This window comes from Chroococcidiopsis sp. TS-821, from assembly GCF_002939305.1.
Taxonomy (GTDB): Bacteria; Cyanobacteriota; Cyanobacteriia; order Cyanobacteriales; family Chroococcidiopsidaceae; genus Chroogloeocystis.
In genome coordinates this window covers 576,715-633,450 of the sequence record NZ_MVDI01000001.1, presented here as the reverse complement: position 1 = coordinate 633,450, position 56,736 = coordinate 576,715, and the positions used below count along the sequence as shown (strand labels likewise).

The 56,736-nt window shown below is 43.5% G+C and carries 64 protein-coding genes (2 of these 64 cut by a window edge); 50 read left to right on the top strand and 14 right to left on the bottom strand.

Features of this window, described 5'->3' with window-relative positions; translation table 11 throughout:
- The 6 genes from B1A85_RS03045 to B1A85_RS03020 all read left to right on the top strand — a co-directional run.
- A protein-coding gene (locus tag B1A85_RS03045) for a DUF3177 family protein (protein ID WP_104545429.1) crosses the window boundary here: on the top strand, positions 1 to 578 show its 3' portion. Its footprint begins 19 nt before the window's first position; only the last 578 of its 597 coding nucleotides appear in the window; the start codon falls outside the window, past its left edge; its stop codon occupies positions 576 to 578.
- A gap of 112 nt (positions 579 to 690) precedes the next feature.
- On the top strand, positions 691 to 990 hold the full coding sequence (locus tag B1A85_RS03040) for a hypothetical protein (RefSeq protein WP_104545428.1): 300 nt from the start codon (positions 691 to 693) through the stop codon (positions 988 to 990).
- Between the two features lie 351 nt (positions 991 to 1,341).
- The gene (gene glmM / locus B1A85_RS03035; RefSeq protein WP_104545427.1) at positions 1,342 to 2,805 is read left to right on the top strand and encodes a phosphoglucosamine mutase; all 1,464 of its coding nucleotides are present in this window, start codon (positions 1,342 to 1,344) and stop codon (positions 2,803 to 2,805) included.
- Positions 2,806 to 2,936: 131 nt separating this feature from the next.
- Positions 2,937 to 3,575 carry a peroxiredoxin gene (locus B1A85_RS03030; RefSeq protein ID WP_104545426.1) on the top strand — a complete coding sequence of 213 codons (639 nt, stop codon included), beginning with the start codon at positions 2,937 to 2,939 and terminating at the stop codon, positions 3,573 to 3,575.
- A gap of 128 nt (positions 3,576 to 3,703) precedes the next feature.
- The gene (locus B1A85_RS03025) at positions 3,704 to 4,678 is read left to right on the top strand and encodes a cysteine synthase A (protein ID WP_104545425.1); all 975 of its coding nucleotides are present in this window, start codon (positions 3,704 to 3,706) and stop codon (positions 4,676 to 4,678) included.
- 37 nt (positions 4,679 to 4,715) lie between these two features.
- Positions 4,716 to 5,015: a ferredoxin gene (locus B1A85_RS03020; protein WP_104545424.1), complete on the top strand. Its 300-nt coding sequence runs from the start codon at positions 4,716 to 4,718 to the stop codon at positions 5,013 to 5,015.
- On the opposite strand, the gene B1A85_RS03015 is transcribed toward B1A85_RS03020, so the two are convergent.
- Together B1A85_RS03015 and B1A85_RS03010 are read right to left on the bottom strand one after the other, a co-directional pair.
- Positions 5,000 to 6,007, bottom strand: coding sequence for a folate-binding protein YgfZ (locus B1A85_RS03015; RefSeq protein WP_104545423.1), 1,008 nt, complete (start codon positions 6,005 to 6,007; stop codon positions 5,000 to 5,002). The genes B1A85_RS03020 and B1A85_RS03015 overlap by 16 nt on opposite strands.
- 52 nt (positions 6,008 to 6,059) lie before the next feature.
- Positions 6,060 to 6,563, bottom strand: a complete 504-nt coding sequence (locus tag B1A85_RS03010) for a hypothetical protein (protein ID WP_104545422.1) — start codon at positions 6,561 to 6,563, stop codon at positions 6,060 to 6,062.
- A 504-nt stretch (positions 6,564 to 7,067) separates the two neighbouring features.
- On the opposite strand from B1A85_RS03010, the gene B1A85_RS03005 reads away from it, so the two are divergent.
- Positions 7,068 to 9,356 (top strand): NACHT domain-containing NTPase, encoded by a 2,289-nt coding sequence (locus tag B1A85_RS03005; protein ID WP_104545421.1) that lies wholly within the window; start codon positions 7,068 to 7,070, stop codon positions 9,354 to 9,356.
- A gap of 76 nt (positions 9,357 to 9,432) precedes the next feature.
- On the opposite strand, the gene B1A85_RS03000 is transcribed toward B1A85_RS03005, so the two are convergent.
- Entirely contained in the window at positions 9,433 to 9,921 is a 489-nt protein-coding gene (locus B1A85_RS03000; RefSeq protein WP_104545420.1) for an NAD(P)H-quinone oxidoreductase subunit N, read from the bottom strand.
- Between the two features lie 871 nt (positions 9,922 to 10,792).
- On the opposite strand from B1A85_RS03000, the gene rplC reads away from it, so the two are divergent.
- The 35 genes from rplC (at position 10,793) to B1A85_RS02825 (ending at position 33,224) form a co-directional block, all read left to right on the top strand.
- Positions 10,793 to 11,431 carry a 50S ribosomal protein L3 gene (rplC, locus tag B1A85_RS02995; RefSeq protein WP_104545419.1) on the top strand — a complete coding sequence of 213 codons (639 nt, stop codon included), beginning with the start codon at positions 10,793 to 10,795 and terminating at the stop codon, positions 11,429 to 11,431.
- A gap of 91 nt (positions 11,432 to 11,522) precedes the next feature.
- A complete protein-coding gene (gene rplD, locus B1A85_RS02990; protein WP_104545418.1) occupies positions 11,523 to 12,155 on the top strand; it encodes a 50S ribosomal protein L4 in 633 nt (210 codons plus the stop codon).
- Positions 12,148 to 12,462 (top strand): 50S ribosomal protein L23, encoded by a 315-nt coding sequence (locus tag B1A85_RS02985; protein ID WP_104545417.1) that lies wholly within the window; start codon positions 12,148 to 12,150, stop codon positions 12,460 to 12,462. The genes rplD and B1A85_RS02985 overlap by 8 nt, the downstream gene beginning before the upstream one ends.
- 71 nt (positions 12,463 to 12,533) lie before the next feature.
- Complete coding sequence (gene rplB, locus B1A85_RS02980) at positions 12,534 to 13,397, top strand: 50S ribosomal protein L2 (RefSeq protein WP_104545416.1); 864 nt, start codon at positions 12,534 to 12,536, stop codon at positions 13,395 to 13,397.
- 37 nt (positions 13,398 to 13,434) lie between these two features.
- Positions 13,435 to 13,713, top strand: a complete 279-nt coding sequence (rpsS, locus tag B1A85_RS02975; RefSeq protein WP_015187438.1) for a 30S ribosomal protein S19 — start codon at positions 13,435 to 13,437, stop codon at positions 13,711 to 13,713.
- 40 nt (positions 13,714 to 13,753) lie between these two features.
- The gene (rplV, locus tag B1A85_RS02970) at positions 13,754 to 14,122 is read left to right on the top strand and encodes a 50S ribosomal protein L22 (protein ID WP_015187437.1); all 369 of its coding nucleotides are present in this window, start codon (positions 13,754 to 13,756) and stop codon (positions 14,120 to 14,122) included.
- Between the two features lie 18 nt (positions 14,123 to 14,140).
- Positions 14,141 to 14,890: a 30S ribosomal protein S3 gene (gene rpsC / locus B1A85_RS02965; RefSeq protein WP_104545415.1), complete on the top strand. Its 750-nt coding sequence runs from the start codon at positions 14,141 to 14,143 to the stop codon at positions 14,888 to 14,890.
- A gap of 42 nt (positions 14,891 to 14,932) precedes the next feature.
- Positions 14,933 to 15,352, top strand: a complete 420-nt coding sequence (rplP, locus tag B1A85_RS02960) for a 50S ribosomal protein L16 (protein ID WP_073548976.1) — start codon at positions 14,933 to 14,935, stop codon at positions 15,350 to 15,352.
- 3 nt (positions 15,353 to 15,355) lie between these two features.
- The gene (rpmC, locus tag B1A85_RS02955; RefSeq protein ID WP_104545414.1) at positions 15,356 to 15,586 is read left to right on the top strand and encodes a 50S ribosomal protein L29; all 231 of its coding nucleotides are present in this window, start codon (positions 15,356 to 15,358) and stop codon (positions 15,584 to 15,586) included.
- Between the two features lie 6 nt (positions 15,587 to 15,592).
- Complete coding sequence (gene rpsQ / locus B1A85_RS02950) at positions 15,593 to 15,844, top strand: 30S ribosomal protein S17 (RefSeq protein ID WP_104545413.1); 252 nt, start codon at positions 15,593 to 15,595, stop codon at positions 15,842 to 15,844.
- Positions 15,845 to 15,862: 18 nt separating this feature from the next.
- Positions 15,863 to 16,231, top strand: a complete 369-nt coding sequence (gene rplN / locus B1A85_RS02945) for a 50S ribosomal protein L14 (RefSeq protein ID WP_104545412.1) — start codon at positions 15,863 to 15,865, stop codon at positions 16,229 to 16,231.
- The gene (gene rplX / locus B1A85_RS02940) at positions 16,231 to 16,587 is read left to right on the top strand and encodes a 50S ribosomal protein L24 (RefSeq protein ID WP_104545411.1); all 357 of its coding nucleotides are present in this window, start codon (positions 16,231 to 16,233) and stop codon (positions 16,585 to 16,587) included. The genes rplN and rplX overlap by 1 nt, the downstream gene beginning before the upstream one ends.
- A gap of 53 nt (positions 16,588 to 16,640) precedes the next feature.
- Complete coding sequence (gene rplE / locus B1A85_RS02935; protein ID WP_104545410.1) at positions 16,641 to 17,186, top strand: 50S ribosomal protein L5; 546 nt, start codon at positions 16,641 to 16,643, stop codon at positions 17,184 to 17,186.
- Between the two features lie 19 nt (positions 17,187 to 17,205).
- Entirely contained in the window at positions 17,206 to 17,607 is a 402-nt protein-coding gene (gene rpsH / locus B1A85_RS02930) for a 30S ribosomal protein S8 (RefSeq protein WP_104545409.1), read from the top strand.
- Positions 17,608 to 17,754: 147 nt separating this feature from the next.
- On the top strand, positions 17,755 to 18,294 hold the full coding sequence (gene rplF / locus B1A85_RS02925) for a 50S ribosomal protein L6 (RefSeq protein WP_104545408.1): 540 nt from the start codon (positions 17,755 to 17,757) through the stop codon (positions 18,292 to 18,294).
- Complete coding sequence (gene rplR, locus B1A85_RS02920; protein ID WP_104545407.1) at positions 18,294 to 18,656, top strand: 50S ribosomal protein L18; 363 nt, start codon at positions 18,294 to 18,296, stop codon at positions 18,654 to 18,656. The genes rplF and rplR overlap by 1 nt, the downstream gene beginning before the upstream one ends.
- Positions 18,657 to 18,716: 60 nt before the next feature.
- Entirely contained in the window at positions 18,717 to 19,244 is a 528-nt protein-coding gene (gene rpsE, locus B1A85_RS02915) for a 30S ribosomal protein S5 (protein ID WP_104545406.1), read from the top strand.
- A gap of 35 nt (positions 19,245 to 19,279) precedes the next feature.
- Positions 19,280 to 19,732 (top strand): 50S ribosomal protein L15, encoded by a 453-nt coding sequence (gene rplO, locus B1A85_RS02910; protein ID WP_104545405.1) that lies wholly within the window; start codon positions 19,280 to 19,282, stop codon positions 19,730 to 19,732.
- Between the two features lie 72 nt (positions 19,733 to 19,804).
- Positions 19,805 to 21,118, top strand: a complete 1,314-nt coding sequence (gene secY, locus B1A85_RS02905) for a preprotein translocase subunit SecY (RefSeq protein WP_104545404.1) — start codon at positions 19,805 to 19,807, stop codon at positions 21,116 to 21,118.
- The gene (locus B1A85_RS02900) at positions 21,118 to 21,675 is read left to right on the top strand and encodes an adenylate kinase (RefSeq protein WP_104545403.1); all 558 of its coding nucleotides are present in this window, start codon (positions 21,118 to 21,120) and stop codon (positions 21,673 to 21,675) included. The genes secY and B1A85_RS02900 overlap by 1 nt, the downstream gene beginning before the upstream one ends.
- 223 nt (positions 21,676 to 21,898) lie before the next feature.
- Positions 21,899 to 22,123, top strand: a complete 225-nt coding sequence (infA, locus tag B1A85_RS02895) for a translation initiation factor IF-1 (protein ID WP_006276978.1) — start codon at positions 21,899 to 21,901, stop codon at positions 22,121 to 22,123.
- Positions 22,124 to 22,231: 108 nt separating this feature from the next.
- The gene (rpmJ, locus tag B1A85_RS02890; protein ID WP_015187421.1) at positions 22,232 to 22,345 is read left to right on the top strand and encodes a 50S ribosomal protein L36; all 114 of its coding nucleotides are present in this window, start codon (positions 22,232 to 22,234) and stop codon (positions 22,343 to 22,345) included.
- A gap of 83 nt (positions 22,346 to 22,428) precedes the next feature.
- A complete protein-coding gene (rpsM, locus tag B1A85_RS02885; RefSeq protein ID WP_104545402.1) occupies positions 22,429 to 22,809 on the top strand; it encodes a 30S ribosomal protein S13 in 381 nt (126 codons plus the stop codon).
- Positions 22,810 to 22,867: 58 nt separating this feature from the next.
- Positions 22,868 to 23,260: a 30S ribosomal protein S11 gene (gene rpsK / locus B1A85_RS02880; RefSeq protein ID WP_015187419.1), complete on the top strand. Its 393-nt coding sequence runs from the start codon at positions 22,868 to 22,870 to the stop codon at positions 23,258 to 23,260.
- A gap of 208 nt (positions 23,261 to 23,468) precedes the next feature.
- Complete coding sequence (locus tag B1A85_RS02875; RefSeq protein WP_104545401.1) at positions 23,469 to 24,416, top strand: DNA-directed RNA polymerase subunit alpha; 948 nt, start codon at positions 23,469 to 23,471, stop codon at positions 24,414 to 24,416.
- Between the two features lie 71 nt (positions 24,417 to 24,487).
- On the top strand, positions 24,488 to 24,838 hold the full coding sequence (rplQ, locus tag B1A85_RS02870) for a 50S ribosomal protein L17 (protein WP_104545400.1): 351 nt from the start codon (positions 24,488 to 24,490) through the stop codon (positions 24,836 to 24,838).
- Between the two features lie 32 nt (positions 24,839 to 24,870).
- Positions 24,871 to 25,749 carry a tRNA pseudouridine(38-40) synthase TruA gene (truA, locus tag B1A85_RS02865; protein WP_104545399.1) on the top strand — a complete coding sequence of 293 codons (879 nt, stop codon included), beginning with the start codon at positions 24,871 to 24,873 and terminating at the stop codon, positions 25,747 to 25,749.
- A 24-nt stretch (positions 25,750 to 25,773) separates the two neighbouring features.
- Positions 25,774 to 26,229 carry a 50S ribosomal protein L13 gene (rplM, locus tag B1A85_RS02860; RefSeq protein WP_104545398.1) on the top strand — a complete coding sequence of 152 codons (456 nt, stop codon included), beginning with the start codon at positions 25,774 to 25,776 and terminating at the stop codon, positions 26,227 to 26,229.
- Positions 26,229 to 26,645, top strand: a complete 417-nt coding sequence (gene rpsI / locus B1A85_RS02855; RefSeq protein WP_104545397.1) for a 30S ribosomal protein S9 — start codon at positions 26,229 to 26,231, stop codon at positions 26,643 to 26,645. Before rplM ends, rpsI begins: the two co-directional genes overlap by 1 nt.
- A gap of 103 nt (positions 26,646 to 26,748) precedes the next feature.
- Positions 26,749 to 26,991 (top strand): 50S ribosomal protein L31, encoded by a 243-nt coding sequence (gene rpmE, locus B1A85_RS02850; RefSeq protein WP_104545396.1) that lies wholly within the window; start codon positions 26,749 to 26,751, stop codon positions 26,989 to 26,991.
- A 70-nt stretch (positions 26,992 to 27,061) separates the two neighbouring features.
- Positions 27,062 to 28,162, top strand: coding sequence for a peptide chain release factor 1 (prfA, locus tag B1A85_RS02845; RefSeq protein ID WP_104545395.1), 1,101 nt, complete (start codon positions 27,062 to 27,064; stop codon positions 28,160 to 28,162).
- Positions 28,163 to 28,627: 465 nt separating this feature from the next.
- The gene (locus B1A85_RS02840) at positions 28,628 to 30,316 is read left to right on the top strand and encodes an ABC-F family ATP-binding cassette domain-containing protein (protein WP_104545394.1); all 1,689 of its coding nucleotides are present in this window, start codon (positions 28,628 to 28,630) and stop codon (positions 30,314 to 30,316) included.
- Between the two features lie 218 nt (positions 30,317 to 30,534).
- Positions 30,535 to 32,136, top strand: a complete 1,602-nt coding sequence (gpmI, locus tag B1A85_RS02835) for a 2,3-bisphosphoglycerate-independent phosphoglycerate mutase (protein WP_104545393.1) — start codon at positions 30,535 to 30,537, stop codon at positions 32,134 to 32,136.
- Positions 32,137 to 32,171: 35 nt separating this feature from the next.
- Positions 32,172 to 32,405: a preprotein translocase subunit SecG gene (secG, locus tag B1A85_RS02830; RefSeq protein ID WP_104545392.1), complete on the top strand. Its 234-nt coding sequence runs from the start codon at positions 32,172 to 32,174 to the stop codon at positions 32,403 to 32,405.
- 36 nt (positions 32,406 to 32,441) lie between these two features.
- Positions 32,442 to 33,224, top strand: a complete 783-nt coding sequence (locus tag B1A85_RS02825) for a hypothetical protein (RefSeq protein WP_210404146.1) — start codon at positions 32,442 to 32,444, stop codon at positions 33,222 to 33,224.
- A 108-nt stretch (positions 33,225 to 33,332) separates the two neighbouring features.
- On the opposite strand, the gene B1A85_RS02820 is transcribed toward B1A85_RS02825, so the two are convergent.
- Positions 33,333 to 34,289 (bottom strand): AraC family transcriptional regulator, encoded by a 957-nt coding sequence (locus B1A85_RS02820; protein WP_168192334.1) that lies wholly within the window; start codon positions 34,287 to 34,289, stop codon positions 33,333 to 33,335.
- Between the two features lie 356 nt (positions 34,290 to 34,645).
- Between B1A85_RS02820 and B1A85_RS02815 the strand changes: the two genes are divergently transcribed.
- A complete protein-coding gene (locus B1A85_RS02815; RefSeq protein ID WP_104545391.1) occupies positions 34,646 to 35,683 on the top strand; it encodes a zinc-dependent alcohol dehydrogenase family protein in 1,038 nt (345 codons plus the stop codon).
- Positions 35,684 to 35,735: 52 nt separating this feature from the next.
- On the opposite strand, the gene B1A85_RS02810 is transcribed toward B1A85_RS02815, so the two are convergent.
- From B1A85_RS02810 to deoC, 4 genes are all read right to left on the bottom strand, one after another.
- Complete coding sequence (locus tag B1A85_RS02810) at positions 35,736 to 36,884, bottom strand: glycosyltransferase family 4 protein (protein ID WP_104545390.1); 1,149 nt, start codon at positions 36,882 to 36,884, stop codon at positions 35,736 to 35,738.
- A 111-nt stretch (positions 36,885 to 36,995) separates the two neighbouring features.
- Positions 36,996 to 38,537, bottom strand: a complete 1,542-nt coding sequence (locus B1A85_RS02805; RefSeq protein ID WP_104545389.1) for an MFS transporter — start codon at positions 38,535 to 38,537, stop codon at positions 36,996 to 36,998.
- Entirely contained in the window at positions 38,537 to 39,475 is a 939-nt protein-coding gene (recO, locus tag B1A85_RS02800) for a DNA repair protein RecO (RefSeq protein ID WP_104545388.1), read from the bottom strand. Before recO ends, B1A85_RS02805 begins: the two co-directional genes overlap by 1 nt.
- Before the next feature lie 87 nt (positions 39,476 to 39,562).
- Complete coding sequence (gene deoC, locus B1A85_RS02795; RefSeq protein WP_104545387.1) at positions 39,563 to 40,252, bottom strand: deoxyribose-phosphate aldolase; 690 nt, start codon at positions 40,250 to 40,252, stop codon at positions 39,563 to 39,565.
- A 552-nt stretch (positions 40,253 to 40,804) separates the two neighbouring features.
- Between deoC and B1A85_RS02790 the strand changes: the two genes are divergently transcribed.
- Entirely contained in the window at positions 40,805 to 41,278 is a 474-nt protein-coding gene (locus B1A85_RS02790; RefSeq protein ID WP_210404144.1) for a response regulator, read from the top strand.
- A 16-nt stretch (positions 41,279 to 41,294) separates the two neighbouring features.
- Here B1A85_RS02790 and B1A85_RS02785 read toward each other — a convergent pair whose 3' ends face one another.
- Positions 41,295 to 41,474: a hypothetical protein gene (locus tag B1A85_RS02785; protein ID WP_104545386.1), complete on the bottom strand. Its 180-nt coding sequence runs from the start codon at positions 41,472 to 41,474 to the stop codon at positions 41,295 to 41,297.
- Between the two features lie 459 nt (positions 41,475 to 41,933).
- On the opposite strand from B1A85_RS02785, the gene uvrC reads away from it, so the two are divergent.
- Complete coding sequence (gene uvrC, locus B1A85_RS02780; RefSeq protein ID WP_104545385.1) at positions 41,934 to 43,835, top strand: excinuclease ABC subunit UvrC; 1,902 nt, start codon at positions 41,934 to 41,936, stop codon at positions 43,833 to 43,835.
- Between the two features lie 700 nt (positions 43,836 to 44,535).
- Here uvrC and rlmN read toward each other — a convergent pair.
- Positions 44,536 to 45,600, bottom strand: coding sequence for a 23S rRNA (adenine(2503)-C(2))-methyltransferase RlmN (gene rlmN / locus B1A85_RS02770; RefSeq protein ID WP_104545384.1), 1,065 nt, complete (start codon positions 45,598 to 45,600; stop codon positions 44,536 to 44,538).
- 210 nt (positions 45,601 to 45,810) lie between these two features.
- Between rlmN and lgt the strand changes: the two genes are divergently transcribed.
- The 4 genes from lgt to B1A85_RS02750 all read left to right on the top strand — a co-directional run bounded on the left by lgt (position 45,811) and on the right by B1A85_RS02750 (position 48,568).
- Complete coding sequence (gene lgt, locus B1A85_RS02765; protein ID WP_104545383.1) at positions 45,811 to 46,668, top strand: prolipoprotein diacylglyceryl transferase; 858 nt, start codon at positions 45,811 to 45,813, stop codon at positions 46,666 to 46,668.
- 37 nt (positions 46,669 to 46,705) lie between these two features.
- Positions 46,706 to 47,494 carry a precorrin-4 C(11)-methyltransferase gene (gene cobM / locus B1A85_RS02760; protein ID WP_104545382.1) on the top strand — a complete coding sequence of 263 codons (789 nt, stop codon included), beginning with the start codon at positions 46,706 to 46,708 and terminating at the stop codon, positions 47,492 to 47,494.
- 91 nt (positions 47,495 to 47,585) lie between these two features.
- On the top strand, positions 47,586 to 48,065 hold the full coding sequence (locus tag B1A85_RS02755) for a flavin reductase family protein (protein ID WP_104545381.1): 480 nt from the start codon (positions 47,586 to 47,588) through the stop codon (positions 48,063 to 48,065).
- A 149-nt stretch (positions 48,066 to 48,214) separates the two neighbouring features.
- Positions 48,215 to 48,568, top strand: coding sequence for a phenylpyruvate tautomerase MIF-related protein (locus B1A85_RS02750; protein WP_104545380.1), 354 nt, complete (start codon positions 48,215 to 48,217; stop codon positions 48,566 to 48,568).
- 10 nt (positions 48,569 to 48,578) lie between these two features.
- Here B1A85_RS02750 and B1A85_RS02745 read toward each other — a convergent pair whose 3' ends face one another.
- The 4 genes from B1A85_RS02745 to B1A85_RS02730 form a co-directional block, all read right to left on the bottom strand.
- On the bottom strand, positions 48,579 to 49,241 hold the full coding sequence (locus tag B1A85_RS02745; protein ID WP_104545379.1) for a flagellar motor protein: 663 nt from the start codon (positions 49,239 to 49,241) through the stop codon (positions 48,579 to 48,581).
- 18 nt (positions 49,242 to 49,259) lie between these two features.
- The gene (locus B1A85_RS02740; protein WP_104545378.1) at positions 49,260 to 50,768 is read right to left on the bottom strand and encodes a hypothetical protein; all 1,509 of its coding nucleotides are present in this window, start codon (positions 50,766 to 50,768) and stop codon (positions 49,260 to 49,262) included.
- 108 nt (positions 50,769 to 50,876) lie between these two features.
- Positions 50,877 to 54,146 carry a tubulin-like doman-containing protein gene (locus B1A85_RS02735; protein ID WP_104545377.1) on the bottom strand — a complete coding sequence of 1,090 codons (3,270 nt, stop codon included), beginning with the start codon at positions 54,144 to 54,146 and terminating at the stop codon, positions 50,877 to 50,879.
- A 21-nt stretch (positions 54,147 to 54,167) separates the two neighbouring features.
- Entirely contained in the window at positions 54,168 to 55,325 is a 1,158-nt protein-coding gene (locus B1A85_RS02730; protein ID WP_210404142.1) for a hypothetical protein, read from the bottom strand.
- A gap of 655 nt (positions 55,326 to 55,980) precedes the next feature.
- Here B1A85_RS02730 and dnaN point away from each other — a divergent pair.
- A protein-coding gene (gene dnaN, locus B1A85_RS02725; RefSeq protein ID WP_104545376.1) for a DNA polymerase III subunit beta crosses the window boundary here: on the top strand, positions 55,981 to 56,736 show its 5' portion. It continues 384 nt past the right edge of the window; only the first 756 of its 1,140 coding nucleotides appear in the window; its start codon is at positions 55,981 to 55,983; its stop codon lies off the right edge, out of view.

Genomic DNA, 56,736 nt, shown 5'->3' with positions numbered 1-56,736 from the left:
TACGTCCTCTCGTTTGGATGGACTACCGCTTAGCCGTATTATTTACAGTTTTTATCCCCCTGATTCTGCTGATTTGGGCATTTGTCCAAAAAGCTGAAGCAATCCAACGCTTACTAACAATTTACTGGCGCGTGTCAAGCTTGCTGGCAATCACCGTTTACTTGCTCATTGCCGCACTGCCAGTAGGGTATATTTCAGGAACGATCGCGCGGATTTTGATTCCGATCGCGCTGTGGTTTTGGATCGATCTCAACGAAGAAATCGACGATCGACCTCCAGGCGCATTAAAGCTGACGTTTAACTCGTGGCGTTGGGCTATGACAGTATACTGCGTGTTAGGCGCGATCGCGAGCATACCCTTTTTAAGTTGTGCCTTTACTGGCGGCGCCGCTACCAATCCTTTTTGTGCCATCCTGCGCGAGCCACCCTTACTCTTTAGAGAGTATTTCCATCCCAACTCGACACCTCAATTTCTTGGCTTTCTAGGCATCGTAGGCTTGATTTTCTACTTTGTCTGCCTCAGCTATTTTGTTCTATTTAAACTAGGTAAGCAAGGACGCTCTGCGCTACCGCAATGATCGAACACCGGGCAAGGAGTAACAAATGAGATTTTGAACGTGCTTGTGAAATATTTACGGCAATCTAAATTCAATAGTCCCTTGCCCTCGCACGTCACTCCTTTAAGGAAGTATGAATAATTCTATAGGAAAACGTTTGGAACAGTACACAATCAAGCGACCGCAAGAAGTATTAGTTGTTACAGCAGAAGTTAACGGAGAACTCGATCAGATTGCAATATACAAGGGTTTTTCTAGCTCGTTGATGCGCCCTACAGCCTTCGATCCAGAAGTACCCGTGCTACCAAATGATGCCAAAATTCTCACGATTGACCGCGTAGCAAGTCCTTACAATCCGCAATCACCGCGTTACATCGAGCAAGAAATTACTTGGGACAGTATGCAAGCACTCTTGTTAGAGGTTGGAGTTTAATATCAACTAGCTGCAAGGACTGGAAGCTTCAGTAATATTACATAGAAATTTAGCAAAGTTTTCATAGAAGCTTGACAGATACCTTACGCAATCATGCCTACAATTAATCTCATACTTGCTTAAATAGCAGTAAATTGTCAGCTTTATTATTGATTAGTCAACTCGATCGCCCAAGTGTAAAGCATCTGTAAAGAGATTGCGGCTTATACTGAGGTGAAATAATCAGACATACAATAAATTTTTTATATCTATTTAATAAAGTTGGAATAAAGTTAAAACAATATTAAGCGCCAGATTAGAAAATGATATTCTCCTAGCGTGAACTAGTTGTGTGAGGAGTGAAAAAAAATTATGGTATCGTCTCCCGTTGGCATTCAAAGTCCGGCAAGCGCTGAATCTACCCAGGTGATATCGCGACCAAAAACAACAGAATATCAAGCATCTGCGATCGCATTACCAGATTCGCCACTCTTTGGTACAGATGGCATTCGCGGACGGGTCGGAGAATTACTCACAGCGTCTTTAGCGTTGCAAGTAGGCTTCTGGGCTGGAGTCGTATTGCGCCAAAACTCGCGCGAACTAGGACCTATTATTGTCGGACAAGATTCGCGTAATTCTAGTGATATGCTAGCGATGGCGGTTGCATCAGGCTTAGCATCTTCTGGATTAGAAGTGTGGCATCTCGGTTTATGTCCTACGCCTTGCGTTGCCTACTTGACGAGTATCACCAATGCGATCGGTGGTGTGATGATTTCTGCCAGCCACAATCCACCAGCGGATAACGGTATCAAATTTTTTGGATCTGATGGTGCTAAGTTACCGCAAACTTGGCAAGCTGAAATTGAAGCAGGCGTGCGCAGTCAGACAAACCTTTGTATCAGCCAAAATGCCTGGGGTCGTTCGTATTCACGTTCTGACTTAGTAAAGAATTATACTGAATCGCTCAAAAAACCCTTGCTACGTCATTGTGACCTTGCAGGAATGCGCGTTGTGTTGGATTTAGCATGGGGGGCAGCAGTAGACTTAGCACCAGCAGTATTTCGGGATATGGGTGCTGAAGTCGTTTGCTTACACGACCGCGCCAACGGCGATCGCATTAATGTTGACTGCGGTTCTACATGCTTAACGTCCTTACAAGCAGCGGTACAAGAACATCGCGCGACTTTAGGCTTTGCGTTTGATGGTGACGCAGATCGAGTTCTCGCAGTCGATGACAAAGGTAGAGCTGTTGATGGCGATTATATTCTTTACCTTTGGGGTCAGGCGTTACAAGCTCAGCAACAACTGCCAGACAACTTAATTGTTTCAACGGTGATGGCAAATCTCGGCTTTGAGCGTGCTTGGGAAAAAATAGGTGGTAAGATGATTCGCACGCCCGTGGGCGATCAGTACGTGCAAGCAGAAATGACTCGTACTGGAGGAATGCTTGGCGGCGAACAATCAGGTCACATTCTCTGTCGCCACTACGGGATTACGGGTGATGGATTATTAACAGCTTTGCATATTGCGGCGCTCGTACAATCTGCCAAGGTACCATTATCAGAAATGGTGAATCAAAGTTTTACGACTTATCCGCAGTTGTTGCGCAATGTACGTGTCGAGAACCGCGATCGCCGTATGAATTGGAATCAGTGTGCGCCAGTGCAAAAAGCGATCGCGCAAGCCGAAGCCGCAATGGGCGATCGCGGTAGAATTCTTGTCCGCGCTTCTGGTACTGAACCCGTGATTCGCGTTATGGTAGAAGCCGCGAGTGCCGACCTCGCGCAATACTGGACAGATAATTTAGTCCTCGCCGTTCAACAACACCTTGCCTAATAGTCTGTAACCTGAATTACTAAACCTAAAATTTTGTTGAAAACGGCTAAACCCCGACCGGAGAATCGGGGTTTTATGTCATGATCGCAAAGTAAACGAGTTAAAGACTTTCAGAGCATAGGAAACGAGTTATGGCTCTTCGACTAGGTGACACAGTACCAAACTTCAAGCAAGCTTCTACCGCAGGCGAAATCGATTTTTACGAATGGGCTGGTGATAGCTGGGTTGTTTTATTTTCCCACCCCAAAGACTTTACTCCAGTTTGCACAACCGAACTCGGTGAAGTAGCCCGCCTCAAACCAGAGTTTGACAAGCGCAACGTCAAAGTACTCGCTTTGAGTGTCGATGACGTAGAATCGCACAAAGGCTGGATTGGAGATATTGAAGAAACCCAAAACGTCGGTCTTAATTATCCGATCTTGGCCGATCCTGACAAAAAGGTTTCAGACCTTTATGACATGATTCACCCAAATGCCAACGATACGCTCACAGTCCGCTCAGTCTTCATTATTGACCCAAACAAGAAGCTGCGTCTTACCTTCACTTACCCTGCCAGCACTGGACGCAACTTTGATGAAATCTTGCGCGTTATCGATTCGTTGCAACTTACCGATAACTATAGTGTGGCGACTCCAGCAAACTGGAAAGATGGTGATGACTGCGTGATTGTTCCTTCAATTAAAGATCCAGAGGAGATTAAGCAGAAATTCCCCAAAGGTCATACTGAACTCAAGCCTTACTTGCGGATGACTCCCCAACCGAATAAGTAATTTAAAGTTGTGAGTGATACTGGTGGGCTTTTGCCCACCTTTTTTTATTTGCTGAGTACCATGCAAAATGCCAAAAACCAGTATGAGAAAATAGTTAATATTGTCAAAAAGACTGGAATTAAATTGCAGTGGATATCAAGAATGGTTTTGTTGGTACAGTTGGTAACACTCCGCTGATTCGCTTAAAACGTTTCAGTGAAGAAACAGGATGCGAAATTCTCGGCAAAGCGGAGTTTCTCAATCCTGGTGGTTCCGTAAAAGATCGGGCAGCACTTTACATCATCAAAGATGCTGAAGAAAAAGGATTGCTCAAACCTGGCGGTACCGTTGTTGAAGGAACTGCAGGAAATACAGGTATTGGTTTAGCACACATCTGCAATGCTAAAGGATACAAGTGTCTCATCATCATTCCAGAAACTCAATCACAAGAGAAAATAGACACCTTGAGAACCTTAGGCGCTGAAGTTCGCCCAGTACCGGCTGTTCCATACAAAGATCCCAACAACTACGTCAAACTTTCCGGAAGAATTGCCTCCGAAATGGAAAACGCCATCTGGGCTAATCAGTTCGATAATCTTGCCAACCGTCAGGCGCATTACGAGACAACAGGACTAGAAATTTGGCAGCAAACGGATGGTCAAATCGATGCGTGGGTAACATCTACGGGAACAGGTGGAACGCTTGCTGGTGTAGCTATGTTTCTCAAAGAGAAAAATCCAGCAATCAAAACCGTCTTAGCTGACCCTATGGGTAGTGCGCTTTACAGTTATATTAAAACTGGTGAAACTAAAAGCGAAGGCAGTTCGATCACAGAAGGTATTGGCAATAGCCGCGTGACTGCAAACATGGAAGGTGCACCCATTGATGACGCCATCCGAATCGACGATCCTGAGTGTGTCCGCGTTGTTTACCGACTTCTACGCGAGGAAGGAATTTTTGTCGGTGGTTCCTCTGGAATAAACGTCGCAGCAGCTGTCACACTGGCAAAACAAATGGGACCAGGACACACAATAGTCACAATCCTTTGTGATGGTGGCGGGCGCTATCAGTCACGACTATTTAATCAGGAGTGGCTAGCAGCAAAAGGACTATCACCAGATTAATACTATCTCACTTGGTGAAAGCGCTTAAGTACTACTAATGTCAGATACATTGCTCGATCAGTCACCGTCTTCAAGATGCGTTATGGTATGTCAAAATCGTACTTGTCGCAAACAAGGCGCGGCAAGAGTCCTTGCTGCGTTTCAATCACATCCAACACCTGGAATTACAATCGTAAGTAGTAACTGTTTGGGGCAATGCGGTAACGGACCAATGGTACTCGTATTACCCGAACAAATTTGGTACAGTCGCGTTCAGCCTGCTGAAGTTCCAGCGGTAGTAGAAAGGCACCTTCGCGGTGGATGTCCGGTAGCAAAAATGCTTTATTCGCCTCGATAGTATTCGTGGGTAAGAAAGGGAACATCAATTACTTCTCCCTCACTTTCTCCCACTTTGACCTTTAAGCCAACTCCACCAGCTTTAGTACGGATGTAGCCTAGCCCAAAATAACCTTGCTCAGTTTTTATACAGCTTGTGAGTTTACCAACTTTTTCATCTGCAACCGCGATCGCACTTCCAGGCTCAACCAAGGATTCGAGACGGATACCCCAAAGTCGTTGCTTCACGCCTTGATATGTATTTAAGCGGGCGATCGTTTCTTGCCCAATGTAGCATCCCTTGTTAAAAGAAATTGCTTTCCACAAACCCGCTTCTAAAGGATTATAATCGTCCGTTAGCTCGCAATCTGGTACAGGGCGCCCTTGGAGAATCCGTAGCTGTTCCCACGTGCGATCGCCTATAGATTCCACTCCAACTTGCCTAATACTATTCCACACCGTTGCGGCAGCAGCAACAGGAACAATTAGCGTATATCCTGGTAATGCCAAACCGCTACCAACCGCAATTCGTACCTCGCTTCCTGCTAACTGGACTACTGTGTGATGTCCGTAAGGTTGATTGATAACCGTATCTGCTCCTAATTGCTGTAAAACGGCATCGCTTCCTGCTCCAATTAAACTAAATGCTGCTGTTTCAGATGTCACATCTTTTAGCTGGACTTGGTCGGCAAAAAAGATATAACGATCTAGCCATTCCATAAGAAACTCGCGGCGATTCGGTGAAACGAGTAAGACAACAGCATCTTCAGTCACGTAGGCTGTGGCTAAATCAATTGTGCGAGCAGTAGAAGTCACAAAGACAGTGTCGCAGCCCTGTCCTGGTTTAAGTTGCGTAAAATCATTCGTACTTTGGTTGTGCAAAAACCGCAGGCGATCGCTGTCACTGACTTCGATTCTTCCCCAGTGCGAGCGATCGTACAAAACAACTTTCTGTTGAGATGCTTGAAGCGCAGCCGCATCATTACTAAAACTTGCTTCTGTATTTGCTTGCATATTTCCCAGTAGCTGCATGAGATTAACCTTTCTACCAATGCCACTAGCTTATTTACACATCTGGTAAGTTAGCAAATATCTGCTCAACTAATTGTTCAGCTTTGAGATCCAAACGCTGCCAGTCAATATCTCCCGTTTCGTCAATTAAGCTAGTATCAATGTTGACATCATAAGGTGATGCTGTTCGCGTCGGCTCGTAGTCGCGAAAGCAAATTTGATAGCACAGTTCCCACAAATTCACTTTTACCTCCGGTACACCTTGATGCTGCAAACATAAGTGGTACTCTGGCTGTGGTGTTGGTAAATGAATGAGAGCCTGCTCGATCTCGACAACTTGACTTGGAGACGCTGTTTCTAGACGTTGTACTAGTTGTGCTACAGTTCCCTTCGTTTCGTCTGTTGTTCCCTCAGGCCACCTCATTACGTCTTCATACGTTCCCCGCCAGTCAGATCCTTCAAGTCGCTTACCTATATGATCGATAACCCTAATAAACGCGGGTTGCATTAATAATTCAGCTTGTTGCCAAACTACTGGATCTGTAATTTTGGGTGGCATAAGACGTTTTTAGAGTACAGAGAAATAACAACAAAGCACGAATGCTTGTCTGTATTCTTACAAAAATTTGACTGGTTGTGCGATCGTCTTACTAATGTTTAATCCTATACATTATTGCATAGCTATCAAACCGAATACACGCCTAATATTTGGTAAGTATTTTTATTACTAGTATAAATATCTACACATTTATTGTACTTATATTCAACAAAATAGGTGAAGCCACACTAAGTTGAGTTATGTCCTACGATAGTAGATAGATAATAAAAGCAATCTACAATAGAGTTTGTGTAGATAAGCTGAGGAAAAATTAAATATTTATTCAATTACGTATTACAACAAGGATTTTAGCTTATAGTGTTATTTCTACCTAATTTTGTATGTTTGTAGTCATTAACAGTATGTTGCAGACAAAGAAATAGACATTTTAAATAGTTTAAAAAACTATTTTTCTAAGTAATAAACTCAAAACTCATATGATTTTGCGAAGAATTTTAATACTATATGAAAAGGCGATCAAGTCGGTCATTAAAAGCTACACCAGAAGGAATAAAAGTAGCTAATAAAGCAATATTGAAATTTGCTACAAAGATTGAATTAGCAGTAGAGATAGAAGTTTCACGCGCTACAGTACAAAACTTTTTCGCTGGTAAGCCAATCGATAGAGAAAATTTTCATAAAATTTGCGAAAAACTTGGGTTATCGTGGCAAGAGATAGCAGATTTACCAGATACTTACTCAGTCAAAACTAATCAAGAAACGCTGAGGTCTGAGTTAAATGAGGCTAGTCAAATATGGAAGCAAATCCAAGCTGACATTCAACACAAGTACGGCAGAATTAGGACTTTAGATATGTCCTATCCAAGACCACTACAAGAGCTTTATACTAACATGAACGTTCTAAAAAGCATTAGTAGTCGTCGTTGGCTAGAAATTGAGGAACTACAACCATATCAGCTATCAGATAGTAACGATCTAGATTTATGCAATGCTAATAAACAAAAATTATCTGGATTACAAGCTGTTCAAAATTATTCTAAGTTAATTATTTTAGGAAAACCAGGTTCAGGTAAAACAACTTTTTTGAAGCATCTTGCTACAGAATGTGCTTTTGGAAAGTTACGCTACCAGATTCCTATTTTTATTAGTCTGAAGAATTTTGCAGCAAGCTCCCATACATCAAGTTTATCTACGTATATTAATCAAGAACTAGCTAATTATAATGTCGATGCTATTTTGACTTCTCAAATATTGAACCAAGGCAAAGCATTAATTCTACTCGATGGTCTCGATGAAGTACGACAAAAAGAAGTTCATCGCGTGCTACAGCAGATCAATCAATTTAGTACTAAGTATCATAGTAATCAGTTTATTATTACTTGTCGTATAGCGTCGCTAGACTATAATTTAGAACAATTTACTGAAGTAGAACTTGCCGATTTTGACCAATCCCAAATTACTGAGTTTGTACATAAATGGTTTGCAGATACTCAAGTTAAGAGCCATCAATTTCTTCTCAAACTCCACCAAAATTCCCGTCTCAGAGAACTCGCAACAAATCCATTATTATTGACTCTACTCTGTTTAGTCTTTGCAGAAGCTAGAGATTTTCCAGCAAATCGTGCCAACTTATATCAAGAAGCACTAAATATTTTACTTAAAAAATGGGATGCCAAACGCCATGTTGAGCGTGACGAACTTTATGAATATCTATCCGTGCAGCGAAAACACGATTTATTAGGTTATATCGCCCGCAATACCTTTGAGCGTGGAGAATACTTCTTCAAACAGCAAGATTTAGAGCAACATATTACCAATTATATTACTAGCCTATCTGATGTAAGTCTTGATTGGCAATTACGGCTCGATCCCGAAGCTTTGCTCAAAGCAATCGAAGCACAACATGGTTTACTTGTAGAACGTGCTAGAGGAATTTACTCTTTCTCACATATTACCTTTCAGGAATATCTTGCGGCAAAAAACATCGTTCTCAATATTGAAACTCAGGCTTCAAAGATAGCTTTAACACAACTTGTCAGCCGTATTACCGATAAACGCTGGCGCGAAGTGTTTATACTGTGTGCAGGAATGCTTTCACAAGCAGATTACTTATTACTGCTAGCCAAAAAACATATTGATGACTTGTTGGTTAATGAGCCTCAATTAATTCACTTTCTCAACTGGCTAAACACGAAAGCCCAAAACATGAGAGGTTCTTGTCCCTCAGTAATCATTAGAGCATTTTACTTGGATTTAGAACTGGCACGGGCTTGTAATACCACAGCAGGAAGGTTAGAGTTAGCTAAAGCTTGTCATTCTGAATTTGCGCGTTACCTTGATGAGCAATTATGTCTCGATCTTGCCCTTGACCGCGTGCTGACAATTAATAACGTCTTGGGAACTACTAAGCCTCATTTAATTTATCATCGCGTTCTCGACCGCGCAATCATGCGTGCAGATAGCATTGCTCCTGAGTTAAAACAAGTGTTGACAATGCTTAAACAGCGCGCTATACAATGCACTCAAAATGATGAAAACAGATTTATTGAGTGGTGGAGATTATTTGGTCAGGACGAAGTTAAAATTCTCCAGAATGCAGTGATTGTGCATCGTAATTTTGCGCATCATTGGCATTTTAGTACTTACCAGCAAAATTTATTCAAGCAATACTATTACGCCAACACGCTACTGCTCAACTGTCTCAAATCTAAATGTCAAGTGTCTTCCGAAGTCCGACAAGAAATAGAAAATTCTCTATTACTATCATCAAAGCTATTTCAGGTAGCAATATAATATCTGAGGTAAGAAAACAACTTTCTTACCTTTGCTCAAGAAGTTCAAAAGTGCGATCGCCTCAATTGAACACCAACTAAGCACTTTGATAGCTCGTTGGTAATGTATCTTTTAAGGGTGTCCAGCGGAAATAGCGATCGCCTCCCCGTTCGAGGACGATTTTTACCCGTGGCTCTAGGCTTGGTAATTTCGCTAAGTACTCAACTTCCTGATTAGAAAGTAGATGTCCCTCGATCATCCACAACACTAACCCTTTTGACTTAGGAGGTAGTTGTTGTAAATGGTAAGTCACAATCGGTGGAGCATAGTAAACATTTCCTACTGCAGCACCTTTACCAACACTTTTCTTACCAAGATGTGGCGGTCGAACTCCATGAACTTTGGTTAAATATGCAGAAACATCGCCCAAAGACCGCGCCGTAATATGCAATGTAGTATATCCTGCTGCTCGTAGTCGGCGTTGATAGCGACCTTCAAAACCTCCCTCAGGAGGTACGTAAACGCCAAGGGCGCCAACCTTTTCTAGGTCTTTAATAAATTTATTACCGATAACAATGAGTGCCATAAGTTTGTGATTCTCACTTACTCAACATTTGAGGTACTGCAATCTATGTGCGATTACCTGCGCGGGGCATTTCTGATTTTAAGTATCGCTTATATCGTGCCATGCTTGGTATCTCGTGTTCTTCTTGAAGGCTTGTCACTTCTCATTGTTTAAAGTTTTTTGCGCTTATCAATAGAAATACGTAATCTTTTTCATCGGAAAGTCTAATGATGCTATCACCAATACTTAGCTCGTCACATTCCATCCGAAAAACTCGGGCAAGCAGTAGACAAAAACAAATAAATAGTTTATAGTGTTAGATTGTGACCAAAATGCCTTTAGTTTGAGTCAGCAATAGCCTTGATGCTAGGTTATTGACAACGCAAACTACGTGGTAGCAAACGTAAATCAATAGGTTTAGCAGGCGTTGCTATAGTAGCTTATAGCATTAAGCTCTCAGACTATAATCTTGATTGGGAAATTAGGTCAACAAGCAATATCAATTGCTTAACACCTACAACAAAGGCTGTGTAAGGCTCAATGCGCTAAGTGTTTGGATAGTTCCAAGCATTTGTGCGACGAACGTTAGTTCAACGAGCGAGTAATATAGCAAAAGTAGACAGCAATGTAATTAATACCAGCACTATGGTCTAAAGCTCGTTAACTCACCAACATAGATACTAAACGGCTTGCTGTTTAAGTCTAGGTGAGATAGTTAACTGCAATAGCAATATCGCGATAAACCTAAAGTGTCTTTCCACGCGTAGGCTCAAAACTAAAAATGGCTGATTTGCCCAAGCTATTGGGTAAGTGAGTTCATGTCAAACCGGTTACAGCGAATCAGCGATATCCGGTGCTAATTCAACCTTGAAAAAAGGAGAAACCAGTTACTGTGGCTGTAGGTATCCTCGGCACCAAGCTGGGCATGACCCAAGTGTTTGACGAGGCAGGAAAAGCAATTCCTGTAACTGTAGTTCAAGCCGGTCCATGCACAGTTACGCAAATCAAAACCAAACAAACAGATGGTTACGCTGCCATCCAAGTCGGCTACAAAGAAGTTAAGCCGAAAGCGCTTAACAAACCTTTATTAGGTCATCTTGCCAAATCTTCGGCTCCAGCTTTGCGCCATCTGCGCGAGTATCACTTAGATAATCCGAGCGAATACAATTTAGGTCAAGAAATCAAGGCAGATATCTTTACTGCCGGACAAATCGTTGATGTCATTGGCACAAGCATCGGTCGCGGTTTTGCAGGTTATCAAAGGCGGCACAACTTCGGTCGCGGTCCAATGTCACATGGTTCTAAAAACCATCGATTACCTGGTTCAATCGGTGCAGGTACGACACCAGGGCGTGTTTATCCAGGCAAAAGGATGGCAGGTCGCCTAGGTGGAAAACGCGTCACGATTCCTCACCTCACAATTGTCAAAGTAGACTCCGAACGCAACTTGTTGCTAATCAAAGGAGCAGTTCCAGGAAAACCTGGTGCTTTATTGAATATTGTGCCAGCTAAGCGAGGTAGTCAAAAGTAGGGCGACAAATGAATTGCCACTACAGGTGTTCGAGGTAAACGCGTAGTTTACTCTATACACCAAGCGACTACAAAGAAGGGGTAAAGAAGAAATGGTAGAGTGTGTAGTAAAAAACTGGCAGGGAGAAGAGGTAGGGCAAGCAGCACTCGATTTGCAAGTTGCCAATGAAAAAAGTGCCTCGCACATAGTCCACCGTGCATTAGTACGGCAAACAACGAATGCGAGACAAGGCACGGCAAGTACTAAAACTCGTGCAGAAGTCCGTGGTGGGGGTCGCAAACCTTGGCGACAAAAAGGAACAGGTCGCGCGCGGGCTGGTTCGATTCGTTCGCCATTATGGCGTGGCGGTGGTGTCATCTTTGGACCAAAGCCCAGAGACTATGAAATTAAAATGAATCGCAAAGAGCGACGGCTTGCTTTACGCACCGCTTTAGTAAGTCGCGCTGAAGATATAGTCGTTGTGGAAGACTTCGCGAGTGAGTTAGCCCGACCCAAGACAAAAGATTTAATTGCGGCGATCGCGCGCTGGGGAATTGATACAGATACCAAGGTACTGTTGATTCTACCAGAAATGGTAGAAACAATTTATTTATCAGCCCGAAACGTTGCACAAATTAAGCTAATCACCGCAGATCAGTTAAATGTCTACGACTTGTTAAACGCTGACCGGATCGTGACAACAGTAGCTGCTATTGAAAAAATTCAGGAGGTCTACGGTGCCTAAAATTGATCGGCGATCGCTCCCTGATTTAGTACGTCGTCCTATACTCACCGAAAAGGCGACGCGGCTGATGGAGGAAAACAAATTTACTTTTGAAGTGACTCCAAAAGCAACAAAACCACAAATCAAAGCAGCGATCGAGGACTTATTTGAAGTCAAAGTTGTTCAAGTTAATACCCAACAGCAGCCGCGCAAGCAGCGTCGGGTCGGGCGATTTGTTGGTTTTAAGCCCCAATACAAGAAAGCTATTGTCACGGTAGCGACTGGGGAAGAAGACAAAATTAGAAAAGTCCTGTTCCCAGATGTTTAGTGAATTGTCAGTTGGACGCTAGCTGATGCCACGCGCAATTCAAAATTGTCAACACAACAACCAAACAACTTATGGGTACACGCTCTTATCGACCATATACACCCAGTACGCGCCAACGCGTTGTCTCTGACTTTAGCGAAATTACCAAGACTGAGCCAGAGCGATCGCTTACTGTATCAATCCACCGTGCTAAAGGTCGGAACAATCGCGGAGTAATTACAAGCCGCCGTCGCGGTGGCGGACACAAGCGTTTGTATCGAATCATCGACTTTAAACGGAACAAACACAATATTCCCGCTAAAGTTGCCGCGATCGAGTACGATCCCAACCGTAACGCGCGCATTGCGCTGCTATATTACCAAGACGGCGAAAAGCGGTATATTCTCCAACCCAACGGCTTAAAAGTCGGACAAACTGTAATTTCTGGACCCGATGCACCCTTTGAGGACGGCAATGCCTTACCACTCAGCCGCATTCCTCTAGGAACAACCGTTCACAACGTTGAACTGTATCCTGGTCGCGGTGCGCAAATTGTCCGCGCCGCAGGTGCTAGCGCGCAGGTTGTCGCTAAAGAAGGTAACTACGTGACACTCAAACTGCCTTCTGGCGAAGTCCGCATGATCCGCCGCGAATGCTACGCCACGATTGGGCAAGTTGGCAATATTGAGGCGCGTAACCTCAGTGCTGGAAAAGCTGGACACAATCGTTGGAAAGGACGCCGACCCAAAGTCAGGGGTAGTGTAATGAACCCCGTCGATCATCCGCATGGTGGTGGAGAGGGTAGAGCGCCCATTGGGAGACCAGGTCCTGTGACACCGTGGGGTAAACCAGCATTGGGAGCTAAGACACGCAAGCCGAAAAAAGCGAGTAATGCTTTGATCGTTCGCCGTCGACGTAAGTCTTCCAAACGCGGTCGCGGTGGCAGAGAATCATAATTCTACATCGAACACATCTAATATCCGAAATTGAGCTATGGGTCGTTCTCTCAAAAAAGGTCCTTTTGTCGCTGACAGTTTGCTCAGCAAAATTGAAAAGCTAAATGCAAAAGGCGAAAAACAAGTTATTAAAACCTGGTCGCGAGCGTCTACCATCTTGCCTCAGATGGTTGGTCACACAATTGCCGTCCATAATGGACGCCAACACGTACCAGTCTTTATCAACGAGCAAATGGTAGGACACAAGCTAGGCGAGTTTGCGCCAACACGTACTTTTCGCGGTCATGCCAAAAGCGATAAGAAAGCAGGGAGATAGATAGCTAATAGCTAACGCTAACAGCTAGAGGAGAAAGGTTATGGCTAGTGATACTACAGAAGTAAAAGCAAGCGCGCGCTACATTCGGATGTCTCCTTATAAAGTACGTCGCGTTCTCGATCAAATTCGCGGGCGATCGTACCGCGAAGCACTGATTATTCTTGAATTCATGCCCTACAGAGCGTGCGATCCGATCCTCAAAGTGCTCAGAAGCGCAGTTGCTAATGCCGAACACAATGCGGGATTAAATCCAGCCGAACTCAAAATAACTCAAGCGTATGCGGATCAAGGTCCTGTGCTTAAGCGCTTTCAACCTAGAGCGCAAGGGCGGGCTTACCAAATTCGCAAACCTACGTGCCACATTACTGTAGCCGTCGCTACAGATGCAGCATTAGCAGCAGAAAGTTAGTAACTAGAGGAAGTATTTGTGGGACAGAAAATTCATCCAGTTGGTTTTCGCCTAGGAGTAACTCAGGAACACCAATCGCGGTGGTTTGCTGAACCAGCGCGCTATCCTGAGATTTTGAAAGAAGATCATAAGCTGCGCAACTATATCGAGCAAAAGCTCGGCAGACTCGCACAAAATAACGCAGGAATTTCGGAAGTACGGATCGAGCGTAAAGCAGATCAAATCGACCTAGAAGTACGTACTGCTCGCCCCGGCGTCGTTGTCGGTCGAGGTGGTACAGGAATCGAATCGCTGCGCACAGGATTACAAGAATTACTCGGTGGTAACCGTCAAATTCGCATTAATGTAGTCGAAGTGCAGCAAGTCGATGCTGATGCTTATCTGATTGCTGAATATATTGCACAGCAGTTAGAACGTCGCGTTTCGTTTCGCCGCGTCGTCCGTCAAACGATTCAGCGCGCTCAAAAAGCAGGAATTCAAGGCATCCGCATTCAAGTCAGCGGTCGATTAAATGGTGCAGAAATTGCGCGTACCGAGTGGACTCGTGAAGGTAGAGTTCCTCTACACACGTTACGGGCAGATATTGACTATGCCTACACCACTGCTCAAACGATCTACGGAATTTTAGGCATTAAGGTATGGATCTTTAAAGGAGAAATTATTCCTGGACAAGAGCAAGCACCAACACCATCATCAAATCAGCCGCGTCGTCGCCAACCACAACAGCGCCGTCGTCAGCAGTTTGAAGACCGTTCCAACGAAGAATGAAATCCGTTAGCGGTTAGTTAATTGCGCAGAAGGTACTAAATCATGTTAAGTCCTAGAAGAACAAAATTCCGCAAACAGCAGCGCGGACGGATGGAAGGAGTCGCCACGCGAGGTAATACCCTTAATTTTGGTGACTTTGGTCTTCAAGCGCTAGAACCTGCTTGGATCACCTCACGTCAAATCGAGGCTTCGCGTCGAGCAATGACTCGATACATTCGCCGTGGTGGAAAAATTTGGATTCGTATTTTTCCTGATAAACCAGTAACAATGCGCCCAGCCGAAACGCGGATGGGTTCGGGTAAAGGTTCTCCCGAATACTGGGTAGCAGTTGTTAAACCAGGACGTATTTTATTTGAAATCGCGGGTGTACCTGAAGCAACCGCGCGCGAAGCAATGCGCTTGGCAATGTACAAGTTGCCGATCAAAACAAAGTTTATTGTGCGTTCTGAGGAGGAGGTTTAATCAATGCCACTTCCAAAAATTTCCGAAGCGAGAAACTTGAGTGACGAAGAACTAGCTACTCAAATCGCAGCGCTGAAGAAGCAACTCTTTCAACTGCGCCTACAAAGAGCTACGCGACAGTTAGAAAAACCACATCAGTTTAAGCACGCTAGACACCAGCTAGCTCAATTACTCACCGTAGAACACGAAAGAAAGCTCGCAGCACAATCATCACAGTCGGTTGCAGAAAAATAAATCACTATGGCAGTTAAAGAACGAGTTGGCGTAGTAGTGAGCGACAAAATGGAAAAAACGGTCGTCGTTGCCGTAGAAAACCGCGCTCCTCACCCCAAGTACGGAAAAATCGTCGTCCAAACGCGGCGCTATAAAGCTCATGATGAAGCAAATGAGTGTAAAGAAGGCGATCGCGTCCGCATCCAAGAAACTAGACCGCTCAGCCGCACAAAACGCTGGGTAGTTAAAGAAATTCTGAGTAGTGCCACTACTAGCTAGACAATCGGGAGACAAACTGTGATTCAACCCCAGTCTTACCTTAATGTTGCTGATAATAGCGGTGCGCGCAAACTTATGTGCATCCGCGTTATGGGTGCAGGTAATCGCCGTTATGGCAATGTAGGCGATGTGATTATCGCTGTTGTAAAAGACGCCATTCCGAATATGGCAGTAAAAAAATCAGATGTTGTGCGGGCAGTAATTGTGCGTACGCGTAAAGGATTGCGCCGCGAAAGTGGCATGAGCATTCGCTTTGATGACAATGCTGCAGTTATTATCAACGCCGATGGTAATCCCAGAGGTACGCGTGTTTTTGGACCTGTTGCCCGCGAACTACGCGACAAAAACTTTACCAAAATTGTTTCCCTGGCTCCGGAGGTGCTGTAATGGCTGCACGTAAGAATGGAAATGCGCCGATTCGCCATAAAATGCACGTCAAAACCGGAGATACTGTACAAGTCATCTCAGGTAGCGACAAAGGTAAAGTCGGCGAAGTTCTCAAGACGTATCCTAAATTAAGCAAAGTGATCGTCAAAGGCGTGAATGTCAAAACCAAACACGTCAAACCAACCCAAGAAGGTGAATCTGGTCGAATCGTAACTTCAGAAGCTCCGATTCACAGTTCTAATGTCATGCTCTACTCGACGAAGCAAAACATTGCCAGTCGCGTTTGCTACACCTTTAACGAGCAAGGTCGTAAAGTCCGAATGCTTAAAAAAACAGGTGAAATTCTTGATAAATAGCTTAAAAGCTAATTATTCCTGACCAAGACCAGGAAGAAGTAAAAGTAAAAACTATGACAGCACGACTCAAAACCCTATATCAAGAAAAGATAGTCCCGCAACTGATGGAGCAATTTCAGTACACGAATATCCATCAGGTGCCAAAGCTTGTAAAAGTCACAGTTAACCGAGGTTTGGGCGAAGCTGCACAAAACGCAAAAGCCCTCGAATCGTCGATTAACGAGATTGCCACAATTACAGGACAAAAACCTGTTGTGACGCGCGCCAAAAAAGCGATCGCTGGCTTCAAAATTCGCCAAGGTATGCCTGTGGGACTGATGGTAACATTGCGCGGCGAACGCATGTATGCCTTTGTCGATCGACTCGTTAACTTGGCGTTACCGCGAATTCGCGACTTTCGCGGCATCAGCCCCAAAAGCTTTGATGGACGTGGTAACTACACCCTTGGAGTTCGCGAACAACTTATCTTTCCAGAAGTTGATTACGACAGCATCGACCAAATCCGAGGCATGGATATTTCCATTATCACAACAGCAAAAAACGATGAAGAGGGTCGCGCATTACTCACAGCAATGGGAATGCCTTTCCGGGATCAATAAAGTTTATTAAGAGGAAACGATGGCGGCTAACGACACAATTGCAGATATGCTGACGCGCATCCGCAATGCTAATATGGCGCGGCATCAGACAACACAGATACCAGCCACAAAGATGACCCGCAGCATTGCTCAAGTATTAAAAGACGAAGGGTTTATCGCCGATTTTGAAGAGGTAGGCGAAGGCGTAAAACGTAACTTAGTTATCTCGCTCAAATACAAAGGTAAAAATCGCCAGCCTTTAATTACTGCGTTAAAGCGCATTAGCAAACCAGGTTTACGCGTTTACTCGAACCGCAAAGAGTTACCACGCGTACTCGGTGGCATCGGTATTGCGATTATTTCGACTTCTAGCGGCATCATGACCGATCGCGAAGCCCGACGTCAAGGCTTAGGCGGTGAAGTGCTTTGCTATGTTTGGTGAAACAACTAGCTGAGCAAGAACGTAACTTCAAGGCTGGTAACTGGTTATTGGTCATCATCATTACCTATTGCCCAACAACCGAAAGGTGTGATTTTTAATTATGCCCGTTTAGTTAGTAGCTAGTTGATTAGGAATACATCATAAGTCATGTCTCGAATCGGTAAGCGCCCAATTACAATCCCCGCCAAAGTACAAGTTACGATTGACGGGTCACAAGTTACAGTTAAAGGACCAAAAGGCGAACTTTCGCGCGAACTGCCTTCTGCAGTCACCATTGAGCAAGAAGGCGATACGCTGCTAGTTAAAAGAAAAGACGACTCGCGGATAGCCCGCCAGATGCATGGTTTATCGCGCACGCTGGTCGCTAATATGGTTGATGGTGTCTCACAAGGATTTCAACGTCGGCTAGAAATTCAAGGAGTCGGCTATCGTGCCGCGGTTCAAGGTCGCAATCTAACACTTAACGTAGGATACAGCCATCCAGTACAAATCGAACCACCGGAAGGAATTCAACTTGCTGTAGAAAACAATACGAACGTCATTGTTAGCGGTTTCGATAAAGAACTGGTAGGCAATACGGCGGCAAAAATTCGCGATGTTCGCCCGCCCGAACCATATAAAGGTAAAGGCATTCGCTACGCTGGTGAATTTGTCAGACGTAAAGCTGGTAAGGCAGGTAAGAAGTAATGAAATTAGATCGGAGAGAATCGAAAAAAATTCGACATCGCCGCATTCGAGGAAAAGTCAGCGGTTCCCCAGAACGTCCTCGTTTAGCTGTGTTTCGTTCGCACCAACATATCTACGCGCAGGTGATTGACGATACACAACACCACACACTTGTTGCGGCTTCGTCGCTAGAGCCAACTTTGAAGCAATCGTTGAAATCTGGCGCAACTTGCGAAGCCTCTACTGAGGTTGGAAAATTAATTGCGCAGCGATCGCTCGCAAAAGGCATCTCTAAAGTTGTGTTTGACCGCGGAGGAAACTTGTATCACGGTCGCGTCAAAGCCCTGGCTGAAGCGGCGCGCGAAGCAGGATTAGATTTTTAATTGTGCCAGTCGCTAACAATTAGCAACAGAGCATAAAAATATTTTAAAAGGATACAAACTATGGCAACTGGTGGTCGTCGTAAAAGTAACCGTGTAAAAGAAAAAGAAACTAACTGGCAAGAGCGAGTGATTCAAATTCGCCGTGTCAGCAAGGTAGTAAAAGGTGGTAAGAAACTCAGCTTTCGTGCAGTTGTCGCAGTTGGTAACGAGCGCGGTCAAGTCGGTATTGGCGTGGGTAAAGCGGGAGATGTCATTGGTGCGGTAAAAAAAGGTGTCGCCGATGGTAAAAAGCATCTCATCGATGTTCCTCTCACCAATTCCAACTCGATTCCCCACCCTATCAACGGTAGTGGTGGTGGTGCAAAAGTCATCATGCGCCCAGCAGCCCCTGGAACAGGTGTAATTGCAGGTGGTGCAGTACGTACTGTGCTAGAACTTGCTGGCGTGCGCAATGTACTAGCCAAGCAACTTGGTTCGAATAACCCACTCAACAACGCTCGCGCAGCGGTTAACGCACTATCAACTCTTCGGACTTTTTCCGAAGTTGCAGAAGAGCGTGGCATTCCAATTGAAAACCTCTACGCTTAATCCATTTTGTCCAACTCAAAACGAGTATCAAGTCAATGAGACTAACTGATCCTAAGCCTCAAGCAGGCTCAAAAAAACGCCGCCGTCGTGTTGGTCGCGGTATTTCGGCAGGTCAAGGAGCAAGTGCTGGTCTAGGTATGCGCGGGCAAAAAGCTCGTTCTGGTAGCAGTACCAGACCAGGCTTTGAAGGTGGTCAACAACCTTTGTATCGACGCATTCCCAAACTCAAAGGCTTTCCGATCGTTAATCGTAAGCGGTACACTACGATCAATGTAGAAAAGCTGGCATCACTTCCGGCTAACACAGAAGTCAATCTAGCTTCGTTACGCGAAGCCGGTATTCTTACTGCTGTACAGGGACCGTTAAAAATTTTGGGAAACGGGGAAATTAATGTTCCCTTGCGAGTCCAAGCTGCAGCTTTCACTAAGCAGGCGCGTGAGAAAATCACAGCAGCTGGTGGAAATTGTGAAGTTCTCGATTCCAAATAAAGTGAAACCCTGTTTTCTGGTAGACGAGTACCTTAAACAACCCCAGCCGGATTACAAAAAAGGTACCTCTTTATGATTAGCAGAGACAAAGCCCCAACGGCACAAGAGACTTTTATGCAGATGGCACAAGCAGCTGGTTTGCGAAGGCGACTGCTTGTGACCATTGGTATTTTGATTTTGGCGCGTCTTGGCGTCTTTTTACCTGTTCCGGGAATTAATCGCGCTTTATTTGCCCAAGCAAGTCAAGCTGGCAACAATGCCTTATTTGGTTTCTTAGATATTTTTTCTGGAGGCGGACTTTCAACGCTGGGAGTCTTTGCTCTAGGAATTTTGCCGTACATTAATGCTTCTATTATCATCCAATTGTTGACCGCTGCTATCCCAGCTTTAGAAAATCTTCAGAAAAATGAAGGTGAAGCCGGACGGCGGAAAATTTCCCAAATTACCCGTTATGTGGCTTTAGGTTGGGCAATTCTCCAAAGTATTTTTATTGCGGCTTTTTGGCTACAACCCTATGCATTCAACCCAGGTCCTGTCTTTGTCGCCGAGACAGCGATCGCACTTACGGCTGGTTCCATGTTCATCATGTGGGCGTCGGAATTAATTACCGAACGCGGCGTTGGTAATGGAGCATCTCTTTTGATTTTTGTCAACATCGTCGCTTCACTTCCTAGAGCCTTAGGAGACACGATCGCATTTGCACAAACGGGTAGCAGAGAAGCTGTCGGCGGCGTCGTTGTTCTGCTATTGGTCTTCCTCGCTATGATCGTCGGTATTGTCTTCGTTCAAGAAGGAACCCGCCGTATCCCGATTATTTCTGCACGCAGACAAGTTGGTCGACGCTTTTTCCAAGAACAACGTAGCTACTTACCCTTGCGCCTCAACCAAGGCGGCGTTATGCCTATCATTTTTGCTTCTGCCGTCCTGATTTTGCCCGCTTCTTTGGCAAGTTTTACCCGCAATGAATTTCTGTTGAGAATTGCCAATTATCTGAACCCTAGCGGTCCTACTCCTTGGATTTACGCACTCGCTTACCTTGTTTTAATTCTGTTCTTCAGCTACTTCTACGCGACATTAATCGTTAATCCAGTCGATTTAGCGCAAAACTTGAAGAAAATGGGTGCTACAATTCCAGGAATTCGCCCTGGCAGAGCTACAAGTGAGTATGTCGAGCGTGTCTTGAACCGTTTAACTTTTTTAGGCGCCATCTTTCTAGGTTTGGTAGCCATTATTCCAACTGCCGTGGAAAGTGCAACTCAAGTTCGTACTTTCCAAGGTTTAGGCGCAACGTCTTTGCTCATTCTAGTTGGTGTTGCTATTGACACAGCAAAGCAAATTCAAACTTACGTGATTTCCCAACGTTATGAAGGAATGGTGAAACAATAGTGACGCGATTGATTTTCCTGGGAGCGCCAGGTGCGGGTAAAGGTACTCAAGCTCAAACCTTGGCTCATCACAGGAATATTCCTCATGTTTCCACTGGCGATATTTTGCGCCAAGCAATGCAAAAGCAAACACCTTTGGGTGTCAGGGCGCAAGATTATGTCTCGCGGGGTGAACTAGTTCCCGATCAATTAGTCAATGACTTGGTTGAGGAACGCCTCGATGAACCCGATGCTCAAGATGGCTGGATTCTAGATGGATTTCCCCGCAAGGTGAGTCAAGCCTTCTTTTTGGATGAACTGCTACAACAAAAGCAAATTCATCAAGACGTTCGGGTGATTAATTTAGAAGTACCGGACGATGTACTAATAGCAAGGCTTTTAGGACGCGGTCGCGCAGACGATAACGAAGAAGTGATTCGTCGGCGTTTAGAAGTATACCGCGAGCAAACAGCTCCATTAATCGACTTTTACCGCGATCGCCAGCAACTTGTCTCTGTTAATGGTAATCAATCTTTGGAGGAAGTGACCGCGGAATTGCTCAATGTAATTGATTCTTAAAGAAAGTTATCTTGAACTTTATGGCAGCTGGCAGTAATACATCCACGATCGAGTGTTACCGCTTTCTGCCACCTTCTGGTTTGATATCTCAAATTTCCAGCGAATTTTAATAAAATATATTAATGATAAGCTGGAAGGTTTTAACAATCGTCTTTCATTGCTCGCAATCAGACGAGCGGCTGCTTTAATTTACAGCAGCATGTTGAGTTGAGGAACGTTTAAATTGTCTAAACAAGATTTAATTGAGATGGAAGGCACAGTCACCGAGTCATTGCCTAATGCGATGTTTCGGGTAGACCTTGACAATGGTTTTAATGTTTTAGCACACATTTCTGGCAAGATCCGCCGTAACTATATCAAAATTTTACCTGGCGATCGCGTCAAAGTAGAGTTAACGCCATACGATTTAACAAAAGGCAGAATCACTTATCGGTTGCGTAAAAAATAGCATTTTCCCCAGTCAGGGAGCATTTCTTTGGCTGAAAAGCCACTTCCAGTTACCTTGCTTCACTCATAAAAATATTGATATAATATAGAGTTTGTAATAAAGGGAAAAATGAAAGTTAGAGCATCAGTCAAAAAAATTTGCGAAAAGTGCAGTATTATCCGCCGCAAAGGTCGGGTAATGGTAATTTGCGAAAATCCTAAACATAAGCAACGCCAAGGCTAGACACGAGCACAGCATAAGGGTTTAGTATCAGTGGCATCTTCAAACATTATCGTAGCGATCGCAGGAATAGGGAGAAATTCATTGTGGCAAGAATTGCAGGTGTAGACCTTCCACGCGACAAACGCGTTGAAATTGGTCTTACTTACATTTATGGAATTGGGCTAACTCGCTCAAAAGAGGTTTTGGCGCAAACCGGCGTCAACCCAGATACTCGTGTCAAAGATTTAAGCGATACTGACGTGGCAGCGTTGAGAAACGCAATCGAAAGCAACTATCAAGTCGAAGGTGACCTAAGACGCTTGGAGGCAATGAACATCAAGCGCTTAGTTGATATCGGAACATATCGCGGTCGTCGCCATCGTATGGGTTTACCTGTACGCGGACAACGGACGCGGACAAATGCACGGACTCGTCGTGGTAGACGTCAAACCGTAGCAGGTAAGAAGAAAGCCCCTGGTAAGTAAGACTTAAATCATTCAGTGAAACTCCCACGAACAACCAAGCTAATTATTTCTTAGCATTATGGCGCGACAACAGAAAAAATCAGGTACGAAAAAGCAAAAACGCAATGTCCCAAATGGCATTGCTTACATTCAATCAACTTTCAACAATAGTATCGTGACGATTGCCGACCAAAACGGCGATGTTATCTCTTGGGCTTCAGCCGGTTCGAGCGGCTTTAAAGGAGCAAAAAAAGGCACTCCATACGCTGCACAAACAGCAGCCGAAAGTGCAGCCCGACAAGCAACTGACCAAGGGATGCGTCAAATCGAAGTCATGGTCAGCGGTCCTGGCGCAGGTCGCGAAACTGCCATTCGAGCATTGCAGGGGGCAGGATTAGAAATCACATTGATTCGAGATATTACCCCAATTCCGCACAATGGTTGCCGTCCGCCAAAGCGCCGTCGAGTCTAATCAAGGTAGTACAGTAGGCGGCAGCATTTTTGAATTTTGCTTGAGCAAGCTTTTGAGGCAAGCTAAAACAACTTTGTAACTATAAAAAAGCACATTGTCTCGTTTGTGGTAGCCGCCGTTAATGAAACAGTGGCAGCGAGGCATTTGCGCATTTAAATTAGGCAACTATGCCTATATTGGCATCTAAATTACTAAGGGAGGTCGCTCCGTGGCGCAGTTTCAAATTGAATGTGTCGAGTCTAATACGCTAGAGAATCGGAGTCAATACAGTAGATTTGTTCTGGAACCTCTCGATCGCGGTCAAGGAACGACCGTTGGCAACGCGTTAAGACGGACTTTGTTATCTAATCTAGAAGGAACAGCAATTACCGCTGTTCGGATTGCTGGCGTAAGTCACGAATTTGCCACAATTCCAGGTGTTCGAGAAGACGTGCTAGAGATTCTCATGCACATGAAAGAGATTGTGCTCAAAAGCTACTCTTCACAGCCGCAAATTGGGCGTTTACTCGTGACAGGACCTGCCACCGTAACAGCAGAACACTTCGATCTGCCATCCGAGGTAGAAATTATTGACCCAACTCAGTACGTAGCAACCGTCGCTGAAGGTGCGAAACTCGAAATGGAATTTCGGATCGATCGCGGTAAAGGCTATCGGACAGTCGAACGGGGTCGCGACGAAGCTACAGCTTTAGACTTTCTCCAAATCGACTCGGTTTTCATGCCGGTACGCAAAGTCAACTATAGCGTCGAAGATGCTCGCGTTGATGGTTCTTTGCAGAAAGACCGCTTGATTTTAGAAATTTGGACAAATGGTAGCGTAACTCCGCAAGAAGCACTTTCATCAGCTGCCAATATCTTAGTCGATCTGTTTAACCCACTCAAAGATATTTCGCTCGAGGCGATGAAAGATGAATCGCCAACGGATGAAGACCCTACCAGTCAAATTCCAATCGAAGAACTTCAGCTTTCGGTAAGAGCCTACAATTGCTTGAAGCGGGCACAAGTCAACTCAGTAGCAGACTTATTAGATTACACTCAAGAAGATTTATTAGAAATCAAAAACTTTGGGCAGAAGTCTGCAGAAGAAGTTATTGAAGCCTTGCAAGAGCGTTTAGGCATCACGTTACCACACGAAAAGTCTGCCAAACCATCGTAGTCGACTATGTTGTGAGTTGCTAGCAGTAACTCAAGACAATCTTGCATAAACCTCAAATTGTAAACATCACCATGCGTCACCGTCGTCGTGTTCACAAACTCGGTAAACCAGCTGACCAGCGTCGCGCTCTTTTAAGAGCATTAACAACAGAGTTAATTCGTCACGGACGAATTACAACTACTAAAGTGCGCGCCAAGGCAGTTCGCTCAGAAGCTGAGAAAATGATTACTTTAGCTAAAAATGGCTCCTTGGCTGCGCGCCGAGAAGCACTTGGCTATATCTATGACAAACAACTTGTTCATGCTTTGTTCGAACAAGCACCCAGCCGCTACGCTAATCGGGTGGGTGGATACACGCGGATTTTGCGCACTGTCCCGCGTCGAGGCGACAACGCTGAAATGGCAATTATTGAACTCGTGTAGCTGCAATTAGCATCATAAATTAAGGTAGTTGCATGATTGCCCCAAATTCCGAGCTAAAACGAGTAGCCCTAGTCATCCAATACTTGGGCACTCATTTTCATGGGTGGCAGCGACAACTAAAATTGCGGACAGTACAAGCAGAAATCGAAGATGCGATCGCTCGCGTACTCGGTCATCCTGTTACCCTGCATGGTGCAGGGCGTACTGATACAGGAGTTCATGCTGCTGCACAAGTGGCACACTTTGATGCAACAGGTCCCATTCCGGCAGAGCGGTGGGCGGCAATTCTCAATAGCTATCTTCCTCAAGACATCTTGATTCGCGGTTCTGCCGCTGTTGAGAGTAACTGGCACGCTCGGTTTGATGCCAAATGGCGACGTTATCGCTATACGCTCTATACCGATTCCCGACCTAACTTGTTTGTTCAGCCATTTAGTTGGCATTATTACTATGCAAACTTAGATGAAGGTCTGATTCGTGCTGCACTACAGCCGTTGCTAGGCAAACATCACTTAGCAGCTTTTCACCGCGCGGGTTCGCGTCGCAAGCACTCATGGGTAGAAATCCAAGCAGTAGAGTGCGAGCGCAATGGTCCGTTTATCCAGATAGAAATTCAAGCAGACGGATTTTTGTATGGAATGGTACGGTTAATAGTAGGATTGCTGGTCGATGTAGGAAAAGGTAGCCTATCACTTGAAAAATTTACCGATCTTTGGCAACAGCAACGCCGCGAAAATGTGAAATATGCGGCTCCGCCTCAAGGTTTATGCTTACTACGCGTTGGCTATAACAATTTTCCTTTTCCTCCAGAAGTCTGGTATGACGCGCAACCTCGGTGGGTGCTACCAGACGCCAACTATGTTTCTTCAAAAGAGATTGTAAACAAAAGCATACACCATCAATTTATTTGAAATCTACAGGACACGAAAACACCCATGAACAAAACTTATGTTCCAGCACAAGATACCATCGAACGCGAGTGGTATGTTGTCGATGCAACCGACCAGCGCTTAGGCAGATTAGCAACTGAAATCGCGATGATTTTGCGCGGTAAAAATAAACCAGAATTTACACCACACATGGATACAGGCGGCTTTGTTATTGTTGTTAATGCTGACAAAGTGATTGTCACTGGGAAAAAGCGCAGTCAAAAGCTCTATCGTCGCCACTCAGGACGCCCAGGCGGAATGAAAACAGAAACCTTTGCTCAACTGCAATCGCGACTACCCGAGCGCATTGTAGAACATGCAGTTAAAGGTATGCTGCCCAAAAATAGTCTAGGGCGTCAATTATTTACCAAGCTGAAAGTCTATGCGGGTGCAGAACATCCTCACCAAGCACAACAACCAAAAGAAATTAAAATCCAAACAATTCCAGGAGAGAAAAACTAATGCAAGCAACAGAGACAGCAAGCGATCGCGTGATGTACAGAGGAACTGGTCGTCGCAAATCCTCCGTCGCCAGAGTCCGCTTAGTCCCTGGTGATGGACAACTGATTGTCAACGGTAGACCAGGCGACTTGTATTTCCAATACAACCCAAACTACCTCGCAGTTGCTAAAGCTCCCTTAGAAACCTTAGGGTTGGAAAATGAATACAATATCTTAGTGACAGCACATGGTGGCGGCTTAACTGGACAATCCGATTCGATTCGTTTAGGCGTCGCCCGCGCCCTGTGCCAACTTGACCCAGAAAACCGCGCGCCGCTCAAATCAGAAGGCTACTTAACGCGCGATCCTCGCGCGAAAGAGCGCAAGAAATATGGTTTACACAAAGCACGGAAAGCTCCTCAGTTCTCCAAGCGATAAAAACTATTAGCAATCAACTTTCAAAAGTTCGTTGCTAGCCAAGGGGCTGAGCGCTGAAGGCTAAGAGCTACAATAGATATAGGCAATTACAAAGAAAAAGACAATGGCAAAACCTGATATTCATCCACAATGGTATCCTGAGGCAAAAGTATACTGTGATGGTGAACTTGTTGCGACCGTTGGTTCAACTAAACCTGAACTACACGTTGATGTGTGGTCAGGCAACCATCCTTTTTATACAGGTACGCAAAAGATCATCGACACCGAAGGTCGAGTAGAACGCTTCTTGCGGAAGTACGGCATGATGGAAGCTAACCAACCTACAGGCAACGACAAGAAAAAGTAGCCAGGCTAGATAGTCGAACCGGATACGATTTTTGTGACCTTCTACTATCTTGCTTGAGCGATCGCACTTTATGCCTGAAACTTATCTGCTAAATAAACTCAAATCTGTCGAGCAAACTTTTAACGAACTCACCCGCCGCCTTGCTGACCCTGATATTGCGAAAGACCCTACGGAATATCAAAAAGTCGCGAAGGCACGTTCTTCCTTGGAAGAAGTTGTGACAACCTATGAAACCTGGAAAACGACTCAAGACGAGTTGGCAGGTGCTAGGGAAGTCATGAAAGAGGCAAACGGTGATGCAGAACTCCAAGAAATGGCTGCGATGGAAGTCGCCGAACTCGAAGAACGACTAGAAGAACTAGAAATTCGCTTGAAAATCTTGCTGCTACCACGCGACCCCAACGACGAAAAGAACACAATGCTCGAAATTCGCGCGGGTACTGGCGGTGATGAGGCAAGTATTTGGGCGGGCGATCTGGTTCGAATGTACTCGCGCTATGCGGAAAGTCAAAACTGGAAAGTCAAACTGATTAGCGAATCGCTGGCAGAAATGGGCGGCTTTAAAGAAGCCATACTTGAAATTCAAGGCGATCAAGTTTACAGCAAGCTGAAGTTTGAAGCAGGAGTACACCGCGTCCAGCGCGTTCCAGTTACTGAAGCAGGTGGCAGAGTCCATACATCAACAGCTACCGTAGCCGTGATGCCGGAAGTTGATGATGTAGAAATTGAAATTGACCCGAAAGATATTGAAATGACCACAGCGCGCTCCGGTGGTGCGGGCGGACAAAACGTTAACAAGGTGGAAACGGCGGTCGATCTATTCCATAAACCTACGGGAATTCGAATTTTCTGTACCGAAGAACGCAGCCAGTTGCAAAACAAAGAACGCGCACTGCAAATTTTGCGAGCCAAGCTGTACGAGATGAAGCTGCGCGAACAACAAGAGGCTGTCACTTCGATGCGGCGATCGCAAGTCGGGACTGGATCGCGTTCGGAAAAAATTCGTACCTACAACTACAAAGATAATCGCGTCACCGACCACCGCTTAGGACAAAACTTCTCGTTAGCTCCAGTTCTAGAGGGCGATTTAGAACCAATCATTCAAGCTTGTATCTCGCAAGATCAGCAAGAACGCTTAGCAGAATTAGCGGCTTCTGGTACAGGCTCGTAGTTAAGATTATGTAAAAGCACGCTGCCTGCCATGACGGCTTGAAGGCAGTCCGACTTGGCATGGGTATGAGCCGCAGTGTTTAATGCAGTGTATTGTTCGTTGTACTTCACAAAAGACAACCCTACAGCCTAAATGGTCGTATTACCGGTAAATCTGCTGTACTGCCTAAATCGTTTAATTCGCGTAAAAAAATCATTTTCTATAGCCGTCGAAGGGAAAGTTAGGATAGTTTAATAGCTGAGAAACCTTGTCTCGGTTAGCTTTTAGCCCTGACCTCTGCTATGGTACCTGCAAAATTGTTGATATTCCGCTGCAAACTACTGTGACCAACAAAAATCGCATTCAACAATAATCTCATCTATGAAATAAACCAAGCAGTTTGGCAATGCCAAATTGTGGGGTTAATTTTTGTTACGATTGGAGGCGACGACTAGCGATCGCGTGAGCTGTGCGTGGAGACTTTGAATGCTGCGACTAGAACATATCAGTAAAATATACCCTACCGGTGAAGTTCTTAAAGATGTTAATTGGGAAGTCAAAAGTGGCGATCGCATCGGTTTAGTAGGGGTTAACGGTGCAGGAAAATCGACTCAACTCAAAATCATTGCAGGTGAAATTGAACCAACCGCAGGAGAAGTGATTCGTCCAGCAAGTTTGCACGTCGCTTATCTCACACAAGAATTTGAAGTCGATCCTGGGCGCACTGTCCGCGAAGAATTTTGGACAGTCTTTAAGCAAGCAAATGAAGTGCAGCAATCGCTCGCACAAGTCCAGCGCGATATGGAAACTGCGACGCCAGAAGAATTAGAACGCTTGATTCGCAAGCTCGATCGCCTGCAGCGTACATTTGAAGCCTTAGATGGTTACGGACTAGAAGCACAAATCGAGAAAATTTTACCAGAAATGGGCTTTGAGCCAGCCGACGGCGATCGCTTAGTCAGCTCGTTTAGTGGCGGTTGGCAAATGCGCATGAGTTTAGGCAAAATCCTACTACAAAAGCCAGATTTGCTGCTACTCGACGAACCAACAAACCATCTTGACTTAGAAACTATCGAGTGGCTAGAAAATTACTTAAAAAGCTTAACCACGCCAATGGTAATTGTCTCGCACGATCGCGAGTTTCTCGACCGACTATGTACGCAAATTGTCGAAACAGAACGTGGCGTCTCCACAACTTATTTAGGTAACTATTCTGCCTATTTACAGCAAAAAGCTGAAGCACAAGTTGCACAACTGAGCGCCTACGAACGCCAACAAAAAGAACTAGAAAAGCAGCAAGCGTTTGTCGATCGCTTCCGCGCGAGTGCGACACGCAGTACTCAAGCAAAAAGCCGCGAAAAACAACTGGAAAAAATTGAGCGGATCGAAGCACCAGTCGCTGAATTACGCAGCCTCCACTTTCGCTTTCCTCCAGCACCCCGCAGTGGTAGAGAAGTTGTATTAATCAAGGACTTGGTACATACTTACGCAGACAAAATTCTCTTTTTAGGCGCGGATCTGTTAATCGAACGCGGCGATCGCATTGCCTTTTTAGGTCCTAACGGTGCAGGTAAATCTACCTTACTGCGCTTAATTATGGGACTAGAGTCGCCCTCAGAAGGCATCGTTAAGCTAGGAAATCATAACGTTATTCCAGGTTACTTCGAGCAAAATCAAGCAGAAGCGCTAGAACTTCACAAAACGGTAATGGAAACAATTCACGATGAAGTCCCTGATTGGAAAAACGAGGAAGTGCGGACGCTGTTGGGGCGATTTTTATTTAGCAAAGATACAGTATTTAAGCAAGTTGTCGCCTTGAGTGGTGGCGAAAAAGCGCGGTTAGCATTAGCAAAAATGTTGTTACGTCCGGCTAATTTACTCATATTGGACGAACCAACGAATCATTTAGATATTCCTGCAAAGGAAATGCTCGAAGAAGCGATTCAACATTATGATGGTACAGTCATTATCGTCTCCCACGATCGCTATTTCATCTCTCAAGTAGCAACTAAAATTGTCGAAATTCGCGATGGAGAATTTCACCTATACAACGGAGATTATCACTACTATTTGGAGAAAATAGCCGCAGAGAAAGAACAAGCTCGATTAGCGGCGATCGCTGCACAGAAAGCCACTAAAAAAGCTACTAAAGCAACCGCCAAACGCAAATCATAAAGAAGTACCATTGGGGATCAAAGAAAAACACAACGTTTTTGAGTTTAACCGCAAAAATCTTAGGTTCCTGACATAAACTGCGATCCCTACAGAAAAAAGTAGCCAAAGTAGCAAAAAATATCTGATAATTGCAAGAATAAGCAAAAATCTACTTGCAGCAGCGAGTAGCAATGGTATCATTGCGGTGAATTACATAAAAAGTGAAGGGCAACAAAGTTATGACCCAAGCACCTGTTGCTCCCGTGGTGCTAGTCATTTTAGACGGGTGGGGCTATCGAGAAGAAGCAGACGGTAATGCGATCGCTGCTGCGAAAGTCCCAGTAATGAGTAGCCTTTGGCAGGTATATCCCAGAACACTGATCCAAACATCAGGTAAAGCAGTAGGCTTACCCGAAGGTCAAATGGGAAACTCTGAAGTCGGGCACCTCAACATAGGCGCGGGACGCGTTGTACCACAAGAACTCGTGCGCATTTCTGATGCGGTAGAAGATGGTTCAATCCACCAAAATCCCGCATTGTTGCAAGTGTGTCAGGATGTTCGCGAACGAAATGGTAAGCTACATCTCATCGGGCTTTGTTCCGAAGGTGGCGTTCATTCGCACGTCAATCATTTGTTAGGATTGCTTGACGTCGCCAAAGCACAGGGAATTTCCCAAGCGTGCATTCATGCAATTACAGACGGTCGCGATACAATGCCAACCGAAGGCATAGGCGTCATTAAGCTCATTCAAGACTACACCGAGAAGTTAGGTGTAGGGAAAATCGTCACGATTAGCGGACGGTATTACGCAATGGACCGCGATCGCCGTTGGGACCGCGTGAAACTCGCTTATGATGTCATGACTCAAGATGGCGAAGGTGATAGTCGCACTGCAGTTGAGATTTTACAAGCTTCCTACGATGCGGGAATCACCGACGAATTTGTTGTACCCCAGCGTGTCGCACCAGGAGCTATAGAGTCGGGTGATGGCGTGATTTTTTTCAATTTTCGCCCAGACCGTGCCAGACAGCTAACTCAAGCCTTTGTAGCTTCAGAATTCGATGGCTTTGAGCGCGAGCAAATTCGCCCATTATCTTTTGTCACTTTTACACAGTACGACCCTGAGTTACCCGTGGCGGTAGCATTTGCGCCACAAAACTTAAACAACATTCTAGGGCAAGTCATTTCGGAACACGGGCTGAAGCAGTTCCGCACCGCGGAAACAGAAAAATACGCCCACGTCACTTACTTCTTTAATGGCGGTTTAGAAGAGCCGTTTGAAGGAGAAGACCGCGAACTCGTGATGAGTCCGATGGTAGCAACCTACGATCGCGCTCCGAGCATGTCTGCAGAAGCTGTGACTGACGTTGCAAGTGCAGCGATTGAAAAAGGTACCTACTCTTTGGTCGTCATTAATTACGCCAATCCCGACATGGTAGGGCACACAGGTCAAATCGAAGCAACCATTCAAGCTATAGAAACCGTTGACCGTTGCTTAGGACGCTTGTTAGAAAGTGTCAGTAAAGCTGGTGGAACTGCGATTGTAACTGCTGACCATGGTAATGCTGAATATATGCGTGACCCGCAAGGTAATCCTTGGACAGCGCATACAACTAATCCTGTGCCTTTGATCTTAATCGAAGGCGAAGGAGCTAAAATACAAGGGTATGGTGGCAACGTAGGGTTACGTAGTGGCGGTCGTCTGTGCGATATTGCTCCGACAATTCTGGAAATTCTTCAGATTCCGCAACCCCCTGAGATGACTGGGCAGTCGCTGCTCGTGCCAGCCGAGTACAGTACCTTACACAATCAACGTACTCCCGTACAATCAGCGCTATAAAGCCTTGTAATGTTCATTTTTGGTAGAGTGTCAGCATGACGATTACTAACGTTGTAGAAATTCTGTGGGTTGTGTCCGCGATAGGTTTAACCGTATTGGTACTACTACATAGTCCCAAAGGAGATGGTATTGGGGCAATTGGCGGGCAGGCGCAACTATTTAGCAGTACAAAAAGTGCTGAAACGACGTTGAACCGAGTTACTTGGACACTCACAGTACTTTTTCTAGGTTTAACTGTTGTTCTCAGTGCTAACTGGTTGCCTCGTTAACCAAGGTGCTATAGCTAAGTAAGTTTATCTTTCATTTTGCTGACGCGAATCAAATCTGCTTGGCGGCAGAAATTTTTTATATTTGTTCTGGTAGCGATCGCTACTCTATTACTTGCTATCAATCAGCATACCTTGAGCGCCAGTGCCAAGCTGACTACTGAAGTAGCACAAGCTTCTAAATTGCCAGAACTTCAGGGACATCCTTTACCTGCGAACCTGGTGCAGTGGCAAGACCAAAGTAATAGCGGTGATTACTTCTCTGAGATAAAACCAACTGAAGTTGGCTACTTAATATGGTCGCAATTGCCCATCAAAGTTTACATTCAACAACCGCGCCTCGAAACCCACAACGCCAACCGACTAAGAAGTTGGGCAAACGAAGTTTGGCAAGCGATTCAAGAATGGGGTGTTTATTTGCCTTTGCAAGTGGTAGAACAACCTGATATTGCAGATATAAAAATTCTGCGCTCGTCTCCTCCGTTGCGAATCGCCCCTAACGAGAAATTCCCGCGCGCGCGATCGGCTGAAACGACCTACGAGTTGTATGTAAATTCTGAGCGGATTTTATCTCATCGTTGCTCGATTTTGCTGAGTCCTAATCAAACGGGAAAGTATCTTCAAGCCGCAGCGCGTCATGAATTTGGTCATGCACTAGGAATATGGGGACATAGCCCAAATCCAAACGATGCATTGTACTTTTCCCAAGTACGCAATCCACCCTCAATTTCTGCTAGAGATGTAAACACGCTAAAGCGAGTTTATCAGCAACCAACTCGATTAGGATGGCTGTTACCAGGGGATAAATTTGAGAGTAGATAATCAGACAGTCGATTTTTTTTATTGTCTCTACAGCGAGGGTCAGAGGTCAGAAAAACAAGCTATGGTACAAGCTATGGTAATAGAATTGATCAATTGTAAAAGGCGAATTCACGAAGTCAAAACTTCAGTTACCCTAGCAGCTTCCCTAGCAGCCGATCTCAGCTGCTCCACATCGCGCATCGGTGGTGTACCAAATAGCCGCTTGTACTCCCTGTTGAAATGCGAAGCATCGTCGTACCCCACTCGGCGAGCAGCACTCGTTGCGTCAAGGTTTTCTCCCAGCATTAGACGACGAGCTTCTTGAAGCCGCAGTTGCTTCTGAAACTGCAAAGGACTCATTGCGGTGACAGACTTGAAGTGATGATGGAAGCTCGAGACACTCATTCCCAGTTCTCGTGCCACGTTTTCAATCCGAAGGGGTCGATTGAAGTCTTTCCGAAGTCGAGCGATGGCTTTGGCGATGTGGTGCGTATAGCCTGCTAGAACTGCAACATGCCGCAGCCGACTTCCTTGCTCGCCTATCAGGAGTCGGTAAACGATTTCTCGCTTAATCAAAGGTGCGAGAATATGAGCTTCAGCAGGGGAATCGAGAAGCCTGACGAGCCGCACCACAGCATCTAATAAATTGGCATCTAACAAACTTACACCGATCGCTTTCACTTCAGCACGGCTGCGCGATGAGGGACACCCTGCCTCAACCATGACTGAACTAACAAGGGTGGGATCGAGATCGAGGCGCAGGCTCAGGTGCGGTTTCTCTTGTGACGCTTCCAGAATTTGGCTAACAATCGGCAGTTCGACTGTTGCTAGTAGATAATGCATCGGGTCGTACTGATAGCGATCGCTACCCAGAAGAACTTCTTTGCTACCCTGAGCAATTACACAAAAGGCAGGAACAGAAATACTATGAACGCATTCCGCAGCCAAAGAAGAGCGTTTGAGGTACAAACCTGTGAGCGGCTCAATCGTCCCATCATGACGGATAGCCTGTGCAATTCGCTCTTTCAGTTCGTCTCTATTGGCTTGCGCCCTATCTGCCTCGCGCTTTGCCTGCTGGTAATTCATTAAATCTATATCGGACTTTTCTATTGTTTTAACAGCGTTTATTTCCAAGTTTGCAGGATTGTACAACCATCTTAGACAATCGTTCTATTGCTTGCTCTTGAGGATTCTTAGAATGAAGCTAAAGCAATGAAAAAGTAAGTTCGACTTCTTATCACAATTCTGGACTTTTGTGCAAGAGAAGACTCAGACTTGATTGGACAGTAGCCTCGCTGACTGACAAAATCAAAGCCAATAACTGGTCGCTCAGCGGCGAAAAATAATTACGAGCATCTGGAATATCCCTGAGAAAGTTCTAGTTTTGCTTTCGAGTACTAAGCTCTCAGCTCTAAACTCGCAAATAATCAGGAGATCGTTTGATGAAAGCAACCGTTTACTATGCCCCTGGCGATGTACGTGTGGAGACTGTTCCCGACCCCGTTATTCAACAGCCCACCGATGCTATTGTCCGGATTACTCACGCTTGTATCTGCGGCTCTGACCTCTGGTTTTATCGGGGTGAAGAAGAGTGGCAACCTGGTTGGCGAACAGGACACGAATGGATGGGAATTGTTGAAGAGGTTGGCGATGATGTTCGTACTTTGAAGAAGGGCGATCGCGTTCTTGCTCCTTTTGCGTTTTCTGATGGCACCTGCGAGTTCTGCGGTAAAGGAATTCAAACTTCTTGCCGACAAGGTGGTTTTTGGGGAACTACAAATGATGGCGGACAAGCAGAAGCTATCCGCGCGCCTTTTGCCGATGGCACGTTAGTCGTCATTCCCAAGGACGTTGAGAATGATGATGCTCTGCTCACAGCTATTCTGCCACTCACCGATGTGATGTCCACTGGACATCATGCTGCTGTTTCAGCAGGTGTTCGCCCAGGTAGCACGGTTGCAGTGGTTGGCGATGGGGCTGTGGGGTTGTGTGGCGTGCTTGCCGCTAAACGACTTGGTGCTGAACGTATCATCATTTTGGGGCGGCACGAATCGCGGTTGGCGATCGCGCGACGGTTTGGTGCAACGGATGTTGTGCGTAGTCGAGGAGAGGAAGCGATCGCGGCGGTGCAAGAAATGACCTCTGGCGGCGCGGAGTCAGTCCTAGAGTGTGTTGGCAGTGAGTCAGCAATGGCAACGGCGATCGGCATTGCCCGTCCTGGTGGCGCGATTGGCTACGTCGGCGTACCGCACGGCAGCAACCACAATTTCAATTTGGGTCGTTTATTTATGCAAAACATCGCACTACGAGGTGGTGTTGCACCTGCCCGTGCTTATATTCCAGAATTGCTAGCTGATACGGTAGCAGGCAAACTCGATGCTTCTGCGGTTCTCGATTTAACGGTCGATCTCGATGGTGTACCTAATGGCTATGCCGCAATGGATAGTCGGGAAGCGATCAAAGTTATGGTACGCCCATAAAGAACTTGACTCACCACCCTCTCATAACTCTCTCAAGCGCCTTTGCACCTTGCTACGCCCCACGACTGAAATGGAACCGCCGCTGCTCTAAAACTTGAGTATAGAGTTTCTCGACTTGGGTGATATTTTGGCTAAGCGTATAGCGTTCCACAACGCGCTTGCGGGCTTTTTGTCCTAATAAAGTGGTTAACTCAGGATGATCCTGGAAGAGTGGCAGTAAGGTTCTTAACTGCGATTCTACGCGGCGTGGTGTGAGAATGACACCAGCGCCTCCCTCTAAAACTTCGCCATCGGCGCCAACATCGGTTGCTAAACAAGCTACACCACAAGCCATTGCTTCTAATAAAGATATTGATAGTCCTTCGACTAAAGACGGCAAAATAAAAACATCACAACCCCGTAGGATTTCGATGCGTCGTTCTTCCTCAGCAATAAATCCTAACCAGTAAATGCCATGTTCAGAACCATAAAACGGTTCTAATGACGGTGTTAATGGACCATCACCAACAATTAGTAACTTGCTATCTGGATGCATTTCAGAATGCTTCCAGGCGCGGAGTAGCGGTTCCACATTTTTCTCTGGTGCCAAGCGACCTTGGTAAATAAACAAGCGCTGTGCGTTGAGCTTCGCTTTAATTTTTGACGAACCAGGAGAGTATTTTTGAATATCTACCCCATTGGGGATGACAGCAACATTTTCGGGCAAAAGTCCCAAGCGTGCTAATAAATCGCGTTGCACCTGCGAAAAAACGATCACGCGGTCGTAGTTTACTAAAAAAGGTGCGTAGAGTTGATATGCCAACAGTTGTGTTCCTGATTTAAGCTTGGCTCCCTTGCCCGCAAACGGAGTATGAAAAGTAGCAACGAGAGGCAAGTTGAGTTCTCCACAGATGTCTGGTAGGAGAAAGTCTAGTGGGGAGAGTGTGAGCGACGCGTGGACTATATCGGGTTTAAGTTGCCGCAAAGATTGACTTAAAACCTTAGCAGCTTTCAGCGTTGGAATAGTGTAAACTTGGGATTTGTACAAAAATGGCAGGGAAACCTCTGGACAATCGGGCCAGTTATCAGGCTCTTCTTGCTCTTGTGCAAAGTGAAGAAAGCTGACTTGATGTCCCCGCTCTAATAGGGCATTAGTGACTTCTCGACTATACGTGACATTGCCACAAAAGGGTGATTTTTTTCCGAGCCAGGCAATATGCATTCAGGTTGAGGTGCGATTTTCTCAGTGAAGTGAGGGATAAGTGAGCGGCGCGGAGTTGAAACAGTTTCCTTCTGCTCGTTTCCTTGCCGTATTTCTTTATCAATTGAGAGTTTATGTCTCTGTACGGCAAATATACCAGGTTAAGAGACCTCCTGCGATCGCTGCCGCCGCTAAACTCAAAAAAACTGCCTGTAAGCCGATAAATGTCTCGGCAACTCCGGCTAACGCGAGCGGTAGTGTCAAGGCAATGTTGATGACGTTGTTTTGCAATCCAAAAATTTTCCCGCGCATTTCTGGAGAAGTTTCTTTTTGAATTGCTGTTTGCATTGGAATTGCGACTAAAGACGCAAAACCGCCTAAAAGTGTAATTAATAATAGTACAGCTAAAAGCTGTTCGGTAAATATCGCTAAACCGACTAAACACCCTGCAATTCCTACAGACCCATAAAGACTCAGTTGAATTGCAGAAATACGCTGTCCGTACTGACCCAATAGCGTCGCACCTGCTGCAATTCCTACACCGCCAGCCGCAAGTAAAAAGCCAAACTGCGAAGATTTTATTTGCGGAATTACCTCTGCCATCCGCACTGCTAAAACCGCCAGCGCCGCGAAAATTGAAAATAAAATGACAAGTTGAATCAAAGCTGTACGAATGCGGTGATTTTTCCCTAAATACTCGAATCCATCGCGTAAATCTTGCCAAATGTGCGGAGTTCTCTCAGGCTCGCAATTTTTTTCACCTGTTTTTAATAGCATTAATAAACAACCCGCGATCGCATAACTTCCACCGACAACGAGTTCTTTCCCAATCTCAGAACCACCAAATCGCATTGTCAACGTATCAGCAATTGCCAGCAGCGGTTCGCCAACGGCAAACCCGACAACGACTAACGCCATCATCGTTGTTGTATATAGAGAATTTGCTGACAACAAATGACGTCTTTCCACAATCAAAGGAATTGTCGCTTGCTCTGCTGGGGCAAAAAACTGTGTCAAAGTCGAAACAAGGAAGGACAGCACGAGTAAAATTGCAAAACCTGTTGGCAAACTACCAATGGCATCCCAGTCTTGAGTCATCCATAACAACACTGGAATTGATAACACTAAGCCGCCACGTACCAAGTTTGTTACTATCAGCACAGCTTTTGTGGACCATCGGTCTACAAATACACCAGCAACTGAACCAAATAGTACCGCAGGAATTGTAAACGCCATCATGATTGCTGATACCCAACCGCTGATACTTTGGTTGCTTGTCTGAAAACGGGTAGAAATAATCGCAATCATTAAGACCAAATAAACTTTATCTGCTAACTGCGAGAAAACTTGACCGCTCCACAGGGCTAGGAAATTGTGATTCTTTAATACCGGCAAAAACCCAACTTCGGTAGCTTCGCTATCGGCTGGTGTTGTCGTTGTCGTCGCTGTCACTTCTTCGTCGTCACTGTGTTTGAGCAAGGAACCATTCGGTGCTCCCTGCGTCACTTTAGTGCTGATAACATCGCTGTTCGTCGTATTTTCGTGCGAAACTTGATAAACGTAAGACGTCTCTGGATAGTGATGATAAAATGACGTTCCCTTGCGTTGGTAAGTGCTATGCAAGCGAGGAGATGATAAAAAGCTTTTTGTATCTAAATTAGGCGGTTGCATCATCATGATATAGAAGTCGGCAAAGCAAAATAGCTATCGATTAAGGCAGCAGAGCGAATTGGACGACCAAAGTGATACTGAGCATATTGTCGGAGAATTTGCTCAATAAATATCCAGCTACCCTCAGTAACAATATTGTCCCCTGCCAGTGGTGTCAGTTGGTCTAACTCAGCTTGAGATAACTTTTGTAATATTTCTAGTTCCGTAGCATCAATCCGGCTAATCAGCGCAGGTATTTCTTGCCGATGTGCGATCGCCTGGTAGCTTTGTGCAGGTTCGGCTACGCGCTTGACTTGAGGAGGTGTTTGATGATTATAAATACCACCACCTGCTCTAAAGCTACGCCCTTGTGCTTGCAGGCGTTCTAGGGCATCCAAGCTAACAATCCCACCAGCGGCTGCACTAAATCCTACTTGCCAGTGTGAGTTACTCAAATCTGGTTGTAGAAGAATTCCACTTAAACAGCAACGTTGTACTTGAGGTGCAATTCCGGCGATCGCCAAAAGGTGAAAAACGGCATGACTGAGGTAAGCGATAATCCAACGCGGCTGATTTTTTGGTAAGCGTTCTAATCTACCGAGGTGTTCGCTAAGTAAACTAAATAATTCTTCTTGCGGTTGTTCGCTTAACGCTTGATACAGCGCCATTTCTGCTAAGTATTGACTAGCCGCTAACTTACCTAAATCTTGACTTAAACCTGGATAAGATTCTTTGGTTTGGGCTTGCGTAATTTTATCAAGCGATCGCCCTTTCGCAATTAACAGATCGTTGACGACAAACAAGCCACTTCTACCGCTTAAGCTGGAATTGTGTTTCCGCGAACCTGGTGCTACAGCTCGAACCAAGCCGAACTCGCGCGTTAGAATCGTCAGCAAGCGGTCTGACTCGCCTAACGCCATACTTTTCAAATTTATTCCAGTGGCTTTGTAAGTTCGGCTCATAAATTAGGTGCTGAGGGCTAGAGAAGATAGCAAGGCATTAGAAGTCATCGGCAATCACTAAAGTCACTTAACCTTTAAACGTTTACCCTATAAATCTACTGCCTCTTTATCCAGGTTATCGCGTTGGCGAATCAATTCTGGACCACGCGAGGTGCCTAAGCGTGTCGCACCTGCCATAATTAAGTCAAAAGCTTGTTCAATTGTGCGAATTCCTCCAGACGCTTTAATTCCTACACGGTCTTTGGCAACTTCTTTTAAAAGTTTTACATCCGCGACCGTCGCCCCTCCATTCCAACCAGTACTTGTTTTCAAAAAGGCGACCCCAGCGTCCATACATATTTCTGCAGCAAGACGTTTTTCCGCATCTGTCAGTAGGGTAGTTTCCAAAATCGCTTTGACGGTTTTTCCTGTGGCTTCGCAAATTTCAGCAACTTCTCGGTGTAGTGGCTCGGTTTTACCCGCTTTGAGCCAACCGAGGTTAATTACAACATCTAACTCAGTTGCACCATTGTCTACTGCTTCTTGTGCTTCATAAAGCTTAACCGCAGAAGTCGTCGCACCTGTCGGAAATCCGACTACTGTACAAACTTGCGGATTTTTGCCGTGCAAGAGTTCAGCAGCTTGACGAACATGACAAGGATAAACGCAAACGGTTGCAAATTGAAAGCGATCTGCTTGTTCGCAACACAGTTGTACTTGCTCTGCTGTTGCTGTAGGGTTGAGCAGCGCATGGTCAATCAACGGCGCAATATCTATATCTGGATAATCAGCAGCCATCGCCTTGTACTCCAAGCGATTTATAATTATTTTTTATCAGAATCTTAATGAGTTTTTAAATCTTAAGCCCAGAATACCCTAGATTGGCGATCGCCAATTTAAAGTTTATCAATAATTGACACTACTCGTTTTTTTTAAGCAGATATTCGCTAAAAACGCTTTTAGGATACCAAAATAACCAGAAATTTCTCGATTTTAAAGTTATTGATTTATTTTCATTTATTTAAGCTGATTTTCTCTTTTTTAGCAAAGTTGCACAGAAAACTGACAAAGTCTTGCTTTATTCGCACGCAAGTCAAAGTTATGCAATTCTTTGTCCACTAATATGCCATTTATTCAAAAAACTTTTTTCAGCTAGTATGACTTCTGTCACCACCATCCATGCTGTAGTTTTATACATTTAGGTCAGTTTGCTACAAAAGAAGGCAATTTTGCTAGATAATAGGCACATAACTGTTAAATAAAGATAAAATTAATATAAATATTTTTCTATGGCTAATTAATTTCCGAAAAATATGATAATCCTATGCATGAGGAGAAACTTCATCATAAATGTTACAGTTGGTGACTACTATATCTGAAGAAGTTGTGAACGGCGATCCGCAAAGCTCTACGATTGATTCCAGTGCTGTTATTCCGTCTGCTACTGTCCGTAGCAAAATTCTTATCGTAGAAGACAATGATTTGAACCGCCAGATGCTTGATGATTACCTAAGTTTTTGCGGTTACGAGATTCTCAGCTTGGCTGATGGCACCTGTTTTTTTCAAAAGATGACTGAGTTTCAGCCCCAACTTATTTTATTAGACTTAAAGTTACCAGATATTGATGGCTATACTTTATTAGAAAAGCTGCAAAACCGAGCCGACTGGCAAGATATTCCAATATTTGTAGTTTCTGCGTTTGCTTTTAGCGCCGATCAACAGCGGGCGTTAAGCCTAGGCGCTACGCGGTATTTTGTTAAGCCAGTAAATTTAACAGAGTTAAAACAAGCAATTAAGGAAGAATTAGCTACCTTGACTACTTAAAATAGGTAAGTTTTGATTACTGTGCTTTCTGCTCGCTGATAAAATCTTCTACGGTTTGGCTGAGAGTTTGGAGATCTCTACTTACAGAAGCAATATTTGCTTCTAATTGTGCTAGCAACAAAACCGTTGTTTGCAGTTGATTGAGGCTGCGCTCAAGTGTATTTCGATATTGAGTCTCAAATTCTTCCAAATTCATGGCTGTGCTTTAGTATTTTAGGAAAGCGTATAAGTATAAAATGTTATATCTGCATCTAGATACTAATCTAAGCTTTGACACTATAAATGTCAGTCTTACTAGCTCCTACTCGTTATAATTTCATCTTTGGCAGCCTGAATTTGATAGCAACTTTAAACGCTAAGTTTTTGAGTATTATATCAAACAATCAAAAAAATTGAAATCAGTAGTATCACCACAAAAATTGAGTAACAAAATGCTGTAGTTACTTCTAGGATTGATATAGAGCAATCTGTAGATCCTCATAATTAAACTTAAAAGGTAAACTTTAAGGCTTATGAGCCAGCGTTCAAAGTTACAAATTGCATCTCAAGACTTTTTGGGATTCAGCAAGCTAGCACGTGGTAGTAAATCATTAATATTGCAAATAGCCAGCCAGCAAAAAGCGTAATTCAACGGATATTTAATTCTCGTATCAAAATGAAATCGCACGCACTGCCATCCAAAACATTAGTGACAAAAACACTACCACTCATTAAAGAGCCAGAACGTTTAGCACAGCGTTTAAAAGAAATTCCGGCTGAACCTGGAGTTTATTTGATGCGCGATGCGAGCGATCGCATTATGTACATCGGTAAATCACGCAAATTGCGATCGCGGGTTCGTTCCTACTTTCGGGAATCACAGAAACTCAGCGAACGCATCGCGCTGATGGTGCGACAAGTAACAGAAATTGAATTTATTGTCACAGATACAGAAGCTGAAGCCCTAGCACTCGAAGCGAACTTAATCAAGCAGCATCAGCCGTATTTCAACGTGCTGCTCAAAGATGATAAAAAATACCCTTATGTCTGTATTACTTGGTCAGAAGAATATCCCAGAATCTTTATCACGCGCAACCGCCGTCAAGGTAAAAAAGAAGATAAATTTTACGGACCGTACACCGACTCGCGGTTACTACGCAATATCTTACGGTTGTCGAAGCGAATTTTTGCACTGAAACAACGACCGCAACCGCTATTTAAAGACCGCCCGTGCCTCAACTACGATTTAGGACGATGTCCAGGTGTTTGTCAGAAGCTGATTTCTCCGGAAGAATACCGCAAAACTGTACAAAAAGTAGCGATGGTATTTCAAGGCAGAACGCAGGAACTGATCGATATTCTTACTGAACAAATGCACAAGTCAGCAGAAGCACTGAATTTTGAATCTGCAGCCCGAATTCGCGATCAGATTGCGGGGTTAAAGTCTTTGAGTGCAGAACAAAAGGTGTCGTTACCTGATGATACGGTATCGCGCGATGCGATCGCACTTGCCGCCGATGAAAATCATGCTTGCGTGCAGTTGTTTCAAATTCGGGCGGGACAGTTAGTCGGACGCTTGGGATTTGTCGCAGACGCGCACGCAGAACCTGGAGCGATTTTACAACGAGTCTTAGAGGAGCATTACCAAACCGCTGATGCAGTAGAAATTCCCACAGAGATTTTAGTGCAGCATGAATTACCCGATGCGGAAATGCTTGCCGATGTCTTGAGCGATCGCAAAGCGCGGAAAGTGACAATTGTCGCACCACAACGTGCTACCAAAGCTGAATTAATTGAGATGGTAGAACGTAATGCGCAGTACGAATTACAACGCGCGCAGAAATTGAGCGATCGCAATACGCAAGCAATGGAAGATCTCGCCGCAATTGTTGACTTACCCGATTTACCGCACCGCATTGAAGGTTACGACATTTCGCATATTCAAGGTTCAAACGCTGTAGCATCTCAAGTTGTATTCATTGATGGTTTACCCGCAAAGCAATACTATCGCCACTATAAAATTAAGAATCCGACAGTTACCTCTGGTCACTCTGATGATTTTGCCAGCCTTGCGGAAGTGATTCAGCGTCGCTTTCGTAAGTATGCTGAAGATCCGCAATTACAGCGCGTAGGAAACCCTGACTGGCCCGATCTTGTGATGATTGACGGTGGTAAAGGACAGTTATCATCCGTTGTGGCGGTATTGCAAGAGATGAATTTAATGGATGAGTTGCGCGTCGTTAGCCTTGCCAAGCAGCGCGAAGAAATCTTTTTACCAGGCGAATCGCAGCCGCTACTTACTGAAGCTGAACAACCAGGAGTACAATTACTACGGCGCTTGCGCGATGAAGCTCACCGTTTTGCTGTCACGTTCCACCGCCAGCAGCGTAGTGATAAGTTACGGCGATCGCGTTTAGATGAAATTCCTGGCTTGGGTTACCACCGCCAAAAACAGCTACTTGCCCATTTCCGTTCGATTGACTATATTCGTCAGGCTACTCCGGAACAATTAGCCGCCGCACCAGGAATTGGTTCGCACCTAGCTCAAGAAATTTATAATTATTTTCATCCTTCTTAAGATAGAAAACATCTGAAATCAACTCTACGGTGTTGATGAGTGCCGATGTTTTCCTCGTCGGCATTGTCAGCTTTTTGTTACTCGTTAATCTATCTTTCGGCAGAACTGAAATCTTAAGTAAATGTTAAATATGGATAGCGAAAGCTCCACCATAAGGCAGATTAGAGGTTGCTTTGTTATGCAGACAACAGTCTTCGTCTAGTCATGTAATTAAAGTTGAATTTAAAATTAAATATCTAGCTAAATTAGATTAAAACAGTACAATGTAGAAGAAATATAGACGGGGATCAGCAAAAACAAAAGTAAAATCAAAATGGTTTGTTACTTTCTATCCCCTAGGTTATATGACAACTTTGATAATGTAATGGCAAGCTAAATAAAGGAGAAACATCTTCCTAAGGTGTAGAGATCGCAATTTAGCTAAAAATTTAAGATTTGTTGCTTTTTGTTTAGTCCTGTATGTTCGTTGTATTTCCAAGTTAATTTTTCTTTCCTTTTCAAAACTGCTTGCTTCGAGAGGTTTAAGATGCTTGTACAAAAAATTCGGTGTCCAAACTGCGGCAGTGAGGGAGAACGCCATCACCTACCTCAAAGTCGGTTGATTCGGACACAATGCTCCTGCTGCGATTACTTGATGGTAACGTGTGCTGTAACAGGGAAAGTAGTAGAAGCTTACGCGCCAGGTGTTGACGCGCAGCGTTTAAGCCTGCGCTGCCCGCAATTGCCCACAAGCAGCATCAGCCTCCAAACCACGCGAGTAACGCACGCTAACCGCAATTTGATGTTGATGCAAGACGTCAACAAAAGCTTGAATTCCGCGAAAAGTGGGACGCTGGTAGTCCGCTTCCCGAATGGGGTTGTAAGGGATTAAATTCACGTGAGTTTGAAACCCGCGCAGCAGCTGAGCTAACTCGGCTGCTTGTTTTGTACTATCATTTACTCCAGCAAGGAGAATATATTCAAAAGTAATTCGGCGACCAGTAATTTGTACGTATTGATAACACTCGTCGATTAAATTTTCTAAAGGGTAATAACGCGCACTCGGAATTAGTTTTTCGCGTAACGCTTGATTGGCAGCGTGAAGGCTAACAGCCAGAGTCACTTGGAGTTGATGCTGTGCTAAGCGTGCGATATGTCCAGGAATACCGACCGTAGAAATTGTGATTCCACGCTGTCCAATTCCAACGTCTTGATTTAATGATTTGATAGCTGCAACAACATTGGCGGTATTGAGCAACGGTTCGCCCATTCCCATAAACACGATATGGCTAACGCGGCGTTGCCAGTCTTCTTGAACAGTTAAAACTTGGTCGATAATTTCATGTACCCCTAGGTTACGCATAAAGCCGCCTTTTCCTGTCGCGCAAAAATCGCACGCCATCGGGCAACCGACTTGCGTAGAAACGCAAACTGTGAGACGCTTTTTGGTAGGAATACCGACAGTTTCGATAATTTTTCCATCACTCAGCTGTAGCAGATACTTAACGGTTTCATCCGGCGCAACCGAACGATAGTAAATTTGCGATCGCCCAATGGAAACATCAGCAATCGCCGCCCGCCATGTTTTGGGGAAAACAGAAATTACGTCAAGCGATCGCGCGCCTTTTTTGTAAATCCACTCATATAGCTGTCGCCCGCGATACGCTGGTTGTCCTTGAGAAACTACCCAGTCAGTCAACTCGGCTAAACTTAGACCCAAAAGTTGTTGCGGTGCAGTAATTGGTATTGTTGTCTCTAGCGTTTGCTTTGTGCTTTGACTACTCATCATCAAATTTGAAATTTTAAGTTAAAAAGCGGTGTCTAAGGGGACAATCTACCCCTGTAATCGCGCGAACCAAGTCTTTCCACCCTGTAAAGTCTTCACGAGTGGGAGATTTAGGCGCTTATACGACGTTAACGTAATTTCTACTTCCTAGCTCTCTACCCCTAGCCCCTCGTATGATGATCTGGTAACGATCGTTTCTGGGTGTTGCTAATGTTACTAGCTTCCCACTTACTGGCTCAGTTTGCTTCTCCAGGTCCTATTTTTATTAATATTGGACCAATCACAATCCGCTGGTATGGTTTACTTATCGCTTCAGCTGTATTAATTGGCATTACGCTTTCGCAGTATCTCGCGAAGCAACGCAAAGTCAATCCAGATTTAATCGGTGACTTAGCAATTTGGTTAGTTATTGGCGCAATACCTGCTGCGCGTTTATACTATGTCTTATTTGAGTGGTCAGAATACGCGCAGAATCCTGAGCGGATTATTGCGATTTGGCAAGGAGGAATTGCCATTCACGGAGCAATTATTGGTGGTTTGCTGGCTGCGCTGATTTTCGCACGCATCCGGCGAGTTTCGTTTTGGCAGTTAGCCGATTTAGTCGCCCCCTCACTCATTTTAGGGCAGGCAATTGGTCGTTGGGGTAATTTTTTCAACTCCGAAGCTTTTGGAAATCCAACAAATCTACCTTGGAGACTGTATATCCCTCCCGAAATGCGTCCGCCAGAATTTGCCAATTTCGCTTACTTCCATCCCACCTTTTTGTATGAATCGCTGTGGAATTTGATGGTATTTGCGTTGTTAATCACTTTATTCGTGAGAGATGTACGAGGTAAACAACGCCTAAAGACTGGCACATTGTTTCTTGTTTATCTCGTTGCTTATAGCTTGGGACGCGTTTGGATTGAAGGATTGCGCACTGATAGTTTAATGCTTGGGCCACTACGCGTTGCTCAGGTAGTTAGTTTAACAGGAATCGCGGTCGGATTAGTAGGCTTAGTTTGGTTATATGTCTACAAACGGGCTTTACCTGATGTGGTAGAGGAAGAAGTGAAAGGTGAGGGATGAGAAAGTAAGATTAAGGGTCTATACTTACCTTTGACGCATGAATAATTCAACATCACTCTTACCGAAAGTTTATCTTGTAGGTGCAGGTCCTGGAGATCCAGATCTTTTAACGGTCAAAGCACAAAAAATTCTCGCACAGGCGGATGTGGTATTGTTTGCCGATTCGCTTGTTCCACGCGAGATTTTACAATATTGTCGCTCGGATGCCGAAATAATTAGAACAGCGAATAAGACTTTAGAAGATATTTTGCCTGTAATGGTGGAACGCGTGCGATCGCATAAATCAGTCGTACGACTGCAATCGGGCGATCCGAGTCTCTATAGTGCGATCCACGAACAAATGCAAGCCTTAGCAGAAGCCGATATTCCCTTTGAGGTGATTCCTGGAATTAGTGCTTTTCAAGCGGCGGCGGCTAAACTCAATGTTGAGCTAACAATTCCTGGAGTTGTACAAACTATTATCCTTGGTCGGATTAGCGGACGCACAGAAGTTCCCGCAACCGAAGAATTATCCTCACTTGCAGCACATCAAGCAAGTCTTTGCTTATATCTGAGTGCGCGTCACGCAGACAAAGCCCAAAGCCAACTTCTCGAACACTACCCAGCACACACTCCAGTCGCAATTTGCTTCCGCGTTGGTTGGTCAGATGAGAAAATTATTTTGACAACGTTAACAGAAATGGCAAAAGTTACTCAAGCAGAGAACCTAATTCGCACCACTCTTTATATTATTAGCCCCGCCCTCACAGCAACCGCCGCCCGTTCTCGCTTATACCATCCTGAACACTCTCACCTATTCCGCCCACACCAACCCACAGCATCTTAATAAAATCTCTAATTATTCTTCTCTTTGAGTCCCTTGTGTCTTTGTGGTTCGTTAAACTTAGCGATGTAGCAATCCAATAGGAGAAAAACCCTTGTTAGACGAACAAGCCAAAAAAACCATGTTGCGGAAAATTCCTCACGGTTTATACATCTGTGGCGTCAAAGATGGAGAAGAAGTCAATGGCTTTACTGCTAGCTGGTTAATGCAAGCTTCCTTTAAGCCGCCTTTAGTTGTCAATTGTGTCAAACAAGATTCTAAATCTCACGCAATGATTAAAAATAGCGGGGTATTTGCTATCAGCTTCTTAGATGATTCACAAAAAGAAGTCGCCCAAAAATTTTTTCAACCACAACGCCGTGTGGGTAACAAATTTGAGGATGTAGAATTTTACATCGGCGAAACTGGATGTCCCATTATTTCTGACAGTCTAGGCTACATTGAATGTCAAGTAGTTGATGCGGTAGAAAAAGGCGATCATACTATCTATGTTGGTGAAGTGATTGCTGCGGGCGTTCACCGCGAAGGTGAATCTCTTAGATTAGAAACTACAGGTTGGAACTATGGTGGCTAACTAGGAGTGTAGGTACAGCAGGCGACTTGCCTGCTTGTCATTGTTCGAGATACTTTAATTTTCATGAAAAGTGTTTTTTAAACAAATCACAAAAAACTCAAAGGTCACGAAGAGAAGAATTTAGTAAATAGATATATTTTGGAGGAATTATGCCTTTGATCAAAGTTCAAACTTCTGTGGCTAGTGTTGAGAAATCTGATGCTGAAGCTTTACTTAAGAATCTTTCTTCAGCATTAGCAAAACATTTGGGTAAACCAGAATCTTATGTTATGACAGCTTTGGAGTCTGGAATTCCGATGACTTTCGCTGGTACGCTTGACCCAGCTTGCTATATCGAAATTAAAAGCATTGGTACGATGAAGCCAGAGCAAACTAAAGCAATGAGCCAAGATTTTTGTCAACAGATTAATCAAGCTTTGGGTGTTGATAAAAGTCGAGTTTATATTGAATTTGCAGACGCAAAAGGTTATATGTGGGGCTGGAATGGTTCTACGTTTGGTTAATTGTTAATTATTACTTCACCTTAATTGGCTCGCCTGGGCGAGTAAAACGAATTTCAATACGTCGCCGCGTTGCATCTGGTTGGCGATTGACAGATGCAAAATTGCCATTGGGTAAGATTAGTTGTGCAGCGGAATAAGCTCTAAATTTTAAACCTTTTAGCTTTCCTTTAGATTGAACATCCTGCAAAACTTTAACAACTGCTAAAGCACGCATCAATCCAAGGTCAGCATTAGACCCTGCTTTGAGTTGTCTTACAGGTATACTTCCGTTGGCGACTTTTTCTAAGTTTTGGTCTAAGTTACTAGCAGCGTTACCGTTGCCTTGACCGTCAGTGTGACCGATAATTTCTACAACGTTAATTTGATATTCTTTTGTATTGCGCTCAATTTCTGGAACAATTTTATTGTTGATGTATGCATTCATAATTGGTGGAATTTCCGCACTTCCTGAAGCGAATCTGTAAGCGCCTTCGTCTTCAATTACAAGTATGGGAGGAGGGCTTTTGGGAGTTTGAATTTCTGCAACTTCAGTTTGCGCGATCGCACCTTTAACGAGAGCTAATAATAAAAACAACATAGCTATCATAAATGTATTGGACATCAAGTCTGTAAACGCAGACCAAACATTTAATTCTTCATATGTTTGTTGAGTTTGCCTGTTAGAGTTACGCATATAAGTTTTAATTAAAAATTATCTTAATGAATGCTGTTTGCGACTTTTATCTACGATTAGCTGCTTCTCTAAAAGTTTATTTAAGCGATAGCTTTCGTGCTTGGTATCACTTAGATGCTTTGTGCAATGAGTTAAATTTTCTACAATAATTTGCATTTGCTGCTGTTGATTACTTGATTGTGCATCAAGTCCTGCAATCAGGCGATCGCTTAAATTTTTCAAACCGACAGCTACTACTTGATTATATTTATTAAGTGTGTCAGCTAAAGTTTTAAGTTCAATCTCTACGCGTTCAAAACTATCTGCTTTGTCTAAGTTTTTTTGCTGTAGTATATCAAGAACTTCTATAGCAGATTGCAGTTTAGCTCCCCCTTCGTATAATTGAGGAATGATTTCGCTTAGAGATTGTTGATTATTTTGATGTAATTCTAAAGTTTGAATTGCACTTTGATTATAATTATCTATTTTTCTGCACAAATCTAATAATTTGTTGTTTGTATTGATACTTTCAACTACTGCTGTTTCAATTGTTGATACTGACTCACATAATACTTCAGTTGAATGATTAAATTTATTTTGGATAACATATAAATCTTTCGCAGCACTGGCTAGAGTTTGAGCAAAATTACTGCCTTCAAATATTTGAGCTGTTTGTACAAACGTAGTTGTAGCTGTTTGTAGATCGTCAACACTTTTTGCAAAAGTACCAGATGATTCTTGAAATCCTCTGTAAACACGACAAGCAAGTTCATTAGCCTGTTTGTTGACATCCACGATTTCTTGAATCTTAGCTCCAAGTGAAGATTCGACTGCATCGCGTACAGTTATACCGAACCTGCCTAAAAAGTCTTTAAACTCAAAAACTAATCGATCTACAGCCTTGTCCAATCGATGATTTCCTTGAATTTCGGATTGATAAATATTATCTAAATAGTCTTCAATCGAGATGATTAGTTTATATTTAGCTACGCTTGTATTTTTAATTAAATTGAAGGCTGTTATTGAAGCACTAAAAAGTATTGCAGTTAAGCTAGTAGAGAAAGCAATACTCATTGCTTGCAAAGGTTGCTGTAATTGCTCTAATAAACTATCTATATTTTTACTTACTACAGTATTATTAGTAATAGTTTGACTTAGCTGACTTAAGTTTAATGTAATACCTAAAAAAGTTCCAAGCAAGCCAAATGCTAAAAGCAAATTAGGTAAAATTCGGCAAAAATATTCAATTTGGTCATAAGAAAAAAGACCAATTTTTTGCTGACTATAAATTTGTTCAATTAAAGCTGCTGTATTAACTCGATCGAGATCTGTGCTAGCTTCTTTAAAGCGCCGTTCTAACTCTTTGATAATGTCTGGTTGCTGTCCGCGTTGAGTACGATTGATAAGTCTTCTTACACGACTTTCTAGGAAAACAAGTTTGTTATAAAGAGTTGAGCGCAAAAAAATAGCGGCAAAAGAAGGTAAGACAACAAATAAAAATATACTGAATAGTAGAATCGGTGGTAAAGTAGATATAAAATTTTCCATATGTAGTAGGGGCAAGGTTTATTATAGTCAGGAAGATCTACTCACTCCACTGACTAGGGCTATAAGATTAGGTATACTCAACAGAGTAGGCAACACCCACCCTGTTCGCTAACGCAAGGGATACTTAGCTATAATTTGTCGATGCTCGTGCTCGTATTCTTCTTGAGTGAGAATACCATCGGCGAGATCTTGCTTCAGACGCTCGATTTCTATGCGACGTCGCGTTCTATTATCTTCAATATCTACAGCAGGCTCAAGCAAAATCACTTCGCCTGTGAGAACTTTAGAGCTAGAATTGCTTGCATTACCATTATTACTAGATATATCTTCTACAAATTTTTTCTGCATCTTTGCTTGGAAGCGATTAATAACTCCTTCTCTTGCAATAGTAGAATCACTTCCTCGCGAACCGACGACGTTTAAACGATAAGGATAATTCACGTGATTATCTGGTAAGTTATCAACTTGCTGTACAAACCTACGAAGCTGTGGTAAGTAGTGTTCGTGCCATCTGCGTGGTTGATGTTCTATTTCTTCGATAACTCTATCTAGTAATTCTTGGAGTGCAGCTGCTTTATTCTTATTATCAATTAATTCTTGTAAAGCTTTTTTCCATGCTGGATCGAGAGAAGCAGTATAGTATTGTCCGCGTAACTCATCAAAATATTGAAATTCAAGTCGGTGAGTTTCTGGATTATTTTGAATCAAATTTAAAGCTAAGCAAGGATAAAAAATATCTTGCAAAGCAAGCATTTCTTTAACAGGTGGCGGTACAATATCAGTAAAACCTTCACCTCGATGGTTATGTAATGGAGCATTTCCTGGTTGATTTTTTTGTCGTATGTAGTGGTTCCTAAGCTGCTCTAAATTATCAATTAATCTTAAAGGAAAAGCAGCATATTCTGTAACAATTAAAACCTTATCTTCATGCTGAGTAGATTTAATTTCATTATCAGGAATCGCTAATTTATTTGTTAGAACTTCATGAAAATGTTGTACTTCTGATTCATCAGTATCTTTAAAACCAATAAGTTGACTCTTCTTAGCGAGACTATTGTGAAAATAAGGCGCAGTAAGATTGAGCGGTAGTAGTGGCTGTGCTTCGCGGATAATTTGCCCTAGCCGTACTGCACGTTCTGAAACAGGATATTTCTCGTTGAAGCGCTTGATAACTGATTGTATGAGATCTGCACTCCGCGAACCAAATAATTGGTTTACTTTATTGTCAATTTCTTGTTTTAGTTGTTCTGCCCCAATATGATTTTGTACAAGAAGAACTGCTAAAGAGGCTCCTTCAGCAATATGTTCTAAAACTTTTTTAGTGATTTGAATTGATTGAGCGCGATATTCTCTTTGAGGTAATAAAGCTTCATAACAACTTTCTATATCTTCTTCGGAGAAAATCTCCTCACCACTCATTTCATCCGAATTCGATTGTTTCAATCTTATTTGTTCTTTTTCATATTCATTTTTTAAAGTTTCTATTGCTCGACTTAAAATAGTTAATTGATTGGCTCTTGTTTGTACGTGTTGCTGCAAGATTTTGACAATTTCTAAAGCTTCTAATGCTACAGATAAGTTGAAATTTTGTTTGATGGCTGATTCTGTTTCTTTTACTGCCCTTCTTGCTTCATCTTGAACGCGACTATTTTTATTATTGAACAGTAATTTAAATTCTTCTTCAATATCTTGCACTATTTTACTCACTTGTAACCATTTTTTTTCTAAATGGTCTAGTGTACGCTCGCCATCAAAACTTTTTATTTTTGATTCTATTTCGTATTGATAAGTATTTAATTCGGATTGAAGCGCATCAAGCCAGTTCCGACTATTGGTAATTGAGAAGTATTGGTTATTAGGTTGAAGCAAGCTATATAAATAGCTGTCAATATCTTCGCAAAGTTTTGTAGCTAAGCTAGCTTTGCCTTTTATAATTTTTGTTAACCAAGCTCCGCGATTACTTTCTGTATCTCCTGATTTAGTTTTATAAAATTGTTCGCGAAAATCTCTTTGAAGTTGTCGCAGCAAGCTAGAACGATCTTCTTTGGTTTTACAATCAGTAATTTTATTTTCTAACTTTGATTTCCAAGTGTTCATCAAAGCATTAAAATTTTTCTCATTCTCTAGCGGTAAGTCTTCTAACTTAGAGATTAGACCGTTCTTTTGCTCTAAGCTATTATGCCAATGATACTCAATGAAAAACTGCTCTAGTAATTTTAGCGGATCGGGGCTTTGTCCCTCCCCTTGCAACCAAAAATTAACAAGCTTATGACTGATACGCGTAACTGTGATTTGAGAAATGCGATCGCGTGGAAAATAAATAGCCGCTAAACCAAAAGTCAGGTAATTTTGAGTATTAGGACGTGGGTGATCGTCTTCTTGAATAAGATGCTGCGCAAAGTTATCACGCATTCCCTTAACAACAGGAGCCAACTCGCTAGAAAAATCTAGCGCAATTTTATTGGCAATAACATTACAAAGTTTGCGCTGTTTATCGATAACATAGTTACCTTGTTCAGTTGATTTAGAAACTAGGTAGGTGTAATCAAATGGAGGACGTTTTTCGCACACACTAATGTGATATCTTGGGTCGTAGCAGGCTTCAAACGTTGTACCAGGACTTGAATAATAATCAAGCTCCATTAATGCTGCATACGTATTTGCACACATATTTGGTGTGTTACCGTATAATTCTGGGCTAATAACTAAATATCCAATAAGTTGTTTAACTTCAGGGTAGGCATATCGTAAGCTATATGCCATATCTAAAAAAGTACCGCTACCTGTACCACCACACAACGAACCTACAACCACAATATTTAGCCCAGGATCGACAATCAAGCTGAAATTTTGCAGTAATTCTCGCTCGTGTCCCCGCGTACGCTGTTCAGCAATTTCTATCGCGTGTTTAATTTTTGAATAGTTGTGAAAAAATGACAGTCTACCAATAGGTCTAATACCTTTTGCACCTTGATCTATTGCTTTGATGTTTCTTAAAAGTTGAGGTGGAAACCACTCAGCAATATGAGCGTAAGGACTGGGTTGGTCGCCAATTAGATTGCATTGCTCTAACCCTTGAACTAATTCTGTAATTTGCGTAGCAGTCATTGTAGCATTGACTTTTTCTGCATCTTGAAAACCTAAGTCAACACCTTGGTATATATTACCTGTTCGCAGGCTAACAGCTTGTGTTGCTTCTTTGTCTGTATCAATATGAACAAAACTAACTACTGGTAGATTATCTAAATTTTTATAGCGGTCTACAATTAGCCTACGAACGCGCATCAAAACATCTCTACCAGTACCACCCAAACCAATACAAATAGTGCGATTAATTCCTCGGTATTGACGTTCATTTATAGAGTTTTGACTATACATAGCTGTTTTCTCAATAAGTCACTATTTCTTAACTTTAATATTTAAATAGAAATCTTTATCTTTACTATCTGGACAATTCAATTTAATAGAACTTCCTGTCAAGCGAGTTCGTTTATTGACTTCTTTACCATTCCATTGAATTGGAGCTAATTGAGTTGGTACTAGATAAAGTTGATTACCTTGCCGTTCTAAATAACCTCTTACTTCTGAACCAGGACAATCAATTTCATCAATGCAGTTCGAATCAGCTTGCCCTATAGCCAGAGATTTTCCGGGTAATAAAGGGCGACATTCTTTCTCGTATTCTTCTAAATCTGTAGAAACTGAAACGCGCCATTTTTTACGTAAGCTTACGAGATAATTGACTAATAAAATAAGCGAAACCAAGCCGAAAGCAGTTAATAGAGAAGGTAGCCACAATTGGCTTAATAGATAAGAGTTAACCTTACAAACTTCTTGACTATTTGGTGCAATTGTACAAAACTCTTGCACCGTTGGTTCTATATCGACAACAGCTAACTTATATTGTTGAGATGCTGAGTTTTCAATCGTTAGCTCTCTTTTATTTAAAGGTAGGATGTTAATCCATGCTTGTCGTTCTTTGCTTAAGGTAGAATCTACTACTCGAAAAGGACTATTGGCTGGAGTTTCAATCCAATCGTTTCCTGATTTGGCTAGTAAAGGAGCATCAGTAACCCAAATAACTGATTGCGCTCTAATTGGCTGATTTTGTTGAAGACGATTTTGATTGAGTTGGGCTAAACCTTGGTAGATAGTGAGTTCTGCTTGTTGAATATCTGTATTTTGTAACTTTAAATCTGCTGCTAGTGGAATTTTTTGAAAAATCTTATCAAAAATTTCTTGATTATTATTGAATTCAACTGGCGTTCCTAGTGGATATAAGTTAGATACTCCCTGCAGTTGAGTTACTTCTGCTGCAAAAGGAACAATATATACCGAATCTCCAGGTTTTAAACTTTTCTCAATAATTTGTTGTAACCGAATACGACCTTCATTATTAATACCAACACTTTCCGTTAAATCAATTGCTAATACTACATCGCGTTTTCCATGAAAACGTGCAATGATTTTTAAAGCTGTTTGCTGGTAAGAATTTATTTGTTTTCCCGGACTAATTTTTGTGTTTGTAATTAAAAATATAGATTCAGATACAAACATGTTAGGTCGTTTATATTCAATATTATTTAAGAATTTAAATTAAAAAATAAATAAGATAAAACTTAAATCAGAAGATTAGCTGCCATTTTTCTTTAGCTTAACCGAGGCTTAATTTTTTATATAAGCGCAATCTTACTGATAATCTTGTCAAATCAATTGTTGAACAAAATTGAGTTCAGTGATCTTACTGTAGAGACTTCTCAAATTCTTTGAGTAAGATATCACTTTGATATTGAATAAAATAGAATTGTAAATAGTGTTATTTTTCTAATTCGTTTCAGCTTAAAATTAGCTTAAAGAAAATTTAAGAAAAAATTGCCCTGTGAAAAACTTTGACGTTTCTGGGGAAAACTTTGGGAAAATCTGTGGAAAACTAGCGAGAGTTTAGGGGGAAATCTTACTAGGTATAAATACTGTGTGAAAAACTAAGGACTTTTTCCACAAGTTTTCCACAAGCTTGAACCGCGAAAACGAAGACAGGTGGATATTTTTTTGACTTTTTCCACAGTTTCCACAGCACCTACTACTACTGTAGAAAATAATAAATATATCCGTAGTAGATAGTTCGCAGCAAATGTGGAGCGCAAGTGCTAGGATAGTTTTCCTGAGCTGATTTTGACAAAAACGCGATCGCAAGCAACTGCTGGATACATCAATGAAATTCGTTTGCAACCAAAGTGATATCAGTACAAACTTGTCACTCGTCAGTCGGGCGGTTCCTTCACGTCCAACACATCCAATTTTGGCAAACGTTCTCCTAACCGCAGACGCACAGCAAGGACAAGTAAGTTTGACTGCGTTCGATCTTAGCTTAGGGATTCGCACGAGTTTCGCGGCTCAAGTCGAAACAGGTGGAGAAATCGCCCTTCCGGCGAAGTTACTCAATGACATTATCTCTCGAATGCCACAAGGAGAATTGACGATTGATGACGAAGGCGACACGCCGTTAAGTGCAACGATCGCATCAACTTCGGGAAAGTATCAAGTGCGGGGTATGGAAGTTGACGAATTTCCCGAATTACCTGTTGTTGAAAGTGAAACGATTTATCTCCCAGCAGAAGCATTAACCGAAGGGCTACGCGGTTCTTTGTTTGCAACGAGTGCAGATGAAACGAAACAAATACTATCTGGACTGCATTTGACTATAGAACAAGATACTCTAGAATTTGCAGCTACAGATGGTCATCGTTTGGCAGTTGTACAAACGATCAATGAAAACGCCCCTGTAGAGGTTGAAACAACGCAATTAGAGGTGACAGTACCAGCAAAAGCTTTGCGCGAACTAGAACGGATGCTAGGAATGCGCGATCAAAGCGAATCATTGGCATTGTACTGCGATCGCGGACAAATTGTTTTTGAATGGGAAAACCAAAGACTGACTAGTCGCACATTAGAAGGACAATATCCGGCT

Bases quoted from the DNA above. Each gene is read 5' to 3' on its own strand.
- B1A85_RS03040 (WP_104545428.1), top strand. From the start codon at position 691: ATGAATAATTCTATAGGAAAACGTTTGGAACAGTACACAATCAAGCGA.
- glmM (WP_104545427.1), top strand. From the start codon at position 1,342: ATGGTATCGTCTCCCGTTGGCATTCAAAGTCCGGCAAGCGCTGAATCT.
- B1A85_RS03030 (WP_104545426.1), top strand. From the start codon at position 2,937: ATGGCTCTTCGACTAGGTGACACAGTACCAAACTTCAAGCAAGCTTCT.
- B1A85_RS03020 (WP_104545424.1), top strand. From the start codon at position 4,716: ATGTCAGATACATTGCTCGATCAGTCACCGTCTTCAAGATGCGTTATG.
- B1A85_RS03015 (WP_104545423.1), bottom strand. From the start codon at position 6,007: ATGCAAGCAAATACAGAAGCAAGTTTTAGTAATGATGCGGCTGCGCTT.
- B1A85_RS03010 (WP_104545422.1), bottom strand. From the start codon at position 6,563: ATGCCACCCAAAATTACAGATCCAGTAGTTTGGCAACAAGCTGAATTA.
- B1A85_RS03005 (WP_104545421.1), top strand. From the start codon at position 7,068: ATGAAAAGGCGATCAAGTCGGTCATTAAAAGCTACACCAGAAGGAATA.
- B1A85_RS03000 (WP_104545420.1), bottom strand. From the start codon at position 9,921: ATGGCACTCATTGTTATCGGTAATAAATTTATTAAAGACCTAGAAAAG.
- rplD (WP_104545418.1), top strand. From the start codon at position 11,523: ATGGTAGAGTGTGTAGTAAAAAACTGGCAGGGAGAAGAGGTAGGGCAA.
- rplB (WP_104545416.1), top strand. From the start codon at position 12,534: ATGGGTACACGCTCTTATCGACCATATACACCCAGTACGCGCCAACGC.
- rpsS (WP_015187438.1), top strand. From the start codon at position 13,435: ATGGGTCGTTCTCTCAAAAAAGGTCCTTTTGTCGCTGACAGTTTGCTC.
- rplV (WP_015187437.1), top strand. From the start codon at position 13,754: ATGGCTAGTGATACTACAGAAGTAAAAGCAAGCGCGCGCTACATTCGG.
- rplP (WP_073548976.1), top strand. From the start codon at position 14,933: ATGTTAAGTCCTAGAAGAACAAAATTCCGCAAACAGCAGCGCGGACGG.
- rpmC (WP_104545414.1), top strand. From the start codon at position 15,356: ATGCCACTTCCAAAAATTTCCGAAGCGAGAAACTTGAGTGACGAAGAA.
- rpsQ (WP_104545413.1), top strand. From the start codon at position 15,593: ATGGCAGTTAAAGAACGAGTTGGCGTAGTAGTGAGCGACAAAATGGAA.
- rplX (WP_104545411.1), top strand. From the start codon at position 16,231: ATGGCTGCACGTAAGAATGGAAATGCGCCGATTCGCCATAAAATGCAC.
- rplE (WP_104545410.1), top strand. From the start codon at position 16,641: ATGACAGCACGACTCAAAACCCTATATCAAGAAAAGATAGTCCCGCAA.
- rpsH (WP_104545409.1), top strand. From the start codon at position 17,206: ATGGCGGCTAACGACACAATTGCAGATATGCTGACGCGCATCCGCAAT.
- rplF (WP_104545408.1), top strand. From the start codon at position 17,755: ATGTCTCGAATCGGTAAGCGCCCAATTACAATCCCCGCCAAAGTACAA.
- rplR (WP_104545407.1), top strand. From the start codon at position 18,294: ATGAAATTAGATCGGAGAGAATCGAAAAAAATTCGACATCGCCGCATT.
- rpsE (WP_104545406.1), top strand. From the start codon at position 18,717: ATGGCAACTGGTGGTCGTCGTAAAAGTAACCGTGTAAAAGAAAAAGAA.
- rplO (WP_104545405.1), top strand. From the start codon at position 19,280: ATGAGACTAACTGATCCTAAGCCTCAAGCAGGCTCAAAAAAACGCCGC.
- secY (WP_104545404.1), top strand. From the start codon at position 19,805: ATGATTAGCAGAGACAAAGCCCCAACGGCACAAGAGACTTTTATGCAG.
- rpmJ (WP_015187421.1), top strand. From the start codon at position 22,232: ATGAAAGTTAGAGCATCAGTCAAAAAAATTTGCGAAAAGTGCAGTATT.
- rpsK (WP_015187419.1), top strand. From the start codon at position 22,868: ATGGCGCGACAACAGAAAAAATCAGGTACGAAAAAGCAAAAACGCAAT.
- rplQ (WP_104545400.1), top strand. From the start codon at position 24,488: ATGCGTCACCGTCGTCGTGTTCACAAACTCGGTAAACCAGCTGACCAG.
- truA (WP_104545399.1), top strand. From the start codon at position 24,871: ATGATTGCCCCAAATTCCGAGCTAAAACGAGTAGCCCTAGTCATCCAA.
- rplM (WP_104545398.1), top strand. From the start codon at position 25,774: ATGAACAAAACTTATGTTCCAGCACAAGATACCATCGAACGCGAGTGG.
- rpsI (WP_104545397.1), top strand. From the start codon at position 26,229: ATGCAAGCAACAGAGACAGCAAGCGATCGCGTGATGTACAGAGGAACT.
- rpmE (WP_104545396.1), top strand. From the start codon at position 26,749: ATGGCAAAACCTGATATTCATCCACAATGGTATCCTGAGGCAAAAGTA.
- prfA (WP_104545395.1), top strand. From the start codon at position 27,062: ATGCCTGAAACTTATCTGCTAAATAAACTCAAATCTGTCGAGCAAACT.
- B1A85_RS02840 (WP_104545394.1), top strand. From the start codon at position 28,628: ATGCTGCGACTAGAACATATCAGTAAAATATACCCTACCGGTGAAGTT.
- gpmI (WP_104545393.1), top strand. From the start codon at position 30,535: ATGACCCAAGCACCTGTTGCTCCCGTGGTGCTAGTCATTTTAGACGGG.
- secG (WP_104545392.1), top strand. From the start codon at position 32,172: ATGACGATTACTAACGTTGTAGAAATTCTGTGGGTTGTGTCCGCGATA.
- B1A85_RS02820 (WP_168192334.1), bottom strand. From the start codon at position 34,289: ATGAATTACCAGCAGGCAAAGCGCGAGGCAGATAGGGCGCAAGCCAAT.
- B1A85_RS02815 (WP_104545391.1), top strand. From the start codon at position 34,646: ATGAAAGCAACCGTTTACTATGCCCCTGGCGATGTACGTGTGGAGACT.
- B1A85_RS02810 (WP_104545390.1), bottom strand. From the start codon at position 36,884: ATGCATATTGCCTGGCTCGGAAAAAAATCACCCTTTTGTGGCAATGTC.
- B1A85_RS02805 (WP_104545389.1), bottom strand. From the start codon at position 38,537: ATGATGCAACCGCCTAATTTAGATACAAAAAGCTTTTTATCATCTCCT.
- recO (WP_104545388.1), bottom strand. From the start codon at position 39,475: ATGAGCCGAACTTACAAAGCCACTGGAATAAATTTGAAAAGTATGGCG.
- deoC (WP_104545387.1), bottom strand. From the start codon at position 40,252: ATGGCTGCTGATTATCCAGATATAGATATTGCGCCGTTGATTGACCAT.
- B1A85_RS02790 (WP_210404144.1), top strand. From the start codon at position 40,805: ATGTTACAGTTGGTGACTACTATATCTGAAGAAGTTGTGAACGGCGAT.
- B1A85_RS02785 (WP_104545386.1), bottom strand. From the start codon at position 41,474: ATGAATTTGGAAGAATTTGAGACTCAATATCGAAATACACTTGAGCGC.
- uvrC (WP_104545385.1), top strand. From the start codon at position 41,934: ATGAAATCGCACGCACTGCCATCCAAAACATTAGTGACAAAAACACTA.
- rlmN (WP_104545384.1), bottom strand. From the start codon at position 45,600: ATGAGTAGTCAAAGCACAAAGCAAACGCTAGAGACAACAATACCAATT.
- lgt (WP_104545383.1), top strand. From the start codon at position 45,811: ATGTTACTAGCTTCCCACTTACTGGCTCAGTTTGCTTCTCCAGGTCCT.
- cobM (WP_104545382.1), top strand. From the start codon at position 46,706: ATGAATAATTCAACATCACTCTTACCGAAAGTTTATCTTGTAGGTGCA.
- B1A85_RS02750 (WP_104545380.1), top strand. From the start codon at position 48,215: ATGCCTTTGATCAAAGTTCAAACTTCTGTGGCTAGTGTTGAGAAATCT.
- B1A85_RS02745 (WP_104545379.1), bottom strand. From the start codon at position 49,241: ATGCGTAACTCTAACAGGCAAACTCAACAAACATATGAAGAATTAAAT.
- B1A85_RS02740 (WP_104545378.1), bottom strand. From the start codon at position 50,768: ATGGAAAATTTTATATCTACTTTACCACCGATTCTACTATTCAGTATA.
- B1A85_RS02735 (WP_104545377.1), bottom strand. From the start codon at position 54,146: ATGTATAGTCAAAACTCTATAAATGAACGTCAATACCGAGGAATTAAT.
- B1A85_RS02730 (WP_210404142.1), bottom strand. From the start codon at position 55,325: ATGTTTGTATCTGAATCTATATTTTTAATTACAAACACAAAAATTAGT.